Raw genomic sequence first — 57,671 nt, 5'->3', positions numbered from 1 at the left:
ACGCGTGTTGGTTTGTGTTCCTTGTGGCTCTACTCAAGTAGAGCGTCGTGCGATTCGTGAGTCAGCACTAGGTGCTGGTGCTCGTGAAGTGTATTTGATCGATGAACCAATGGCAGCTGCGATTGGCGCGGGTCTTCGTGTATCAGAACCAACGGGTTCGATGGTTATTGATATCGGTGGCGGTACCACTGAAGTAGCGGTGATTTCACTTAACGGTGTGGTTTATTCTTCATCTGTGCGCATCGGTGGTGATCGTTTCGATGAAGCGATTATCAACTATGTCCGTCGTAACTACGGTAGCTTAATTGGTGAAGCGACAGCTGAAAAAATCAAACATGAGATTGGCTCTGCTTATCCGGGTGATACCGTTGAAGAGATTGAAGTCCGTGGGCGTAACCTTGCTGAAGGTGTGCCACGTAGCTTTAGTCTAAACTCAAATGAGATTTTAGAAGCGCTTCAAGAGCCGCTAACTGGTATCGTTTCTGCTGTAATGGTTGCGCTAGAGCAATGTCCACCTGAGCTTGCGTCGGACATCTCTGAGAACGGTATGGTATTAACCGGTGGTGGTGCCCTACTTCGTGATCTCGATCGTTTGATTACGGAAGAAACGGGTATTCCAGTGGTTATCGCGGAAGACCCACTAACGTGTGTGGCTCGTGGCGGCGGTAAAGCATTAGAAATGATCGACATGCACGGTGGCGATCTGTTTACTGAAGAATAATGGTTTCACTCTGGTTTTAGTGTGGCACTGAAACCAGAGTCCACACTAGGATAATGAGTACATGAAACCAATATTTGGTCGAGGTCCTTCCTTACAACTTCGCCTATTTCTTGCGGTATCCCTATCAGCCGGCTTAATGCTGGCTGATAGTCGTTTAGATACATTCTCTCACTTCCGTTACTTACTCAATAGTGCCGTTGCGCCCATTCAGTACGCTGCTAACTTGCCTCGAAGCATGTTTGATGGTGTGTATGAGCGATTTAACACACGGCAGGGTCTAGCAGAGCAAAATATTAATCTTAAACGAGAAGTTTTACGTTTAAAGAGCGATTTGATTTTGTTGGATCAGTATCGAGAAGAAAATCAGCGATTTCGTGAATTACTGGGCTCATCGTTTGTCCGAGATGAAAAGAAGGTTGTGACTGAAGTCATGGCGGTAGACACGTCTCCATATCGTCACCAAGTTGTGATTGATAAAGGCAGAATTGATGGTGTTTACGAAGGGCAGCCAGTGATTAACGAAAACGGCATTGTTGGACAAGTCACATTTGTCGGCGCTCACAATAGCCGGATTATGCTGCTCACGGATTCAAATAGTGCGATTCCGGTTCAGGTTATCCGTAATGACATTCGCGTGATTGCCTCCGGTAATGGTGCGATTGATGAGATCCAACTAGAACACATACCGACTAGTACTGACATTCAGCAAGATGATCTTCTTGTCACGTCGGGATTGGGTGGCATTTACCCTGAAGGTTATCCAGTGGCACATGTTAAACAAGTGCAGCGCGATAATCGTAGAGAGTTTGCTAGCATCATCGCAGAACCTGTGGTTGATTTTGACCGTTTGCGTTACTTATTGCTGATTTGGCCTAATCAAGACAGGCAGCAGCAAGAAGTGGAAGCGACGCTGAATGCGCAATAAGAGACAGAAATAGACTATGACTAATCGTGGATTCCGCAGCCAGCTAGTAATTGGATTTTCATTGCTGGTGGCGCTTACCCTACAAACGATACCTTGGCCGGGCGTTCTCGACTTTATTCGACCGTCATGGCTGCTGTTAGTGATGTGTTATTGGGTGCTTGCCTTGCCGCATCGTATCAATGTCGGTACCGCGCTGTTTGTTGGACTGGTGTGGGACCTACTTGTGGGGTCTACACTTGGTATTCGTGGCATGATGATGTCCATCATTGTTTATGTGGTGGCACTTAATTTTCTTGTTTTAAGAAATATGGCGTTGTGGCAGCAGGCAACGGTAATTGGTTTGCTGTCTATGGGGCTAGAGGTTGCAATATTTTTCGGTGAGTATTTGATCCAAGACGTGACTTTTAATCCGATGTCGCTGTGGAGTGGACTGATTAACTGTATACTTTGGCCATGGCTGTTTATGTTGCTGCGTCGCATTAGAAGACATTGGCATGTCAGATAACTCAGAAGAGCATATCGCAATGAAACATAAGATCGTACTCGCTTCAACGTCACCGCGACGTAAAGAGTTGCTTAACCAATTGGGTTATGAATTTTCAACCATTAGCCCAGATATTGAAGAGCTTAAAGGCGAGCGAGAGAGCGCGGAAGCGTATGTTGAGCGCTTATCACTTGAAAAAGCACTGGCTGGTCTCAATGCGATTGAAGGTGGCGCTAATAATGATGCTATCGTGATTGGTTCTGATACCGTTGTTGTCCAAAACGGAAAGGTCTTAGAAAAGCCTATAGACTTTGACGATGCACAACGAATGTTGCAATTATTGGCGAATAATCAGCACCAAGTGATGACCGCAGTAAGCGTTGTCTCTACTGACAAACAAGCGTCTGTCGTTGTGAAAACGGACGTTTGGTTTAAACCACTAACTGAAAATGAAATACAACAATACTGGTTAAGTGGTGAGCCACAAGATAAAGCTGGCAGTTATGGAATTCAAGGACTCGGAGGACGTTTTGTCTCTCGTATCGAAGGAAGCTACTACGCGGTAGTAGGATTGCCACTCTATGAAACTGACCAGCTCTTGCAAGAATTTATAAATAATTAAAAAATTGAGGTGCGCTCATGAGTGCAGAGCTGTTGATAAATGTGACTCCAAGTGAAACAAGAGTCGCAATGATAGAAGGTGGAATTCTTCAGGAAGTTCACATTGAACGCGAAGCCAAGCGTGGCATTGTTGGCAATATCTATAAAGGCAAAGTCAGTCGAGTCTTGCCGGGGATGCAAGCTGCTTTTGTTGACATAGGTTTAGAAAAAGCTGCGTTTTTACACGCTTCAGATATTGTACCGCACACGGAGTGTGTGGCAGAAAATGAAAAGAAACAGTTTCAGGTTAGAGATATTTCTGAGCTGGTTCGTCAAGGGCAAGACATTGTTGTTCAGGTGGTGAAAGATCCACTTGGCACTAAGGGTGCTCGTTTAACTACGGACATCACTTTGCCTTCTCGTTATCTTGTCTTTATGCCCGGCGCAAGTCATGTCGGTGTTTCTCAACGCATTGAAAGTGAAAAAGAAAGAAATCGCCTTAAGAGAGTGGTGGCGGACTATTGTGATGAGAATGGCGGCTTTATTATTCGTACTGCAGCAGAAGGTGCGAATGAAACAGAATTGGCGCAAGACGCTCAGTTTCTCAAGCGCTTATGGCTCAAAATCAATGAACGACGAACTAAATATAAAACACGTTCTACCTTATACGGTGAGCTTGGTTTAGCCCACCGAATCTTACGTGATTTTGTTGGCACTGAATTGACCCGAATTCAGGTCGACTCTCGCCTTGTTTATGAAAGCTTGAAAGAGTTTACTCGTGAATTTGTACCAGAGTTGGAATGTCTACTCGAGCTCTATGAAGGTGACAAACCAATCTTTGATATGTACGACACGGAAAACGAGATTCAACGCTCCCTAGAGCGCAAGGTGAACCTCAAATCCGGTGGTTACTTGATCATTGACCAGACGGAAGCAATGACAACCGTTGATATTAATACTGGTGCGTTTGTCGGGCGTCGAAATTTAGAAGACACCATATTTAATACCAATGTGGAAGCGACTCAAGCCATCGCTCGGCAATTAAGGTTGCGCAATCTAGGCGGAATTATCATCATTGATTTTATCGATATGATGGTTGAAGAGCATCGCCAGCGCGTACTCACTTCACTTGAGGCTGCCTTAGCTAAGGACCGAGTCAAAACCAACATTAATGGCTTTACTCAGCTTGGTTTAGTTGAGATGACACGTAAAAGAACACGTGAAAGTATTGAACATGTTCTTTGTAGTGGTTGTCCAACTTGTGAAAGCCGTGGTTCGGTGAAGACGGTAGAAACGGTGTGTTATGAGATCCTTCGCGAGATTACTCGTGTCAACCGAGCTTATGATGCTGACAAGTTTGTCGCTTATGCATCTCCAGCCGTAGCCGAAGCGCTAGAGGGGGATGAGTCTCATGCGTTGGCTGAGCTTGAAGTCTTCATTGGTAAACAGGTTCGTATTCAAGCGGAACCTTTGTATATTCAAGAACAATTTGATGTTGTTATGATGTGATGAGTAGTGTGTGAGCCCTCGCGTTAATCAATTAGTACGTTTTTTCCTTTGGATATTGTTGACCGTGTTAGTGCTGCTTGCTACCACGGTCACAGTGTTGCGCGTCACTTTGCCTCAGCTTAATCGCATACAGCCCGAAATCGTTGCTTGGATCAATCAAGGAACAGGGTTCGATGTGTCGATCAGTGACGTTCGTGGTTTTTGGCGCAATACCCATCCTTCCATCTCCTTACAGGGGGTCGTGGTTGGTCTACCAAAAAATGAACAAAGTAAGTTTGAAGTTGCCAATCTGGAACTTGAGTTTGATTTGGTGCAAACGGTAATCCAGCGTCAGCCTGTTATTGCTGATATGTCGATTAACGGCATGATTCTAGATATTCGCACGGTCGATCTGCTTAAAGCGACAAGTAATAAAAGTGAGCTTAAGCCGCCAGCGAATAATGAGTCTGCTAAAAATGCTGAAGATATTATTAATCGACTAGATAATATTTTATTGCGACAACTTGATCGTTTCTCTGTCGTTGAGTCGACGATTTTCTATCAAGCCCTTTCGGGAGAGCCCCGCGAGCTAGACATTGCCAATTTGCAATGGCGAAACGAAAACGATCGCCATCTTGCACAAGGGACGGTATCCATTGCTGATGCCAATCTCGACTCATTGGAAGTACGTGCGGATTTTATTGATAACGGCAGTCTCAGTGATGTCACCGGTTCGTTTTACGTGACATTAGATAAAATGTCGGTGTCTCCATGGCTAACTGACGAAACCGCAAAAAAAACGGGGATAACTGGCGGGGATACTAGCCTTAGAGCTTGGTTGACCCTTGAAAAAAGCACCGCTAAAGACGCGTATGTTGAAGTATTACCTTCCGAATTGATGTGGGAAAAGGAGGGTGTTGAGAATCAGTTATTGCTTGAGTCGGCTCTGCTTCACCTTCATCCTTCGAAAACAGGCTGGCAAATTAATGCCCATGAAATTACTGCCAGAACGAATGATACCCCTTGGCCTGAATTGGATGTTGCCCTTGATTGGAATCGTCAAAATCAATGGCAGGTGAATCTGTCTCAGCTGGAGATTGACGCCCTAAAACCACTGGCTTCCTTGGCTCCGGATGCGACGGTAACTGAATGGCTAGATAAACTAAATCCAGGCGGACGAATTGAAGACATTCGTATCGCACAGAAAGAAGGTCCGGGCTCGCTTCAATATTCAGCAAGCTTTGAGCAAATGTCGTTGTCGCAATGGGCATTACTGCCGGGATTTTCTCATGTGTCCGGCAGTGTGGCGGGCAACCTGAATAAAGCCAAAGCGACGGTGATGGTCATTGATGATAAATTCCCTTATGGCGATGTGTTTCAAGCTCCGTTGAATATTAAGCAGGGCTTAGTGGATATTCATTGGGAGAATCATGGCGATAAGGGCTGGTCACTATGGTCTGATAAAGTGACAGCCGCAACGGCTGATATTCAGGTGTTAGGCGCATTTCGACTCGACTTTCCTAAGGATAGTAGCCCATTTCTCTCATTTTATGCTGAGGCAGATCTTTATAACGCAGGCGAAACTTGGCGTTACCTTCCTACACTGGCTCTTGGTCAGAGTTTAACGGACTATTTATCTGCGGCTATTCAGGCTGGGCGCGTTAATACCGCGAAGCTGCTTTGGTACGGGCAACTGTCTGACTTCCCGTATCATGACAACAATGGCATGTTTCAAGCTTGGGTTGGCTTGCGTGATGCTAAGTTTAGTTTTGACACTAATTGGCCACCGCTGACTGATCTTCAATTGGATTTGTTGTTCCAAAATGAAGCTATGCACATTGACTCGAAAGCGGCGACGCTTATGGGGGTGAAAGGCAAGCGGATTACTGGTCGAATCCCTGAACTCCGAGGTGACGGGCATTTAGAAATTGAAGCGAAAGCGGCAGGAAGCGGCATCGCTGTTCGTGACTACATGATGGCGACACCATTAGTTGGCTCTGTTGGCGCGGCGTTAACGGCGGTTCAAGTCAGTGGTGAAGTCGACGCAGATTTCCAGTTGTATATTCCGTTTTCAGGTGATACGACGCCGTCGAGAGCATGGGGTTTTGCCGAACTGAAAGATAACCATGTTGAAATCGATGCGCCGCCGATGACACTAGAGAAAGTGTCGGGCAGAATCGCATTCGATAACGATGTGGTGAATGCAAATGGACTATCCGCCACGCTACTCGACCAGCCAATAACCCTTGACTTTGATGGTCAAAATTCAGGTAAAGGTTATGGCGTGAATATTGATGCGATTGGCGATTGGACGATGGGGCCGTTGGAACCATATGTGGGTGAGCGTTTTGTCAGCGGCCTAAGGGGGCACGCGCCTTGGAGCCTAGATGTTGACCTACAGCTCAATGATGTTGGCTTTACCTACCAGTTAGACTTAAATGCCAATTTGGTGACGCTCGCCAGTGACTATCCTTACCCATTAAAAAAAGCATTTGGTGAGGCAGGGAAAGCTAGGTTACAGGCTTCTGGTAATCAACAAGCGATCTCGGCTCGATTGCAGCTCCCCGCTGTGAAATATCAAACTGAAATTGATATCACAAAAGAAACGCCTGTATTGAAAGCGACCAACTTAGTGTTGGGCAAAGGTGGTTTTAAAATTAGTCCTATAGTGGGACATGACTTTCAAGTTCGCTCCGATCGGTTCAGCTTTGATGAGTGGAGCGCTCTCGCGAAACAGCCCCCAAGCTCTAAAAAGGCTCTGTTGGATGACTTGAATACCCCAACCATTCCGCTGCCTACGCGGGTTTATATTGAAGCAAAAGAGCTGACGCTCGCGGGAATCGAGTGGCATGACGTCGACTTTAATGCCCGCCATAAGCAAGGTGGTTGGCAGTTTGAACTGGATAGCCAAGAGGCGAAAGGACAGGCTAATTACAGTGATGATAACGAACTTTATGTAGCGTTAAAACGATTGCACATTTACTTACCCTCGTTAAATGAAACGTCTGATAAAGATGAGCCGATCATATTGCAAGAGGACTTGTCAGCGCCATTAGTGAGTGAGTTTGATCGTAATTTCTTTAACGTGTTGCCTGACAGTAAGCTTAAAATTGATGATTTTTGGTTCCAGGGTTATAAAGTCGGCAAGGTCGATATGGACGTGTCTCGCCAAGGAAACAAGTTAGTTTGGAATAAGCTCAATCTTAGTAGTGGCAGCAATACTATCAATATAGATGGTGACTGGATGGTGGCTGGTCAGCAAAGTAGAAGTCACGTCAATCTTAGCGTTGAGGGTGAAAATAATAGCGATCTGATGGAACGCTTTGGAATTACTTCAGGGATACAACGAGCGCCTTTTGAGTTAAATTCCACCTTGTCATGGGATGGCGCGCCTTGGTCAATGCGAGTCGATACTGTGAATGGCGAGATTAATACTGAGTTGGGTAAAGGGGTGATTTCGGATGTCAGTGGCGCGGCGCGTTTATTGGGGCTATTTAGCTTGGACTCCATCATTCGTAAGATGCAGCTAGACTTTACTGATGTCTTTGATAAAGGGATGGCGTTTAACTCCATAACCGGTAGTGGCAAGATACGTGATGGTATTTTTGTTACCAATGACATTGAGATGGACGCCGTTGCGGGTGACATGAAAATAAAAGGCTTAGCAGATTTATCGGCTCAAACGGTGGATGCTGAAGTCAACTTTACCCCTGATATGACATCAGGGATCCCGATTATTACCGCATTTGCCGTGACACCACAAACGGCATTGGTGGTATTGGCTGTGACCACAGTAATTTCACCTGTGGTTGAAGTGGTCACTCAGGTGAATTACTCAGTGAAAGGAAAGCTCGATTCACCCGTCGTGAGTGAGATATCGAGAAGTAAGGGGGAATACACACTCCCTGATAACTTAAAAAAGGAGCAAAAGTAATCCATGAGCAAGGAACGCTTCGGTATTATTCAAATGACTTCTGGCCCAGATCCTAAGCAGAATTTAGCCTTTATAGATAAGCAAGTTCAATTTCTTGCCAACAAAGGGGCGACGTGGATTCTCACGCCAGAAAATTCATTAGTATTTGGTAAAAAAGAAGAGTATCACCACCATGCTGAATCGCTTGGAGAGGGTGAGTTACAACGGCAGTTAGCGGCAGTAGCAAAAGCCAATAAAGTGAATTTAATTGTGGGTAGCTTTCCCATTCGACGCTCTGACACAGAAGTTACAACGACGACATTGGTGTATGACTGTAACGGGCAGCGGCTAAATCACTATGATAAGCTGCACATGTTTGATGTCGATGTTGATGATGGATTTCAGCGATATAGAGAGTCTGAGACATTCAAGCCCGGCAACAGCTTAGCCATGGTGCCTGTGAATTTTGGCGCAATAGGCCTGACAATTTGCTATGACTTGCGTTTTCCTCATCTCTATAGTGCATTGCGAGCACAAGGTGCCACTGTTCTTGTCGTCCCTGCCGCATTTACCGCGGTGACGGGTCAGGCTCATTGGGAAGTGTTGCTGCGAGCGCGAGCCATCGAAAACCAATGTTGGATTGTCGCAGCGAATCAGTGTGGTACACACCCTTGTGGGCGTGAAACTTGGGGCCACTCGATGGTGATTTCTCCATGGGGAGAAATACAAGGTCAACTTGAGGGTCAGGTTGGTACCATCATTGCCGATTTAAATTTTGATGTTGTTAATGAAGTCAGGCAAACCATGCCTGTTGCGAAACATATTCGCTTCGAACAACACCTACACTCATTACCATAATAAGAGTATGAATATGGAACGCATAGAAGATGCGCTACTTGGACCAACCGGTCTTACAGAGCAAGATATCGAAGCTACACTAGCCAGCATTGCGACTCGCCAGATCGACTATGCGGATATTTATTTTCAGTCTAGCTGGCATGAATCTCTTGTCCTTGAAGACAGCATTATTAAAGATGGTTCGTTTAATATCGACCGTGGTGTTGGTGTTCGTGCTGTTACCGGAGAAAAAACGGGTTTTGCTTATTCTGACCAATTGACCCTCGATGGGTTAAAGCAAAGTGCGATGGCGGCTCGTGGTATTGCTCAGCAAGGGAAAAGCGCGTCCGTTAAGGCGCTAACTCGTCGCGATAATCAAATGTATTACGCCGCGGTTAACCCATTAGAAAGCTGGGAAAAACAGCAAAAAACAGAGCTGTTAAAAGAGTTGGATGCTTACATCCGTACTAAAGAGCCGCTGGTTAGTGAAGTGTCGGTTAGCTTAAGTGGTGTCTATGAGCAGATGTTGGTTGCAGCAACGGATGGGACATTAGCGGGCGATGTGAGACCTTTGGTTCGCTTGTCTATCAGTGTGTTGGCTCAAAAAGGCGATCGCCGAGAGCGTGGTAGTGCTGGTGGTGGTGGTCGTTACGGTTATGACTTTTTTATCTCAGATGAAAATGGCAGACAGGTCGCTTATCACTATGCCGATGAAGCTATCCGTCAGGCGCTAGTTAACCTAGAAGCGATTGATGCTCCAGCTGGCACCATGCCAGTGGTATTGGGGTCTGGTTGGCCAGGTGTCTTATTGCATGAAGCGGTGGGTCATGGCTTAGAAGGGGACTTTAACCGCAAAGAGTCATCGGTTTTCTCGGGTAAACTGGGTCAGCAAGTGACCTCTAAGCTTTGCACCATTGTTGATGATGGTACGCTTAAAGATTTGCGTGGTTCACTCAATGTGGATGACGAAGGGGTACACGGTCAGTACAACACCTTAATCGAAAATGGTGTGTTAAAAGGCTACATGCAAGATAAGTTGAATGCACGCTTAATGGGTGTGAATCCAACGGGTAATGCCCGCCGAGAATCTTACGCTCATTTACCTATGCCGCGCATGACGAATACTTACATGTTGCCAGGGCAACATACACCGGAAGAAATCATTTCGACAGTGAAAAAGGGTCTATACGCGCCTAACTTTGGTGGTGGCCAAGTCGATATCACATCGGGTAAGTTTGTATTCTCTGCCTCTGAGGCATACTTGATTGAGGATGGTAAAATTACCACTCCAGTGAAAGGGGCAACCTTGATCGGTTCTGGTATTGAAGCGATGCAACAGGTGTCGATGGTAGGTAATGATCTAAGCCTAGACCGAGGCGTTGGCGTGTGTGGTAAGGCAGGCCAAAGCGTGCCTGTTGGTGTGGGTCAGCCAAGTCTGAAAATCGATGCGCTTACCGTAGGCGGCACAGACTAAACTTATGTGAAGTCACGACAACGCCTTTGGGCACTTAGTGATAAGATCTTGAAAATCGCGGCTAAATGCCGCGATTTTTATTGAAGTTGGCTTAATAATAGACACTATCCTGCAGGCCCCAGGACCTACAAATTCTCTTCCGCATATTCAGCCAGTCGGCTTCGAACCACACCATTTAAATGTATATTGGCGCTACCTGAAAAGTTTTTGAATCGTTCTACCATGTAGGTAAGCCCTGAAGTGACAGGGGTAAGGTAATGAGAGTCTATTTGCGCAAGGTTACCTGAACAGACAATTTTTGTTCCTTCGCCACAACGAGTGATGATGGTTTTAATTTGCGATGCTGTAAGGTTTTGGCATTCGTCGAGCAACACAAAGGCATTTTGTATCGAGCGCCCACGCATAAAGTTTATCGATTTAAATTGAATGTTGGCTTTGTCGCAAATGTATTTTAATGATCCTTCGGTGCAGTGATCATGCTTATGCAGCGCTTCCAACGTATCCGTAATCGCGGCCAACCAAGGCATCATTTTTTCTTCTTCGCTACCAGGAAGAAAACCTATCGACTCACCGATATCTGGCGTGTTACGTGTCACGATGATTTTATCAAACATGTTTTTTTCGATAGTCATTTCAAGCGCAGCAGCCATCGCGAGCAGTGTTTTACCGCTCCCTGCCGCGCCAGTTAAAATAACGAGATCGATATCAGGGTCAAGCAAGGCATCCATTGCCATTCCCTGATAAGTGTTTTTCGGGCGAATCCCCCAAGCTTGGCGAGACAGCAAGCGCTCATGACTGAGGTCTTTAATCGTGATGTCATCTTCGTGAATATCCGCCACTCTGCCTGCGAAGTCACTTTCTTCATCAACCAGGTACTGATTCACATATGAGGGGGCAATGGCATCCCGACTGAAAGTGTGGAAGGTGTTACTGCCAAGGACACTTGTTTCAACATTGTCTATCCCTTCCCAAAAATCACCGGGTATTTTTTGAAAGCCTTTGGTTAGGTATTCCACGTCATCAATGAGCTGATCGGTACGATAGTCTTCGACAAACAGCACACCTGCGCCTTTGGCTCGCAGTCTCATGTTGATGTCTTTGGTGACTAGGATGATATCGCGCGGCGCGCGTTTATTTTGCAGATATAGAACCGCATTCAGGATACGGTTATCGCCTTCCTTGTCGGCAAATGCTTTGAAGGTTTCTTGCAGCATATAATCAGCCAGTATAGAGATGGTGCCTGTCGCTTGCTGCTCATGAGAGAAGGGGATCCCTTCAGATATTTCATCGGGCGTGGCGTCTTTAAATAGGTTTTCAAGCGCCCGAATAGCGACACGCGCGTCACGCGCAACGTCCCGTTTACTGTCTTTTATGCGGTCGAGCTCTTCTAATACCGTCATCGGAATGACGACGTCGTGTTCTTTAAATGAGTAAATGGCGAAGGGTTCGTGGAGGAGGATATTGGTATCGAGAACAAAAATTTTACGGTCAGTGTCGCCCATAGAGTCTCCTTGCCGCATTCCGCGGTTATCCTGGCAAGTTGCTCACAGCTGAGACGAATCAGGTTTTGGATCCTCGCTGGCTCGTCTGTGTACACGGTGAGTCAACTTTGGTTGCTTCAATCAAAACGAATAAGATTGAATGGCTTATCCTTGTATACGTTCACAAGCTTATGATGGTTTAACATCTTTGTAACGTTTACACTTTTAGTATAAGTGAAAATTCTCACCTTACCGTTAACAAATGCCACTATTTTTTTTCAGTTTTATGTCAACGTGACCAAAACAAAAAAAACTGAGGTTTTCCGTGCAATTGGCGTGACCTAAATCACGCCTTCAAGTAAGATGAGCGACCTTTCATCTAGTGGTAGGGATGCGCAATTTGTGTGTCATCATCTACTATTATTTGGGCGGAGTTGTGAGCTCAATAATGACTCTGAGCTACCGCCAAATAACCGCAAAAGATATCGAAAAGAGTGAGGTATTCGTTCTATGACATTTGCTTTAGGGCAGCGCTGGATTAGCGATACGGAAAGTGATTTAGGTTTGGGTACGGTCGTCGCATTGGATGCGAGAACAGTATCATTGATGTTTGCTGCATCGGAAGAAAATCGTGTTTATGCACGTAGTGATGCACCGGTAACCCGAGTCATTTTTAATGTCGGCGATGTTATAGATAGCCAAGAAGGCTGGTCTTTAGAGGTTGCGGATGTGTCGGAAGACCAAGGCGTTTTGACGTATATTGGTACGCGCCAAGACACGCAAGAACCAGACATGGCATTGCGTGAGATCTTTTTAAGCAACCATATTCGTTTTAACAAGCCACAAGATAAATTGTTCGCAGGGCAAATTGACCGCATGGACAACTTTGTGCTGCGTTATCGTGCACTGACTAATCAACATCAGCAGCATAAAAGCCCAATGCGTGGTCTTTGTGGTATGCGAGCTGGTTTAATTCCACACCAACTTTTCATCGCTCATGAAGTTGGGCGCCGTCATGCGCCTCGCGTATTGCTAGCTGATGAAGTCGGTCTAGGTAAAACGATTGAAGCGGGCATGATCATTCATCAGCAGGTGTTATCTGGCCGTGCTGAGCGTGTTCTTATTGTGGTCCCTGAAACATTGCAGCATCAATGGTTAGTTGAAATGATGCGCCGTTTTAATCTTCACTTTTCAATTTTTGATGAAGAGCGCTGTATTGAAGCGTACGCCGAGGCGGATAACCCATTTGATACCCAACAGTTTGTGCTGTGTTCATTGGATTTCTTGCGTAAGAGTCGCAAGCGCTTTGAGCAAGCCTTGGAAGGTGAGTGGGACCTATTGGTCGTCGATGAGGCGCACCATTTAGAGTGGAGCCAAGAAAAACCAAGTCGTCAGTATCAAGTTATCGAAGCATTAGCGGAAAAGACACCAGGTGTATTATTGCTGACTGCCACACCAGAGCAACTAGGACGTGAAAGCCACTTTGCTCGTTTACGCTTGTTAGATGCTGACCGTTTCTTTGATTATGACGCGTTTGTAAAAGAAGAAGATCAGTATGCTCCGGTTGCAGATGCGGTGACCGCTCTGTTCTCTGGTGAAAAATTGGCCAATGAAGCCAAGAATCAAATTACAGAATTGCTTTCAGAACAAGACGTAGAGCCTTTGTTTAACGTCTTAGAAAGTGGCGCGGATGATGATGAAAAAAGCACGGCACGTCAGGAACTGATTGATAACCTGATGGACCGACATGGCACGGGACGTGTACTGTTTAGAAATACGCGTGCGGCGATTAAAGGCTTTCCAACGCGTAATGTGAATTTGGTTCCGATGCCGATTCCGCAGCAATACACCACTTCAATGCGTGTATCTGGCATGATTGGTGGCAAAATGGCACCAGAAGCTCGCGCGATGAAGATGCTTTACCCAGAAGAGATCTTCCAAGAGTTTGAAGGTGAAGAGTCAAGTTGGTGGCAGTTCGACTCACGTGTGAATTGGTTGATTGAAAAAATCCAAGCAAAACGCAGTGAAAAGATTCTGGTTATCGCATCACGCTCAAGCACGGCTTTGCAGCTTGAACAGGCACTTCGTGAGCGAGAAGGCATTCGCGCGACTGTGTTCCATGAAGGCATGTCAATTCTTGAACGTGATAAAGCGGCGGCTTACTTTGCTCAAGAAGAGGGTGGCGCTCAGGTACTCATTTGTAGTGAAATTGGCTCCGAAGGTCGTAACTTCCAGTTTGCTAATCAACTGGTTATGTTTGATTTGCCATTTAACCCGGATTTGCTTGAGCAACGTATTGGCCGTTTAGACCGTATTGGGCAAAGTCGCGATATTGACGTGCACGTGCCTTACCTAGAGGGGACGTCTCAGGCGATCCTGGCGCGTTGGTTTGACGAAGGGTTGAACGCTTTTGCTGAAACCTGCCCAACGGGTCGAATGGTTTATGACCGTTATCAAGAGTCGATTGTGAATATGCTCGCCTCTGGTGATGTGACTGAATTGGACGAGGTTATTGAAGGTTCGCGTCAGTACAATCAAGAGCTGAAGCACGACTTAGAGCAAGGGCGTGACCGTTTATTAGAGATGCACTCTAATGGTGGGGAAGCGGCGCAAAAAATAGCGGATGATATTAAAGCGACCGATGGTGATACCAACCTCGTAACGTTCGCGTTAAGCTTATTTGATACCATTGGCTTGAACCAAGATGATAAAGGTGAAAATGCTTTGGTGGTGACGCCGTCTGAGCACATGATGGTACCGAGTTATCCTGGTTTGCCTTACGAAGGGGCAACCATTACCTTTGACCGCGATACCGCGCTTTCTCGTGAAGATATGAACTTCATCAGTTGGGAGCACCCAATGATTCAAGGCGGTATCGATCTGCTGATGAGTGAAGGCGTTGGTACGTGTGCCGTTTCATTGCTGAAGAACAAGGCGTTGCCTGTCGGAACTATTTTGCTTGAGTTGGTGTACGTGGTGGATGCGCAAGCGCCGAAACGTAGCGGTATTAGCCGATTCTTGCCACCAGAGCCGATTCGTTTGATGATTGATGGGCGAGGTAATGACTTGTCTGCTCAAGTAGAGTTTGAAGGCTTTAATCGTCAGCTAAGCCCTGTTAATCGTCACTTAGCGAGTAAGCTTGTGACATCGGTTCAAGGTGAAGTTGTACGTTTGATTGAAGCGGGCAATGCTGTCGTGGAGCCTAAGCTTACTCAAGCGAAAGAGCAAGCGCACAAGGCCATGTACTCTAGTCTCAATGGTGAACTGGAACGTCTTCAGGCATTGAAAGCGGTGAACCCAAATATTCGCGATGAAGAGATCGAGGCGATTGATACTCAGATTAAAGCGTTAGATGGTTATATCAATAACGCACAATTGCAATTGGATTCGCTACGTCTGATTGTCGTGAGCCATAACTAAGCTTGGCATGATAATAAAAAATGCAGCGTAGGCTGCATTTTTTGTTTCTGCGCTTTGCATAAGATAAAGACACACCACAAAGGGTTACCTTTATCTGTATTTAACCTCCTTTATATCGGTAAGCACTATGGCGATGTTAAGCTATACCCCACCCACTGACCCTTGGATTGATATCGTCTATGAAGACGAGGACATCCTGGCGGTAAATAAGCCCTCTGGATTGTTGTCAGTGCCAGGGAGAGCCGCAGAGCACTACGATAGTATGTGGAGCCGGCTGCGTGCTGAGTATCCGGAAATCCAAGTTGTACATCGGCTAGACATGTCCACATCGGGGTTGATGCTACTGGCAAAAAATAAGCCAGCAGAGTGTGCGATCAAGAAGCAATTTCAGTATCGACTGACCCATAAAATTTACTATGCGCGAGTATGGGGCACGCCTGAAACCAAAGAGGGGTTGATTGATGAACCTCTGATTTGCGATTGGCCGAATAGACCAAGGCAAAAAGTATGTTATCAAGACGGTAAGCCATCACAGACCTACTATCAGGTGGTGGCAGAAGAAGGGAAAACCAGCATTGTGCGCTTGTTTCCGATTACTGGTCGCTCTCATCAGTTACGTGTACATTTGTTGGCAATCGGGCATCCGATTGTGGGGGATGAGTTTTATGCGCATGATGAAGCAAAGCAGTATTCAGACACGTTGGCACTTCATGCTACGGAGCTTTCTTTTTATCATCCAGAAACGTTGGCGCTGAGTGCTATTTTTGTCCCGTGTGAGTTTTATCCGCAAGCGGAGCAAATGGTGATTGAACATTTTGACCCTGCGCCAGTTTTACCGGATTATAGAACTCTACCCAAATGTTGATTTGACCGGATTGAGACTATCGGTCAGTGCCAGTTAAGGATGCTCTATGACCGATACACATCACGATTTATCTAAACCACCGTCCTATGAAAAGTGTTTGAACTCGCACGAACCTAGTGCACCAACTGTCGTGTTTTTGGATCGAGATACTATCCCGTCTCATATTAAAATAGCGCCGTTATCATTTGAACATCAGTGGTTGAATTATCCCGACACCACGCCGTCGCAGATTGCAGAGCGGATCGTGGATGCAGATATTATCGTGACGAATAAAGTGGTACTAAGTGAAGAGGTGTTAGCGCAGGCAAGCAAGTTACGGCACATTGCAGTGACGGCAACGGGCGTTAATAATGTTGATCTTTCTTACTGCCAGTCTCGGAGTATCGCCGTTTCTAATATTCAAGGTTATGCGACTCAATCGGTTCCCGAACACGTGATAGGGCTATTGTTTGCTTTGTTTCGAAACATTAGCGCTTATCATAATGATATTGCTCAAGGTGAGTGGCAGAAACAGGGTAAGTTTTGTTTCTTTACGCACCCGATTCGAGACGTGGCTGGGTCAACCTTGGGTATTATCGGCTCAGGTACACTGGGACAAGCAACGGCCAAGCTGGCATCCGCGGTAGGGATGAAGGTGGTGTTTGCTGAGCGAAAAGGCGCATCGGAGGTTCGAGCGGGCTATCAGACGTTTGATAGCGTCCTTAAACAGTCTGATGCAGTGTGTTTGTTGTGTCCTTTGACAGAGTCCACTGTAAATCTGATTGATAAGCACGAACTCGAGTTAATGAAGCCAACGGCGGTGCTAATTAATACCGGACGGGGTGGTTTAGTCAATGAACACGCGTTAGTGGATGCGTTACGGCAAGGTGTGATTGCTGGGGCAGGCGTTGATGTTTTTATTCAAGAGCCAGCTCCAAAAGATAACCCTTTGATTATGAATCAAGACTTGCCGACATTGTTACTAACGCCTCATGTGGCATGGGGCAGCGACTCTTCGATACAAAAGCTCTGTAATATATTGGTTGATAACTTAGAGGCTTTTCAGCAGGGCTCAGAATTAAACCGAGTGGTGTGATTTATATCGTTTATGGGATGGTGACGAGTAAGGCTTAGTATAACGCTGCGATGCTTTAGCAATAAAAAAGGTAGCATATGCTACCTTTTTTATTGCTACTGATCTTAGGGTTAGTCTGTTTGTGGTTTGACGACCAATACGTTAATTGGGGAGTTTTGTACGACCTTACTCGCCACAGAGCCAAGCACCACTTTATCAATTTTTGAGCGTTTATGGCTTGGCATAACAATCAAGTCAGCGCCAAGGCGTTCGGCAAAGTCTAAGATAGTCGCGTAGGGTTTACCTTCGGCGACATGAACTTTAAAGATCACTTCGTCATCAATATGTTGATCAGCGAATGCTTTAAGTTGTGCTTTTACATCGCTTTTCATTTTAGCTGCGGCATCTTTAGGAAAGTATGTGGCGACCATCGACATGTGAATGCCTGGTAGTACATTCAGAAGGTGGATTTCCGCATTGGAATGTTTGGCGTGCCAAACCGCGATCTCTACAGCTTTATCGGAAAAGCCTTTATCATTTAGATCGACAGGAACAAGGATCTGTTTATACATGTGATTTCTCTTCTTAATTCACGCTAGGTGAGGTCGCTTTGTCCTTATTTAAGGCTCCCTACATTGGGAGCCTTATCTGTCTTACGCGCTTAACGCTTCCCTACGAGCACGACGTTTTTGATTCATAGCCATGGCTAAGAGTATGAGTAGCGCTGGGACAAACATCCACTCTTTCATTGGTCGTTCCGCATCTTGTATGATGGATTGGATTTCCCAATCAAAATCAAGTCCGGAAGCTTCCGCAGGACTACCAAACTCAACCATGTCGATAATCATTTTACCGTCATTTTCTGTGAGCATGAGTCCCATCGAGGCGATTCTATCTTCAGCTGTGGTAGCGCGGTCATCAAATGGTAGGCGAACCGTTTTTTCTACGGCTTTGCCATCAAAGGTTTCACCAGCTACTCGTAATTCGATGGATTGTCCAACATTTAGCTCTTTAGTGATTTGCGCTATCTCAATCCCGGGTGAAACAACTTTTGCTGGGTAAACCATGTCCCACCAAAAACCAGGTCGGAAGAAGGTAAAGGTGAGTACCAATAGTAATACCGTTTCCCACCACTTATTTTTGGTCAACCACCATCCTTGAGTCGCGGCAGAGAAAATAAGCATCGCGATGATGGATGAAATAACCGTGAGCGCGAGATGCCACCATGAATCTATACCCATCAACAGAAGCTGAGTATTAAAAATGAACATGAATGGCAAAATAGCGGTACGAATATCGTAGGTAAAGCCTTGTATACCGGTACGGATTGGGTCTGACTTAGCGATCGCAGCAGCGGCAAAAGCCGCGAGACCAACCGGCGGGGTATCATCGGCCAAAATACCAAAGTAGAACACAAAGAGATGGACGGCAATAAGCGGAATAATTAGACCATGAGCCGCGCCTAAGGTGACAATCACCGGTGCCATCAGGGTTGATACCACGATGTAGTTGGCCGTGGTCGGTAAGCCCATACCGAGAATCAAGCTAATTACCGCGGTAAACAACAACATTAATATGATGCTACCACCGGAAATAAACTCAACGAAGTCGGTCATGACAAGGCCAATGCCGGTTAGAGTAACGACACCAACCACAATACCAGCAGCGGCTGTCGCGACACCGATACCAATCATGTTACGAGCACCAGATACCATGCTTTCTGCAAGGTCAACAAATCCGGCTTTTGCTTGTTGTGCAACATCATCCGATTTGCTCATTATTGCGATCAGCGGACGTTGAGTAATCAAGATGAAAATCATGAACACTGTTGCCCAGAACGCGGATAAGCCTGGAGAGAATCGTTCAACAGTAAGGCACCATACTAGGACAACGATTGGCAGCAAAAAGTGCAAACCAGATTTAATGGTTGGTCCTGGATCTGGGACTTCGGTTAACTCAGCGTCAATCTCCATCACACCTTCTTTAGCGTAACGGGCAGAAATTCTCAGCAAGCCAATATAAGAAGCAAGCAAGGCTACGCCAACAATCGGTGTTGCAGCATCACCAAATACCCCTTTAGTCCAACCAATCCCATAATAGACGGCGGCACTAATGACGCAAAGTCCTAAAATGGTGCCCGTAAATGATAATAGGCTTTGAACCAGCGTCGGGTTATGGCGGCGAGGTAGTCCTGTCATACCCGCTTTGCAGGCTTCTAAATGTACGATATAAATTAGGGCAATGTAGGAAATGAGCGCGGGAAGTAGTGCCGCCTTAATCACTTCTACATAGGAGATGCCTACATATTCGACCATTAGGAATGCCGCCGCACCCATAATTGGTGGTGTTAGCTGGCCATTGGTGGAAGCGGCAACTTCAACAGCGCCGGCTTTGGTTCCCGGGAAACCCACCCGTTTCATGAGCGGAATAGTAAACGTACCTGTGGTCACCACGTTGGCGATGGATGAACCAGAGACCAGTCCAGATAGACCAGAAGCGACAACCGCCGCTTTTGCTGGTCCACCACGCATATGCCCAAGCAAAGAGAATGCAACTTTAATGAAGTAAGCACCAGCACCAGCTCGTTCTAGCATCGCGCCAAAGAGTACAAACAAGAAAACAAACGAGGTGGATACGCCTAGAGCGACACCGAATACCCCTTCAGTGGTCAACCAAAGGTGTGACATGGCTTTGTTTAAACTTGCCCCTTTATGTGCGATGACGTCAGGCATATAAGGACCACCAAAGGTGTACAGCAGAAAGACTGCCGCAACAACCATGAGCGGAGGACCTAATGCGCGTCGTGTCGCCTCAAGGAGTAAGATCATCCCAGTGACAGCTGCGACAATATCCATGGTCGTAGGTGCACCAGAACGTTCGGCGAGTTGGGTGTAAAAGAGAAAGATATAGGCGGCAGAAAAGCTGCCCAACAATGCTAATACCCAGTCTATCGCTGGAATTCGGTCTCTTGGGGAGGATTTCATCGCTGGATAAGCGGTGAAAGCTAAGAAAATAGCGAACGTTAAATGGATTGAACGCGCTTCAGTGTCATTGAGAACGGCAAAATTAAAAATAAATGGTAGCGGAGAAGCATACCAAAGTTGAAATAGCGACCAACACAAAGGTACAAACCAGAGGATCTTCGCTGGTATTCCTTGTGGGCTTCGTGCTCCAGTATCGGCTTGCGCGACCATTTCTTGCACATCTTGCGACGGTTGTGATGTCTGCGTCATGTACTTTATCCTTTATTATTCATGGTCCAATGTTTCCCAACAACGGATTATCCCTTTTTACTTGTAGCGGTGGTGAGTCGGTGCGCTTTTTACTATCCCATCGTTTCTTATGTCGATTGAGATCTCGTGAGCATGACCAACTTGTCTCTGCAAGTCATTTAGGTATAGAGCCCTATTTCGCCTCTAAACAGTGTAGTCAAAGGATACGAAGGTGTGGCTGTTGTTGTGTATATTTGGCTAGAAAGTAGTGGGCTGTGAACGTTGAGCCCAATTAGCCAAACCAGATAAGACATCTGGTTTCATTTATTTTGAGTAATGGTATTTAAGAAAACAGTAGGGAAGCGATGCTTCCCTACTTGGCGTATTACTTAAGAAGACCGACTTCTTTGTAGTATTTTTCAGCACCTGGGTGAAGAGGGATTGAAAGCCCTGCTTTAACCATGTCTTCTTTTTTCAAGTTTGCAAAGGCTGGGTGCAAGCGCTTGAAGGTGTCAAAGTTTTCAAAGACAGCTTTTGCAACATTGTAAGCCACTTCGTCAGACACGTCTGATGTTGTCACCATAGTTGCGGCTACACCGAAGCTCTTCACATCTTGATCAGAACCGCGATACATACCTGCTGGAACCGAGCTGTATGCGTAGTATGGGTTGGCAGAAACGATTTCGTCGACTTCAACACCTGTTGCTGGGATCAAACGAGCATCACAAGATGTGGTGGCTTCTTTGATTGATCCGTTTGGATGACCGACGACATAAACAAATGCGTCAATTTTGTTGTCACACAGAGCTTGTGAACGCTCAGAGCCTTTTAGCTCTGAAGCCAGTTTAAAGTCACTGTTTGTCCAACCCATGGCATCCATGACCACGCCCATTGTTGCACGGTCACCAGAACCCGGGTTACCAATGTTGACTCGCTTGCCTTTTAGATCGCTAACATTTTCAATGCCAGAGTCGGCGCGAGCAATGATATTGAAAGGTTCTGTGTGTAGAGAGAACATAGCACGAAGTTTTTTGTAAGGACCTTGGTCTTCAAATTTGCTCGTACCATTATAGCCATGATATTGCCAATCTGATTGAACAACACCAAAGTCTAGCTCACCAGCACGCATCGTGTTCACGTTGTAAATTGAACCGCCCGTTGACTCAACAGAACAACGAATGTTGTGATCTTTACGACCTTTATTGACCAGCTTACAAATTGCACCGCCAGTAGGGTAGTAAACCCCCGTTACTGAACCAGTACCAATAGTGATGAACTCTTGAGCATTAGCTGCGCCCGCGCCCATAACGGCCGCTGCAATAACGCCGATTTTGATAAGTTTCTTCAATGCCATGAATTTCCCTTCCTTTATTCATTACTAACCCTGAATAACTATAGTCGTCTTCAGAGGTTTCCTATGCGGAAACGGCATCTTTTTCAATCCGTTTGTTGAAAAAGTAGCGCAATCATACCAAATAATTTGGAAGAAAATTATCATATTGTTAATAAAAATAGGTGATTTATCTGTGCCAGAAGGTTGTAGGGGAGTTGGGTTGGAGTGGTATAGATTATTTAAAACAATAAGTTAAGTGTATTTTTGGGAGCGATGTTGGATTATTTAAGATGTGATGTGTATCACGAAACCCAGTGTTCCGTGACACATTATTCTGAATGTTACTGTTTGAAACTAGCCCGCGTATTCGAATAAATCGCAGACTGAGTCAAAGAGTTGTTCGGTGGTAATGTTGAGCGTAGGGGTGATAAAAATAGTATCGTCGCCTGCGACAACACCAAGAATGCCTTCCGCTTTACCAAGCGAGTCAAGTAGCCTTGCTATAAGCTGTGCTGCGCCAGGCCCGGTGTGAATGACAACAATCGCGTTGTTATGATCAATATCGAGTACAAGCTCGCGTAGTGAACTAGAAACAGTGGGTACCCCGAGTTCTGCGGGTAAGCAGTAGACCATTTCCATTTTGGCATTTCGCGTTCTCACTGCGCCGAATTTTGTTAGCATGCGTGACACTTTTGATTGGTTGATGTTTTCAAACCCTTCAATTTTTAGTGCATCAACGATCTCGCCTTGTGAGCCAAAGCGTTCTTCTTTTAGCAGTGCTTTAAAAGCACGAACGAGATTGTCTTGTTTATCATTATTGCGCATAAACGCCTCTTAAATTGGTCCGACTTGCAGTGATCCGTCTATTGTTGCACAGAACCCGTTTGTTGACCAAATAATCCATAGTTTATGTCGACAGTATCACTATTATTTATAGCTAAATAAAGTGCTATAACTCCATAAAAACCAAGAAAAAAAGAAGGTTATTATTCGAGGGATATCGTGCTAATTTAGTAGCACGTATTTGGTGAGGTGCGCGACCTCGCAAAGCTGAGGTTAATTGATTGTAATCGATTAGTGAATATTATAGATTTTCTTTAACTGATGAAAAATTACCCTACAAAACTATTAATAAGAGAACCTCTCTCAAGGAGAACGCCCATGAAAGTAGCTGTCATTGGTGCCGCAGGTGGCATCGGTCAAGCTTTAGCCCTTCTATTGAAAAACCGCCTTCCTGCTGGTTCAGATTTAGCCCTTTACGACATTGCACCAGTCACTCCGGGCGTTGCTGCTGACTTAAGTCACATCCCGACTCCTGTCTCTATCAAAGGTTATGCTGGAGAAGACCCAACGCCGGCGTTAGAAGGTGCGGACGTTGTGTTAATTTCTGCTGGTGTGGCTCGTAAGCCAGGCATGGATCGTTCGGATCTGTTTAATGTAAATGCTGGGATCGTCAAGTCTTTGGCGGAGCGTATTGCGGCAGTATGTCCAGAAGCGTGTATCGGGATTATCACGAATCCAGTGAATACAACGGTACCTATTGCAGCAGAAGTGCTGAAAAAAGCCGGCGTTTATAATAAGCGTAAGCTGTTTGGTATTACGACATTAGATGTTATCCGCTCTGAAACGTTTGTTGCGGGCTTAAAAGATAAAGATCCAGGCGACGTTCGTGTTCCTGTTATTGGTGGTCACTCTGGTGTGACAATTCTTCCTTTGCTATCTCAAGTAGAAGGTGTGGAATTCACCGCTGAAGAAGTAGAAGCATTGACCAAACGTATCCAAAATGCCGGTACTGAAGTTGTAGAAGCGAAAGCGGGTGGTGGTTCGGCAACGTTGTCTATGGGACAAGCGGCTTGTCGATTCGGTCTCGCGCTGGTGAAAGGCCTACAAGGTGAAGAGAATGTCATTGAATGCGCTTATGTTGAAGGTGAGGGTGAGCATGCTCCATTCTTTGCACAGCCAGTGAAGTTAGGTAAAGATGGCGCGGAAGCCATCCTAAGCTACGGCGAATTGAGTGACTACGAGAAAGCGGCTCTTGACGGCATGCTAGAAACGTTGAATAAAGATATTGAACTTGGTATCGAATTCGCTAAATAGGCATTCTTGCTGTACCACGCGTAATTAAGACTAAAACCGATCTTTTTAAGATCGGTTTTTTGATCTATACCCTATCTATATCGGTATGTAGAGATACGATGATAAAGAAGGAGTAGGGGTATGGATATTAAAGATGTGAGTCAAGGGATGTGGGTAGAGTCTCAGCATGGGGTGGGTAAAGTGTTAGTGATTGATGAGGTGTCAGGGTCTGTATTGGTGGCGCCATCAGGCAGTGAACTGCAATGGGCGTTGTCCATTGATGAGATTGATGAGAATCTGCAACTTCATAATGGCTGCGACCAATACTACTAAATCACCATTCGATGATTGAAAGAGCGAAAAAGAGACAATGTGGAATTATCTCTTTTTCGCTCTTTCATTTTTAATTGTCTCAGGAGGCATTTTAAGCGCTTCGTTTTACCGCCATATAGGCCAAGGCGACAAGGGCGTCTTTGTAAACACTTTCAGGGAGGACATTCAGCTCAGCAATCGCTTTGTCAGCTTCTTTATAAGCCTGTTCTTCGGTATAGGTTAACGAACCAACGCGCTTCATTGTTGCAAGAATGGCGTCAATCTTGTCAATACCATTTGATTGCTCGATGGCCTCTCTAATCATCGCTGTTTCTTCAGGCTCACCGTGTTGCATGGCGTGAATCAGTGGCAGTGTTGGCTTGCCTTCTGCAAGGTCATCGCCGACGTTTTTACCCATGTCATCACCCGATGAGGTGTAATCCATCACATCGTCGATAAGCTGGAATGCCGTGCCTAAGTATTTACCATAGTTTTGAAGGGCAGTTTCTACCTCTGGTTCGGCGTCATTGAGGATAGCGCCAACTTGCGTGGCCGCTTCAAAAAGGCGAGCGGTTTTTGAATAGATAACCTGCATGTAGCTGGCTTCAGTGGTGTCAGGATCGTTACAGTTGATTAATTGCTGTACTTCACCTTCGGCGATAACGTTTACCGCATCACTCATTAATTCAAGAATTCGTAGTGATCCTAGGCCCGTCATCATTTGGAACGAGCGAGTGTAAATGTAATCACCGACTAAGACACTGGCCGCATTGCCAAAGGCGGCATTTGCGGTGGCTTTACCACGGCGCATATCTGACTCATCAACGACATCGTCATGAAGCAGAGTAGCGGTGTGAATAAACTCTATAAAAGCGGCTGCCGTCGTGTGAGCTTTCCCGTCATAGCCTAGGGCTTTTGCTGACAATATAGCCAAAAGTGGTCTGATGCGTTTCCCACCACTGTTGACAATGTAGAAGCCCAATTGATTGATAAGGCTGACCTCAGAGTTCAATTGTGCCTGAATCGTTTCGTTCACTTTTACCATGTCACTAGCAGTTAGTGATTGGATAGCTTTAAAATCCATTACGTACCCGGTTGAGCATAGAGCCTATAAGGCTTAGTCGATCATTATAATTTGGTGAATAATACACTAAAAAACGTTGATTAATACATGCTTAAAAGGCATTATTGCCGCACTTTTCTTTGGCGATTAGCTTTTCGCCAAAATTTTTAAAATATGGCTTGTCATAGGTTAATGGTTCGCGTAGAATCTGCGCCCTATTGATGATTAGTTTAGCGCACACCCTCATTGTTCAAATAACAATCAAAAGGCTGTGCGGAAAAAGCGGAGTAAAATATGTACGCTGTTTTCCAATCTGGTGGCAAACAACACCGAGTAAGCGAAGGTCAAACCCTTCGTTTAGAGAAATTAGACGTTGAAACTGGCGCAACTGTAGAATTTGATAAAGTTCTTCTTGTTGCTAACGGCGAAGAGATCCAAGTTGGCGCTCCTCTAGTTGAGGGCGGCAAAGTCGTTGCTGAAGTAGTACAACACGGTCGTGGCGATAAAGTTAAAATCGTTAAGTTCCGTCGTCGTAAGCACTCACGTAAGCAACAAGGTCACCGTCAGTGGTTCACAGAAGTGAAAATCACTGGTATCAACGCTTAATCGATTAGGAGAGTTTAACAATGGCACACAAAAAAGCTGGTGGTTCTACTCGTAACGGCCGCGATTCAGAAAGCAAACGCCTAGGTGTTAAGCGTTTTGGTGGTGAAGCTGTTCTTGCAGGTAACATCATCGTTCGTCAACGTGGTACTAAGTTCCACGCTGGCACAAACGTTGGCATCGGTAAAGACCACACTCTTTTCGCTCTTACTGAAGGTAAAGTGAAATTTGAAGTTAAAGGTCCTAAAAACCGTAAGTTTGTAAGCATCGAAGGTTAATAATTGGCCTAGTGCTCAATTATTAAATTAGCTTTCTAGCTGAATTCAAAAGCCCTGCCGATTCGGCAGGGTTTTTTATTTATAAGCAGTCGATAGAGACAAAGTTCTACTTACTCGAATTCGCATAGGTTAAGTGGGGAATCGTCTCTGTCATCTGCTAAAATGTAGTGATAATTGTTTTAGCCTAGAAGATGGGTTTATTCGTAGTTCGTTGACGTAATATTGAGTCGCGCAGAATGCACATCAAGTTTCTAGGATATACACGCGAAGAAGTAGTCGGAGTAAGAGATGAAGTTCGTAGATGAAGCGGTAGTAAAAGTCCAAGCTGGTGACGGCGGTAGCGGCGTTGTGAGTTTTTGGCGTGAAAAATTTGTGGCTAAAGGTGGCCCTGACGGTGGTGATGGCGGCGATGGTGGCGACATTTACATCGAAGCAGATGAAAACCTTAACACATTGATTGATTACCGTTTTCAGCGTTTTTATGATGCGGAACGTGGTCAAAATGGTCGCGGTGGAAACTGTACTGGTAAACGCGGTAAAGATAAAGTAATGAAAGTGCCAGTAGGTACTCGCGCCGTTGATATTCATACCAATGAAATCGTTGCTGAAGTTGCCGAACATGGCAAAAAAGTGATGGTAGCAAAAGGGGGTTGGCATGGTCTTGGCAACACTCGTTTCAAATCTTCAGTTAACCGAGCACCCCGTCAAAAGACATTGGGTACTAAAGGTGAATTACGCGAGCTAAGACTAGAGCTTTTGTTGCTGGCTGACGTGGGTATGCTAGGTCTACCTAACGCAGGTAAATCGACGTTTATTCGTGCGGTGTCAGCAGCCAAGCCTAAAGTGGCAGATTACCCATTTACGACACTAATCCCAAGCTTGGGCATGGTGAGTGTTGTTCCTGAGAAAAGTTTTGTTGTTGCCGATATTCCTGGTCTTATTGAAGGTGCAGCAGATGGTGCAGGCTTAGGTATTCGCTTCTTGAAGCACCTAGAGCGCTGCCGAGTGCTGTTGCATGTGATTGATATCATGCCTATCGATCAGTCTAGCCCTATTGAAAATGCGCTAACCATCATTGATGAGCTTGAGCAATACAGTGAAAAACTAGCGGGTAAGCCTCGTTGGTTAGTATTCAATAAGGTCGATCTAATGTCTGAGGAAGAAGCGGACGAGATCATCCAAGAAGTGATTGATGCACTAGGTTGGGAAGATGATCACTTTAAGATTTCAGCAGTGAACAAGCAAGGTACCAAAGAACTGTGCTATAAGCTGGCTGACTTTATGGAGACATTACCTCGAGCTCAGGAAGAGATTTCTGAAGAAGAGAAAGTTGACTTCATGTGGGATGATTACCATAAAGATGCGATTGCTGGTAAAGACGTTGTGACCGAAGATGGTGATGACTTCGATGATTGGGACGATGAAGAAGATGATGGACACGTCATCTATGTTCGTGACTAATCGCGATTCGCAAGATAGTTAAATAAGGCCGCAATATTATATTGCGGCTTTTTTGTACCTAAATCATTTTTACTCAACCTAATATAAGGCAAACTGACGAACCCAAATTATTGTGCATGCTGGAAGGAACCATGGCATCAAAACAAAGAAACGTATCAAGATTGATCGCTCAAGCAGGTCAAATGCTGTTAGCTCACGGTGCAGAGAGCACATTGGTCGGCCATATCACCCATCGTATAGGCATTGCAGCAGGCATGGATGAAGTTGAAGTCTCACTGTCGGCAAGTTCTTTAGTTGTGACAACCGTTTATCAACAGCATTGCGTGACGACGGCGCGCAGGAGCCCGGATAAAGGGCTCAACATGCGTGTTGTCACACAAGTTCAGCGAATTTGTATCATGATGGAGAAAGGTATTCTCGATTATGAGTTGGCGCAAAAGAAACTCAATGCTATTAGCCCCGAGCGCTATAATCGTTGGTTAGTCGTGATCATGATTGGCTTGTCGTGCGCGGCATTTAGTCGCCTTGCAGGTGGGGATTGGTCGGTATTTATGATGACATTTTTAGCTTCATCCATAGGTATGATTGTGAGACAGGAAGTCGGCCATCGCCACTTCAATCCGTTACTTAACTTCGCTGTCACGGCTTTTGTTACCACGTTAATATCCGCTCAAGCGGTGATCTATAGTATTGGTGCTCAGCCTCAATTAGTGATGGCTTCTTCGGTATTGATGCTCGTCCCGGGTTTCCCGCTCATCAACGCCGTTGCCGATATGATTAAAGGTTACATCAATATGGGCATCGCGCGCTTTGTGATGGCCAGTTTATTAACCCTCGCAACCTGTTTAGGGATTGTTGGTGCAATGAGCGTCACGAACGTATTAGGATGGGTGCAATAATGGCTATGCCGGGGTTCGATCTTATATTCGCGTTACTCAATGATATGTTTTTTGCAGCCATCCCTGCCGTGGGTTTTGCTTTAGTATTTAATGTGCCTCAGAATGCTTTAGCTTACTGTGCAGTAGGAGGTGCCATAGGACATGGCAGTCGTTTTATTATGCTGCATTATGGCGTGCCCATTGAGTGGGCATCGTTTTTTGCGGCCACGATTGTCGGCTGTATTGGTGTCCATTGGTCGCATAAATTTTTAGCACACCCTAAAGTATTTACGGTTGCAGCACTGATCCCCATGGTTCCCGGTGTGTTTGCCTTTAAAGCGATGATAGCTATGGTAGAGATCAACCATTTGGGTTTTACGCCGGATCTATTAGCGACCTTGATGGAGAACTTCCTTAAAGCGATGTTTATTATCGCTGGGCTTGCTATTGGCTTAGCCATGCCGGGGCTGTTATTCTATCGTCGTCGTCCCGTCGTTTAAGCCTTGAGCGCTTAAGTGTGATTTGTCTCAGTCGTATATAGGAACAATAACAATGATCATCAGTATGATAGCCGCCATGGCCAGTAATCGTATTATTGGTAAAGACAACCAAATGCCTTGGCATCTTCCTGCCGATTTTATGTGGTTTAAAAAATGCACAATGGGTAAACCTGTCATTATGGGCAGAAAAACCTATGATTCGATTGGACGGGCGCTACCGGGAAGACGCAATATTGTTGTGACCAGAGATGAGACTCTGATCATTGATGGTGTAGATACGGTGACATCATTGGATGCCGCATTAGCATTAGTGCATGAAGAGGCGGAAGTGATGATCATTGGTGGTGGGGCGTTTTACCGTCATTGTTTACCAATGGCAAATAAGTTGTACTTAACGTTCATCGACGCCACTATAGAGGGGGATACACAGTTCCCTGAGTGGGGAAGTGAGTGGCGTGAAACCTACCGCGAAGCGTTTACTGCCGATGAAAAAAATCGATACGATATGAGTTTTGTGATACTTGAAAATCAGTAGGCAGATTGTCTATAGATTGAGTCCATAGGTTGAGTCCATAGGTTGTTAAGTCGTTCCGACCTATGGGCTGATTCTTTCGCCGTTGTACACGCTAAGCGAAAGATCCTCTAGGATGAGTTCTTCGAGTGCTAAAGCGCTGCTTGGGAGAATAATTGTTTATCTTCCCAGCGAATCATAGTAAGCGTTCCTCCCCATACGCAGCCAGTATCTAGCCCAATCACTTCGTCATTCATATAACCACCCAACGCTGCCCAATGACCAAATAAAATGGTTTTTTGCAACGGGATTCGCTGTGGAACTTGGAACCAGGGTAGCAATTGATCGTCCTTTATCTCCTCTGGAGGAAGCTTACATGCCATGTCAAGGCGCCCATCAGGGAAACAAAATCTCATTCGAGTAAAGGCATTAATCGTGTATCGCCAGCGATCTATCCCGATTAAATCTGAGTGCCATTTGTCTGGCTGATTGCTATACATATCGGCAACTAACTGCTGCCAACGGTCTGAGGATAACTCGACCTCAACCTCGTGGGCACATGTTCTTGCGGTAGATAGTGACCAGTCTGGTGAAATGCCTGCGTGGCAGACAACAAACTCATCATGCTCAAGAAGCAATGGCTGTTGGCGAAGCCACTCTAATAATTCAATGCGATCGTCTGCGTCGAGGATGGGGAGTGTTTTATCTTTCGCTTTGGCTCGATGAACACCTAAAGAGACCGCAAGGAGATGAAGGTCATGATTCCCTAGACAGATCTTGGCAGCTTTTCCTAGTCCCTTTAGAAACCGAAGGGTTTCTAAAGACTTATTCCCTCTGGCGACGAGATCGCCCGCAACCCAGAGTGTATCGACACTGGCATTAAACTCGGCCGATGTAAGCAATAGCTTAAGTTCATCAAAGCAGCCTTGAATGTCACCGATAATATAATTGGCCAAACTGTACCTATAATGTTGGGAGATTAAAAGGGTATGGTTAGTCGTGTAGTTAGAGTTAAAGTTAAAGTTAGAGTTAAAGTTAGAATTAGAACAACGCCATGCTACACGAGATAAAGCGTGAGGTGAATTTATGCGGCTAGTATATAGTTTTAATTGAGAATATTTGGCACGGCAAGGCGAAAGGGTTCAATTTCCGCGTTGAACGCTGTTCCCTTTCCATCAATCATGACGTAGTGACCTTGCATGACTCCAACCGGGGTTTCTATTGCGGTACCACTACTGTATGTGTATTCGTCATTGCCCTCAATTATCGGTTGTTGCCCAACAACGCCATCACCTTCAATACTCATTTGTTTACCATTTGCATCGGTGATTAACCAGCGGCGACTAAGTAACTGGATTGTCTCTTTGCTAAGATTTTTAATGGTGATGATGTAAGCAAAGACAAAGCGTTGATTATCGGGATCAGACTGCTCTGCAATGTATTTGGTATGTACTTGGCATTTAACACAAGGGGAAGAAGTATCCATGTCTCTCTCCTTTGCTTAAAAAAAACGCCCAACATTATAAATGTTAGGCGCAGCGTTCATTATTTGTGGTTGTCTTCTAGCCAGTTGGCCATGGCAACAAATTGCTCCAGAGTGAGGTTTTCTGGGCGCATGCCTGGGTTAACCCCAAGCTCTTCGAGTATTTCAGTAGACAGAAGAGACTTGTAGCAATTTCGAACCGTCTTTCTGCGTTGGTTGAAGCCATCGCGGCATACACGCTCTAACCACTTAATGTTTTTGGCTGGGTGCGGTAACACTTCATAAGGCATTAAGCGCACAACGGCTGAGTCCACTTTTGGTGGTGGAACAAACGCCGTTGGTGGGACTTCTAGTACAGGGACGACTTTACAGTAATATTGTGCCATAACCGTTAAGCGACCATAGGCTTTACTGCCTGGACCTGCTGCTAAGCGGTTGACCACTTCTTTTTGCAACATGAAGTGCATGTCTTGAATATCTTTATGAAATTCAAATAGGTGGAACATCAGTGGCGTTGAGATATTGTATGGTAGGTTACCAAAAATACGCAGCTTGTTATTCGGCTTCACCAGTTGAGTGAAATCGAAGCGCATAGCATCGCCTTCATGGATGGTCAGCTTATCTGCCAAATCTGGGTGGTTACGCAGGCGTTCAGCCAAGTCACGGTCCAATTCGATAACCGTTAGTTTATCCACTTCTTTACCGACTGGCTCAGTGATGGCACCAAGACCTGGACCAATCTCAACTAGGTTTTGACCCGGTCTTGGATTGATAGACGATACGATGCCATCGATGATGTACGGATCGTTAAGGAAGTTTTGACCAAAACGTTTTCTCGCTTTGTGCCCCAAGTGGACATCATTTCTCATTGTCTGCTCTCTACTAAATCTATCGCGTATGCTAATGCTGTCTCAAAGCTGCCAAAGTCTGCAAGGCCAGTGCCTGCAAGATCTAAAGCAGTGCCATGATCAACCGATGTCCTTATAAAGGGTAGACCAAGTGTGATATTTACTGAACGACCAAAGCCTTTGTATTTTAATACAGGAAGCACTTGGTCGTGATACATACCTAAAACAGCGTCTGCATCGCGCAGGTATTTGTCATTGAAAATCGTATCGGCAGGTAGTGGGCCGATAAGGTTATAACCTTTTTCCCTGCGAAGGGTGTCTAGCGTTGGTGTAATCGTGTCGATTTCCTCCGAACCTAGAACACCATCTTCTCCTGCGTGGGGGTTTAACCCACATACATAAATAGTTGGATGATCAATACCAAACTTGCTAACGAGGTCATGGTGCAGTATCTCTATGATACTGGCAACGCGCTCTTTGGTTATCGCGGCAGAAACGGCCGTCAAAGGCAAGTGGGTCGTGACTAATGCAGTACGTAGGCCTTCGGTAGCCAACATCATTACGACGAGCGGTGTATTTGACACTTCAGCAAAGAACTCTGTATGGCCGCTGAAGCTGACACCAGCACGGTTGATCACCCCTTTATGCACAGGGCCGGTGACAATAGCATCAAACTCGCCATTCATACAGCCTTTTGCTGCTTTTTCTAGCGTATTTAATACGTACTGACCGTTAGACTCATCGAGCTTTCCCGCTTGTGCTGGGGAGCTTAATGGTTCATGCAGGATAACGAGAGTACCAACCTGATGCTTCTCCTGACATGCCTTATCGTAATCGATGAGCGATAAATCCGTATTAAGCTGTTTTGCTCGCTCGGCTATCAGAGACTTATCGGCGCAGACCACGATCTGATAAGGCCATTCGCGTTGGGATAGGGCGACAACCAGATCGGGGCCAATACCAGCAGGCTCTCCCGCGGTGATGAGGATTCGTTTTGTTTTTCTTAACATAGAATCGGCTTGCTCAGTGGCTTGATTAGTTGCTGTCATCATCAGTGTCTTCATCTTTGATCATTTCAACAAACGCGCTAGCGCGGATTTCTTGCATCCATGCGGAAGCTTCTTCGTTGAACTTACGGTTAAACAAAATGCGATAAGCACGGTTTTGCATCGCAGAACCCGTTTTATCGACATCACGTCGGTCTAAGACTTCGACGATATGCCAACCGTGAACGGTTTTAAATGGAGCACTGATTTGACCGATAGGCAATGTTTCTACCTGGTGTTTAAATTCAGGCACATACAGTTCAGGGGTTTGGTAACCAAGTTCGCCGCCTTGAGCGGCAGAGCCAGGATCGGCGCTGTATTGCTCGGCAAGTTCTGCGAAGGTAGCATCACCGTTTTGAATTTTTTGAATGTAGCTGTTGAGGGCACGCTTAACGCCTTCATCGCTCAAAATGACGGTTGGTTTTATTAGAATATGACGCGCGTTCACTTCAGTGACCGAAACGGTTTCTAGGCCTTTAACGTCTTCAATCTTCAGGATATGGAACCCTACACCACTGCGGAATGGACCAATAATGCTACCTTTAGTTTGCATTTTGATTTGGTCAGCAAAAATAGTGGGCATTTCTTCTTTTCGCATCCAACCCCAATCACCGCCCTCTAGGGCTTTGGGACCTTTTGAGTAGGTGTAAGCCATGGTGGCAAAGTCTTCACCATCTTTAAGCTTGGCGACGATATCTTTTGCCTGCTTCTCAACGTCACTTTTGTCTTCACCCTCTTTGAAACGTAATTGAATATGGCGAATGTTATAGGTGACGGTGGCATTGCTTTCTTGTGCAAGTAGCTCTGCGAGGTTGTCGACTTCTGCTGGTAGGATGTTAATACGCTGTCTAACCATAGCGTTGCGCGCTTCACTAGCGGCAATTTCGTCACGAATTTGCTCACGAAATGATTCCCAACCCAAGCCTTCCTCTGCGACAGTTTGGCGAAGCTGAGCCACGCTTTGTTGGTTGTTTTTTGCAATGTCCTTTAACGTTTCTTCAAGGCGATTATCATCGATTCGAACCCCAATTCTTTCCGCTTCTTGAAGCTGCAGCTTTTCTAAAATTAACTTATCGAGGATTTGCTCTTGAATGATGTCTTGTGATGGCAACTCTTGGTTGTTTTTTTTCGCATTGGCAAACAGAGTCTTTGTGGCTGACTCAATGTCGCTTTGTAAAATAACGCCATCGTTAACCACGATGCGTACTCTATCTAGTTCAACCGGTGCCGCAAGCGCGTGCAGTGCGACGGTCGCGCATAATAAGGTAGAGAGAATTTTGCTAATAAATTTCATCGATATTCCTAGTGTAAACTTCTCCAACTAAGAGTGGGAGAAGTTTATAAAGTTCCTTGAACTGAATAGCTTAGTTACTCAATGTAAAAGGTCGGCTATATTTCAATGCGTTACCATTCGGTGACGGTGGGGGCGCAGTACTACCCCCAAGCCCGGTTATTCCGAAGTTGACTCGGATGTTTTCTTCGAAAATAGGATCCTGACCAATGCCGTTTTCCCAAGAGCGAAGCTGCTTACTTAAATCAAAGCCTAAATACCAACAGTCTGATTCATATTGAATTTGAGCAAGCCACTCCATAGACACGTTTTCGGTCGTGTCGTAATAATACTGCCCACTCATTATCCAGTTGGTATTAATGCGATAGCCTCCTAGCAGGCCTACTTGTGAAATACCATTCTTAGTGATATTTGTTATATCTCCGAGGTTCACGGTATTTTCAATGTACTCTTTAGTGACATAGCGATAGTTCGCTTGAATATAGTCACTACCTACACGGTACTCCAGAGTTGAGTTGCCGAGTGAGATCTGGGAACCGTCAACATCATATTGAATACCACCGCGATAGAAAATACGGTCGTTATAATTGAAATCTGTTTCTACAGCCCAGGCAGAGTAGTTTGATGATGCATCAGGGTAAGAGTTAGGGTTTTTCGTACCCGCATCAAGATAATAGATTTGACCAAATGAGACGGCCAATCGCTCTTTGTTTGAACTATCATAAAATCGACTTGAGGCGCCATAACTAATTTGGTTCGCTGCTGCAATTTTATCGACACCACTGTACTTCCTAGAACGGAACAGCCCGTAATAATCTGTTTGTAAAAGAGTGGTGTCGTATTCATAAATGCCATCTTGATTTACTTCTGGTACATATAAATATTGAATTTGCGGCTCTAGGGTCTGTGTGTAGTCCTTAACCATGGTGGTCCCACGCTCCAATACTACGCCTGCATGAGTTCTAAATTGGGGAATATTTCTAAATACGCTTTCTTCCAACGGTCTCACGTTACCATTGTTATCATAGACTAAATCTCTGATGTCTTGGTCGTAATATGTTGAAAGGTATCTAGCTTCTGTCGTCCACGTTCCCCAGGTGGTAGCAAGTGGCAGTGTTATACCGGGTTCAAAATGGACTCGAGTGGCTTCTGGTTTTGTTGTGTCATCGGTTACGAAATGAGAAATGTGACTGATGAAATCAAAATTTAGGTCTCCATAGATATTTGGCAGGTGGTAATCTGCTTCAAACTGAGGAGCTAGTTGGTAAGGTTTACTGTTATCAACAAGTATCTGGAAGTCACGAACTCTGACTGCAGTGTCCCAGCGTTCATTTCTAAAGGTGAGCTCTCCCTCTTGAAGAAGTTGACCGTCAGAACGGTTACCAAGGCTTGAGTCCATATCTGTGAAATATTCAATATCACTCACTTGAGAGTAATCTACTCTTAATCCCCAGTTTTGGTTGAAAGAGGTGTTGTTATTAAATTGAGCGGCCCACCTAGCACCTTTATCTTCATATTTTTTGTCGGTTCCCAAGACTTCAGCTCGTAATTGTCCGTTGCTGCCAGCAGTTAAGTATCTAAAGTTACCTTTGAGCTGTAAACCACGATTTTGCATATAATTAAAAGTAGTGAGCAAATCGTAATTTTCGGCAAGGTTCCAGTAAACCGGCAGTGAAAATTCAAAACCGTTTTTAGAGCCAAGTGAGGCCGACGGACGTAATACACCTGTTTTACGTTTATCACCAATTGGCATTTGCATATAAGGCAAATAGAATATAGGCACTTTTTGAACTTCAACTCTCGCATTGTAGAGTGTTGCCACTTCTTCATTAGGGTCTATGTCCATATCGCTTGCTAAGAAGCGCCATGAATTATCACCTTCTGGACAAGAAGTGATAGAGCCATCCTCAATTTCATACATTTTCTTGCCTGTTTTAGAGATAAAAACAGCTTCACCACGTCCAGGGGTGCAAAGAAATTCGTATTGAGTATTTTCGAGTGTCAGATCATCTTTACTTAGGTTATTAGTGACTTTATCCGATACCACTTTGATCTCACCATCATTCATGACAACGTTGCCCTCACCAACAACAATGCTTTCTTGTTGGTGCAGCGTTACTTGATCCGCGGTGATGGTTTTATTGCCTTGAGTGACAACCACATCCCCTTTATAGGTCGCGCGCTGACCATTGATCGCCTCTAATGAGTCGGCTTCAATATTGATTGGCTCTTGATTGGAATCAGAACTTTGTGCAGTATCAACAGAGCACTGGTCTGTTGGAGGCATAGTTTGCCCATTATTTTTCGATGTATCTTCGGCGTGTGCGTAGGACGCGAGCAGCGCAGCAGCGACAGAAGCCGCTAGATATGAGCGTGAATAACGTGACATCGAGTTGTACTATCCTGTTTAACTTGATTCATTCTATTGAAAACGATTGATATTGAATCGTATATAAGACGGTTCCTATCATAAAGGAAATTGACCTTACAGACACTAGTAGACTGCGAATCAACGCAAAAATTCATAGATAGAGAGCACATTATACAAATGATAGGAAAAATTTTAGGTGTATTCTTTGGCATACTCTTCGGCGGGCCTCTTGGTGCCTTGTTTGGATTGTTCCTTGGGCACCAGTTTGATAAAGCAAGGCGCTTGAACCGTGCTGGGTTCAATCGCAGTGGGTTTGGTGGAGTTAATCAGGAAGAGCGCCAGCAAGAATTTTTAAATTCTGCTTATGCAGTCATGGGGCATGTGGCCAAAGCAAAAGGCCAAGTGACTCAAGAAGAGATTCAGCTTGCAACCATTATGATGGATCGTATGAACCTTAATAGTGAGCAAAAAAAGCAGGCTCAGAATGCATTTAGACTAGGAAAAGAGGCGGATTTCCCCTTAGAGCGCACACTTGACAAGGTGAGAATCTCTTCTGGTGGCCGTCATGATCTGTTGCAGTTTTTTTTGGAGCTGCAGATTTCCGCCGCCTTTGCGGATGGCAGCATCCACCCAACTGAGCGTGATGTGTTGCATCGTATCGCACAGGGGTTAGGTTTTTCTGCGGAACAGTTAGAGCAACGACTGCGTATGCAAGAAGCGGCATTTCGATTCCAACATGGTGGATTTGAAGGGGGTCAATATCAAGGCGGTCAAGGTGGCAGTTGGCAGCAGGCGAGCAGCGCGTCTCAATTATCAGATGCCTATAATGTTCTAGGGGTTGATGAATCGGCGGATGCAAAAACACTTAAGCGTGCGCATCGTAAATTGATGAACGAGCACCATCCTGACAAGTTGATGGCGAAAGGTTTACCGCCAGAAATGATGAATGTAGCAAAAGAAAAGTCTCAGGAAATTCAAAAAGCCTATGACTTAATCAAAAAGGTAAAAGGATTTAAATAATGATGGAATACAAGGATGTATTAACATTTTGGTTCGATGAATTGACGCCGAGTGATTGGTTTTCTGGCGGGGCGTCGATTGATGCGGTTATTGCTAAGCGATTTACTCAATTACATGCTGCTGCCGCTGCTGGTGAATTGTCTTCATGGAGAGAGTGCGCGCAAGGGCGCTTGGCTGAAGTGATCGTGCTGGATCAGTTTTCTCGAAACCTGTATCGCGATCAAGTGGGTGCGTTTTCTTGCGATCCCATGGCTCTTGTTTTAGCGCAAGAGTGTATTGCGCTTAAGTTAGATGCCGCGCTCAGTACACAAGAGCGTACCTTTTTATATATGCCATTCATGCACAGTGAATCAATAGTGATTCACGAGCGCGCAGTTAAATTATTTACCCAAAATGGTGTTGAATCTACCCTTGATTTTGAACAGCGCCACCAAGCCATTATTGCGCGTTTTGGGCGCTACCCACATCGAAATGACATTTTAGGACGCCTGTCTACACAGGAAGAAATCGAGTTTTTAACGCAACCTGGGTCGAGCTTTTAGCTCGGCGGTTGTTTCTCCCTATGCAAATAACGCTAGTTTGCGTTATTTTGAATTCAATGCCCAGTCATAATCGTAGTCAAGTTTCCCTTTGAACTGAGCGACTTCTGGACGGTATTGGCTGATATGTGCCATCACCCCACCTTGCGCAGAAAAATCTTCGGCAAACCACTCGTAGATGGAAGACAGAGTCGCTTTGTCTCCCTGTATGTTAATGCCTTTGCTGCTATTTATGTATGTTGCCGCTGCTTGATCGAGTAGCGCATTGCTGTTTTGCGCGTTAAAGGCTTGAGTCTGCAAATTAGGGCAGCCTAGACTGGCACAATTTACCGCGTAGTGTGTGCGTGGGTCGTTCCAAATTGGTCGCAAGATCCGGTGTTCAATATCATTCAGTGTCAGTGTTTGACCTGCGATGGTAATGACATCATCTCCCCAAGGACCAAAGCTAAATAGCCCACCAAGTTTGGTGATGGATTTTACTGGATAACGGTCAAGAATAAGGTCTACAGTGATCGCGTTATAAAGGTTTACCCAGTAAGCATACTGCTCTGCTTGATTCAGTGTTCTTGGATCGATACTGGCAAGTTGTTCTAGATAACGCTTTAAGTTTTGCTTGTCATCGCTAGACACGCGTACGTAGCGAACTAAAGTATTCTCGCCCTCAGTCACAAGATAGCGGTCAAGAAACTGTTGCCAAGGCTGATGAGAAATCACCTGGGCATTGGACTCGTCACTTATATTCCAGAAATCCCAAAGTTCGGATTTTGGGGCGGCCAACACGTTGGTCGCCAGGAAAAGGGCAATAAATGAGAATAGTCGAAACATAATGAACATCCGTATTGATAGTGGCTGGTTTAAAAGACCTTTGCCAGCGTGATAAACTTTCATCCTGAAATAATTATTGTCATGGATGGCAGGAAAGCAAGCCACGGCTTCGTGTACTTAAAAGCGAAATAAGCGTCGGTGATAGATGTAAAAATCCCGGCTAACGAGCCGGGATTGATGCCAAATCAATGCTGATTGAAAAGCTTATTTTAAAAAGCTTGGAATTTGCGCTTCATAAGCGGCTATCTTATCGGCGTGTTGCAGTGTCAAACCAATATTATCCAAACCGTTTAGCAAACAGTGGCGACGGAATTCATCAATTTCAAATGAATATGTTTTACCATTTGCTGATACCGTCATTGACTCTAAATCGACGGTAATGTCCGCCCCTTCATTGTCAGCAACAAAGTGAAACAGTTCATCGACTTCTTGCTCAGTTAGGCGAACGGGTACCATTTGGTTGTTGATGGAGTTACCGTAAAAAATATCGGCAAAGCTTGGGGCGATCATCACTTGGATACCATAGTCTGCCAATGCCCAAGGAGCGTGCTCTCGTGAAGAGCCACAGCCAAAATTTTCACGCGCGAGCAAAATGCTAGCGCCTTGATAACGTGGTGCATTCATGATGAATTCTGGGTTAGGTTGCTGACCAGCGTCATCCAGGAAGCGCCAGTCATTGAACAGGTGCTGACCAAAACCAGTACGGGTGACTTTTTGCAAAAATTGCTTAGGAATAATCGCATCAGTGTCGATATTAGCGATATCTAAAGGGACGACTAACCCTGTGTGTTGTTTAAATCCTGACATGTGTTATTCCTTATGAGTCCAATTCTCTGATATCAACAAAATGGCCAGCAATAGCGGCGGCTGCAGCCATCGCAGGGCTGACTAAGTGAGTACGGCCATCACGGCCTTGGCGACCTTCGAAGTTACGGTTACTGGTAGACGCGCAGCGCTCTTGAGGACCCAATCGGTCATTGTTCATCGCTAAACACATAGAGCAGCCAGGTAGACGCCACTCAAATCCAGCTTCTTTAAAGATAACATCTAAGCCTTCTGCTTCTGCTTGTGCTTTCACCTGTTCAGAGCCTGGAACAATTAATGCTTGTACGTGGGACGCAACGCTGCGACCTTTCGCAACAGCGGCGGCGGCGCGCATGTCTTCGATGCGAGAGTTAGTACAAGAGCCGACAAAGACTTTATCGACGTTATAATCGGTTAGGGATTTACCCGCTTCAAGTCCCATATACGCTAATGCTTTTTCCGCAGACATTTTCTCTACTGGGTCTGCAAAGCTTTCTGGTGCTGGAATGGGTTGATCTACTGCGATCACTTGACCCGGATTGGTACCCCATGTGACTTGAGGCTTAATGTCGGCACCATTGAGTGTCACAACTGCATCAAACGTCGCATCAGCATCGGTTTTAAATGTGTTCCAATACTCAACGGCTGCATCCCAGTCGCTGCCTTGCGGGGCAAACTTACGACCTTTGATGTATTCAAATGTCGTTTCGTCTGGGGCAATGAGACCCGCTTTTGCACCGAGTTCAATGGCCATATTACACACGGTCATTCGACCTTCCATAGAAAGGTCGGTGATGGCTTCACCACAAAATTCGACCACATAGCCAGTGCCGCCGGCGGCGGTGGTTTTACCGATAATAGCCAGCACAATATCTTTGGCCGTCACGCCAGGCGCGACTTTGCCTTTTACTTCAATCTTCATGGTTTTCGCACGAGACTGTTTTAGAGTTTGAGTTGCTAATACGTGCTCAACTTCAGACGTGCCAATACCGAATGCTAATGAGCCAAAAGCGCCATGTGTTGCGGTGTGAGAATCACCACAAACAATGGTCATCGCCGGAAGAGTGATGCCAAGTTCAGGGCCCATTACATGCACAATACCTTGGTATTTATGATTAAGGTCATACAGTGTGACACCAAACTCTTCACAGTTTTTTGATAGTGTTTCCATTTGGATACGAGCCATCTCACCTGATGCGTTAATGTCTTTCGTCGTAGTGGAGACGTTATGATCCATGGTGGCGAAGGTTTTATTGACTTGGCGAACTGGGCGACCTTTCTCGCGCAAGCCATCAAAAGCTTGTGGAGAGGTCACTTCATGGACTAGGTGACGATCAATATAAAGAATTGGGTTTTCACCTTCGGCTTCTACGGCGACGTGCGCATCATAGACTTTTTCATACAGTGTTTTCGACATTGCTAATTCCTTGCTGTTGGGTCTGCGCGAACTCTTTCATCACGCAAGCAGAATATTCTTATTATGATGTCGCGATGACATGATTTGCCATCGCGCAATTGCGAACCATTATTGGTGGCAACCTAATTGGCTATTAGCTATTAGCTATTAGCGATATAGCTAGCAATTTTATCGCCCATCTCTGATGTGCTCAGTGCAGGCTTATCACCAGATAGATCAGCAGTAAGCTCGCCAGCAGACAGTGCCTTACTGACTGCAGATTCAATATCTTGAGCCGCGGCTTCTTCACCTAAGCTGTAGCGAAGCATCAGTGCAGCCGAAAGGATTTGTGCGACTGGGTTAGCAATGTTCTTACCCGCGATATCTGGCGCAGAGCCGCCTGCAGGTTCATATAAGCCAAACTGACTTTCATTTAGACTTGCTGATGGCAACATGCCCATTGAACCGGTAATCATCGCGCATTCATCAGAGATGATGTCGCCGAAGATGTTTGAACACAGCATAATATCGAACTGAGATGGGTCTTTAATAAGCTGCATCGTCGCGTTATCGATGTACATATGGTTAAGCGTAACGTCTGGGTAGTCTTTTGCCACTTCCTCAACGACTTCGCGCCACAAGATAGAGCTTTGTAATACGTTCGCTTTATCGATGGAATACACGTTTTTATTGCGCAAGCGAGCCGACTCAAAGGCAATTTTAGCAATGCGTTCGATTTCGTAGCGGTGATACACTTCGGTATCAAATGCTTTTTCTGTTGGCCCTTCACCTTCACGGCCTTTTGGTTGCCCAAAATAGATGCCGCCAGTCAATTCGCGTACCACAACAATGTCAAAGCCTTTGGCTGAGATGTCAGCACGCAGCGGTGAGAAATCTTCTAAGCCACTGTGAATTTGTGCTGGACGCAAGTTACAAAATAATTGGAAGTGCTTACGTAAAGGAAGCAGGGCACCGCGCTCTGGTTGATCATTCGGTGCTAGGTGTTCCCATTTAGGGCCACCGACGGAACCAAATAGAATCGCATTTGAGTCCTCACAACCTTTGACCGTGCTTTCTGGAAGCGGACAACCATGGTTATCAATGGCAATACCGCCCACATCAAATTCTTCGCAATCAAATGTGATGCCATGTTTAGTTTCAATTGCATCCAATACTTTGTGTGCTTGAGCCATTACTTCTGGGCCAATGCCGTCGCCTGGTAATACTGCAATTTTGTATGTGCCTGCCATGGTGTCCTGTTCCTTACTTGTTGTATTTGCGTTAATTTTTAATGTTTTTGATAAAAACTTAAACCGTCTCTACTTTCTTCTGTTTTATTTCTTCTACTTGATTGGCTCGGTGAATGCTGTTGATCACGTGCAGTAGTGCTTGACCGGAGGCTTCGACAATGTCGGTTGAAACGCCGGTTCCGTGGTATTTACGTCCTTTGTAGTTGGCAATAATATCGGCTTGCCCTAAACCATCCTCGCCTTCACCTTTTGCAGTCAAATCAAACTTATCTAGAACAATGTCGTAACCCGTTACACGGTAAATACATTGGTAAAGCGCGTCAACCGGACCGTTGCCTACCGCCGCTTCGCAACGCTCTTCATCGCCACATTGAATTTTGATGCTGGTGGTCGCCATGATGCTACCAGACTGAACACTCAAGTAGTTAAGCTTATAGAAGTCGTCTTCTTCACGAAGATTTGAGAAATGCATCAAGGCTTCTAGGTCGTAGTCAAAGACTTGCCCTTTGCGATCCGCCAGTTTCAAAAAATCTTCATACAATGCATCTAGGTTATATTCAGCTTCGTTGTAACCCATTGAATCCATGTGGCTCTTCACAGCTGCTCGACCACTACGACTGGTTAGGTTTAAGGCCTTGTTTTTAAGACCGATGGACTCAGGCGTCATGATTTCGTAAGTATTTTTATTTTTGATCATGCCATCTTGGTGGATACCGGAAGAGTGGCTAAATGCATTGGCACCAACAATCGCTTTGTTATCTTGAATCGGCATATTACAAAGCTGGCTAACCAATTTACTTGTGCGGTGCAACTCTTGATGATTGATACCGGTTTGCACGCCCAACAACTCTTGGCGAGTTTTGATGATCATGGCGATTTCTTCTAGTGAACAGTTACCAGCGCGCTCACCAATGCCGTTAATGGTCCCTTCAATTTGACGTGCGCCCGCTTGGACAGCTGCAATTGAGTTAGCAACCGACATGCCTAAGTCATCGTGGCAATGCACAGAAATGATGGCTTTGTCGATGTTAGGGACTCGGTTAAACAAGGTTTGGATAATGCCGCCAAATTCATTGGGCACGGTGTAGCCGACCGTGTCCGGAATGTTGATGGTTGTTGCGCCAGCGTTGATTGCCGCTTCAACCATGCGACACAGGTTGTCAATAGGCGTTCGTCCAGCATCTTCACAAGAAAATTCCACATCGTCAGTATAGTTACGGGCATGTTTTACCGCTTTTACTGCCATTTCGACCACATCATCGTAACTGCGGCGAAGTTTGTCTTGTACGTGGACTGTCGAGGTTGAAATAAACGTGTGAATACGGAATGCATCGGCAACTTTTAGCGCTTCAGCTGCCGCATCAATGTCTTTTGCGACTGCGCGAGACAAGGCACAAACACGGCTGTTTTTGATGTTCTTCGCAATGGCCTGTACAGACTCAAAATCACCTGGCGATGAAATTGGGAAGCCAGCCTCGATAACATCCACACCTAGGCGTTCGAGAGCGAAAGCAATTTGCAGTTTCTCTTTTACTGTCAAACTGGCTGAAAGAGCTTGCTCGCCGTCACGCAACGTGGTGTCAAAGATAATTACCTGGTCATTCATATTTGCTTCCTCTTTGTACAGGTTAATCGTTTACGTCCTGTTCGATTGATATAAAAAAGCCCGCATCTCGATGCGGGCTTTAAGAAAATTCTTAGTGGTGTTTTTCAGACACTGGCTACCCGCGCGTTTTGGTCACGATAAGGAGGAGGCTCAGCAGGAGAGAAAAACGTAATGTCATTGTTATACATTCCACGAAATTTGGTTAACAAATTAGTACCGCACTCACACTTCAGCGTCAAGTGTTTCCGCTATTTTTTGTGGTTATCGGATGAGTCAGACTGAAATGAGGCAAATTCATCACTATTTAATCAATTGATTAAATAGTGATGAATTTAAATACTCTCAATATGTTAATCAATTGTTCTATAATTAATCGCTTGATTAATTATAGAGATAAGAGATGCAAGAAAACGATGTGGCGATAAAAAGAAAGGTTGGACGACCGAGTAAGCAAACCGACACCAGAGAAAAGCTGTTAAGTCATGCTCGAGATTTGTTTGTCGTCATGCCTTATGACAAAGTGTCCACTCGTTTAATCGCCCAACGAGCTGGCGTTAATATTGCGATGATTCGTTACTACTTTGGTAATAAAGAGGGGCTGTTTGAGTCGATGATTCGGGAAACAATTCAGCCGATGAAGCAGCAAATGGAAGCCACTTTTGCCTCAGATGATCACAAAAATATCTTTGAGTTTATGCGAATCTACTATCACGAAATGAATAAAGTACCGCAGTTCCCAAGGTTGATTTCTCAAGTCATGCATATGCCGCCATCGGCCACGCAGCGACGCCTGTTTGAAAAAGTCTTTAGCGATATTGGTCGACCTGATCACGACTTAATCTTTGGTAAATTACAAGCGGCGGGTTACTTACGAGATGGCGTGGATCCTAAGTTGTGTAAGGTCTCCTTTATTGCCCTCATGGTTTTCCCGTTCCTTGCGCCTCCTGCGATGTTGCAACTGCATGGTATTGAGTTAACGGAAACGTTCCTCGATGAGTTACTCGATCACAACATCCAACTTCTTACGCGTGGCTTGCTGCGTACTAATTATTAAAAATCAGAATGTTAACGATGAAGCCTATGAATAAGAAATTACTGTTTTTTCCTGCGTTTGCAGTGGGAGTGGTGGTGTTGATTGCCGCGATTAATTTAAGACCAGATATTCCAACAAAACCTGCCGGTGATCGTGCCAGAGTGGTGGATATTGTTACTATGCAGCCACAACTTTCTTCCCCTTTTGCTGTGGGTTTTGGTCGTGTGACGCCAAAACTGGAATGGAAGGCCATATCAGAAGTATCGGGTGAAGTGGTGTACAAGCACCCAGCGTTAGAAAAGGGCAATATCGTTGCAGCAGGAACGGAAGTACTGCGTATCGACCCGCTCGATTACCAACTTAGATTATCGCAGGCTATTGCCGATGTGAAATCCAGCCAGACGCAACTTGCGCGTATTGATCAAGAAGAAATCAACTTAAAGCAAACGCTAACCATTGAGCTTAATCGCCTGACGTTAACAAAGAACGAGTATCAGCGACGAGTTGACCTCAATAAGCGAGGTCTAAGCTCGCAGTCGGATGTGGATACCCAGAAGCAAAACATGCTGTCACAGCAAAAATTGGTGCAAGAGCTACAAAACCAATTGGCATTATTACCGGATGAAAGAGAGGTGGCGCTTGCGGTGGTCAATGTGAATAACGCAAAAGAGCAAGAAGCGCAGCGCCTGCTTGCCAAAACGCGTATCTATTTACCCCAGACATTGCGGATTTCGGAAGTGGATGCCGAGGTCAATCAAGTGGTGAATCAGCAGCAAGCCATGGTCACCGCACACGGTACTGACATGATGGAAGTGGAAGCTCAGTTATCCATACACGATCTTCAATTGATCGCCAATACCTTTAATGGCAATGAACAAAACCCGTTACAAAGCCTAAATGCGGTCATTGAATTAAGTAGTGGCAACCTGTTATCCACATGGCCTGCAAAAGTCGTGCGCGTGAGTGAAACGGTGGATCCTAACCAAGCAACGGCAGGGGTGATCCTTGAGATCCCACAAACTACTACAGGAAATGGTTTGTCTGATACTCCGCTGTTGGTCAATGGAATGTTTGTTAAAGCCATCATTGAAGGTAAGCCGCAGCAAGCATGGCTGATCCCAGAGCGTGCGTTGCACGGCGATAAAGTGTACCTGATGGATGATGAACAGCGTCTTACTATCATGCCAGTTACGGTAGTGTATCGACGTGACAACCAAGTTTCAGTGGCAGGGGCTTTTCAAGGGGGAGAGAAACTGATCCTGAATGACTTATTGCCGGCGATTGAAGGCATGTTGCTGAGAGATTCGAGCATGAAACAGGGGGAACCTGACTCATGATTCGTTTTTTCGCAAAACATCCCACCGCTGCCAACTTGTTGATGTTGGCGCTGGTAATACTGGGTCTATCTTCACTCTCGACGATTAAACGTGAGACGTTTCCCGAGTTCAGTCCTCCTTACATCATGGCGGCGATCACCTATCCCGGCGCGTCACCTCAAGAGGTGGAAGAGAGTCTATGCATTCGTATGGAAGATGCCGTTGATGGCTTAGCAAACATTGAAGAGACCAAATGTGAAGCAATAGAAGGCTCCGCCCGCTTGACGTTAAAGCTATCTGAGAAAGCGGATATCGGTCGTATGCTGGTGGACGTTCAGACTCAGATTAATTCTATCAATGATTTTCCCGATGAGATCGAGTCTCCAATTGTCCAAGAACTGGATTGGAATGAGCCCGTGGTCGATATTGCGATTACCGCGGATATAGGATGGCCACAACTCAAAGCCTACGCCGAGCAACTCAAGAGAACATTGAAACTCGATTACGGCGTGTCATTGGTTGAGGTCAGTGGCTTTTCTGATCATCAATATCGTGTTGAACTCAATACCCAGGTAATGCGACAACTAGGGCTGAGCGTGAACGATATTGCCGCTAAAATTGGCAAACAGAACGTGAAGCTACCCAGTGGTAATGTAGAGACCATCGACAAAAATTTTCTTATTCGTTTTGATGAACGTCGAGTGTCGCCGCAAGAGCTTGCCTCGTTAGTGATTGGTTCCAGCTCTTCTGGTGCGTTAATTCGTCTTAACGACGTGGCCACGATTACCGACAGGTTTGAGTTGGATGAGCAGAAAGTGTTGTTCAATGACAAGCCTTCGGCAGTGCTTAAAATTAGTAAAAACAAGGAAGACGATGCCCTGCGAATTAAAGACAATGTGGTGCAATTTGTTGAGGACCAACGCGCTATAGCACCGGAAGGCGTGACGCTAGAAATGACCAACGATCTCTCATCTGTGTTGTGGGATCGTTTGACCATGATGGTGAAAAATGGCTGGCAAGGGATTGTCTTAGTCTTTGCCACCATGTGGTTATTCTTTAGTTTCCGTTACTCATTTTGGGTGGCGGCAGGTTTGCCCGTTGCGTTTTTAGGTGGGTTGTTCTTAATGGCGAGCCTTGGATTATCCATTAACATTATGTCGTTAGTCGGGCTATTGATGGCGATAGGGATCATGATGGATGACGCCATCGTAATTGCAGAGTCGATTGCCTCGCATCTTGACCGAGGGCAAAAAATTGATGACGCGGTCATTAATGGCGTTAAGAAAGTGCTACCAGGTGTGATCTCCTCATTTTTAACCACCGTGTGTATTTTTGGCAGCTTACTGTTCCTTGATGGCGAAATGGGCGCGGTATTGAAGGCGGTGCCACAGGTACTGATTTTGGTGTTGTCGTTGAGCCTCATCGAAGCATTTTTGATTTTGCCGAGCCACCTATCTCACTCGTTACATAAACAGAAAAAAGAAAAACCGCCGATTAAATTTAAGCGTGTTTTACTCGAGCGCTTTGAGAACTTTAGAAATACGACACTAGTTAATGCGGTCGATCGGGTCGTATCGCAGCGGTATGCCTTTATGGGGGGAGTGCTGTCACTGCTCTTGGTTTCTATTGCGTTAATTGCTGGTGGTGCGGTGAAGTTTGTCCCATTCCCTGAATTAGATGGCGATACTGCGGAAGTTCGTATTATTTTGCCACCTGGCGCGTCGCTCGCGCAAACGGAACGAGTGGTTGAACGCGTGGTTGCTTCCGCTAAAAAGCTCAACCTGGTATGGAGTGAAAATAATGAAGGAGGGCGAACGTTAGTTCAACAGATCACCAGCCAGTTTAACACCAATCAAGATGCAAACGAGTCGGGGCCTCATCTTGCGACGGTTCGGCTTGACCTTCTTGGTGCGGAAGAACGAAATACGCTGATTGACGATTTTGTCGATGCGTGGCGGGATGATGTCGGCGAGCTGGCCGATCCTATCTCGTTGGTATTTAAACAACCTACGATGGGACCGGGTGGTCGAGCGATTGAAATTCGCATTAAGCATGACAACCTTGAGCAGCTTAAAGCGGCGTCCATTGATATTCAGCAGTATCTCAATGAATTCGATGGTGTGCATGGTGTTCTCGATGACATGCGATTGGGTAAAGAAGAAATTCTGGTTAAGTTACGTCCGGGAGCAGAGACATACGGGGTAGATGGTCAGCTCATTGCTAATCAATTACGAGCGGCTTTCTTTGGTCAAACGGCCGATGAGATCCAGCTTGGTGTTGAGAACATCAAAATCGAGGTGAAACTCAATAAGCACGATATCGCCGATGTTCAGCAATTGGCTAATTTCCCGATCATTCTCCCTGATGGCGCGCAATTGCCGTTAGGTGCCATCGCCACCATGGATTTTCAGCGTAATTATGTCAGGATCCAGCGAATTGATGGGCTGCGAACCATTAGCGTATTTGGCGACACCGATAACAGTAAAGTCAGCTCATCTGACATTATCCGTCAATTCCAGAATGAGGAGGTCCCGATCCTTAAGCAAGCTTACCCTGGACTTCGTTTTGATTTTGAGGGTTCAGCAAAAGATACCGCTAAAACGGGCTCCTCGATGGGCAAAGGGTTCTTGCTCGGACTGTTTGGTGTATTTTGTATTTTAAGCTACCAGTTCCGCAGTTACTTAGAACCCTTTGTGGTTATGTTGGCCATTCCACTCGCATTCATTGGCGTGGTGTGGGGGCACTTATTGCTTGGGCACTCATTAAGCATGCCAAGCATCATGGGCTTTGTGTCATTAGCGGGGATTGTGGTGAATGATTCTATTTTGCTAGTGCAATACATTCGTCATCATGTCGATGAGGGGGAGTCGGTTCACGAGTCTGTAGTGAAAGCCAGTCGGGAGCGGTTTAGAGCGGTGTTCCTAACCTCGATGACAACCGCTGCTGGGTTACTGCCACTGCTGATGGAAACCAGTTTGCAGGCTCAGGTTATCCAGCCGTTAGTGATCTCGATTGTGTTTGGTATTTTCGCTTCCACGTTACTGGTGTTGTTCATGATTCCATCCGCTTACGCCATATTAGCGGACTGGGGATTGGTGCATAAACACGAAGACATTTAACCGTTAGTCGCGCTACTTCCTTGATAGCGTGCTAAGTAAAATGAGTGAGGTAAGCTCTTACCTCACTCACCTTCATCATATCTCCAACAATTCGTCACCTAACTGTCATGCAACCTGACTATTTTTTGATCATACGAGATTATCTATGACAAGGAGTAGGTCATGCGTACTATTGAACCGATTGCTCGTTTCGATTTAGCGTTTTCATTGTTTTGTTTGGATCACCGTTTTAATGCTCAAGTCGCGCGACTGAGCCGGTTAATTTCTAGAAGTGGTGATGGTCCCCTGTATGCTTGTTTAGCTGCCTTCGTTTGGTTTTTTGATGAGCGTGTCGGCGAGGCATTTTTGGCGGTGGCCTTACTCGCTTTTGCTATTGAACTCCCTATCTATTGGGTGGCAAAAAACAGTTTTAAACGTCGCCGTCCCCAAGAACTCTGTCAGTTTGTTCAGCCTTTCATTACCCCCTCCGACCGTTACAGTTTGCCGTCAGGGCATACCGCGGCTGCGTTTTTAATGGCAACCGTTATTGGTCATTTCTATCCAGACTGGTTCTTTGTGTGCCTTGTGTGGGCCACCTTGATTGGGGTGTCGCGTGTGCTGCTCGGGGTGCATTTTTTAACGGATGTTGTAATAGGTGCGGTGCTTGGTGCGTTGTGTGCCATGTTGGCGCTGAACTGGGTGTTTTCGAACTATATAACGTCAAAATCGATCGTATTGGATTACGTCGAACTACTGGCTTAAGGGGATGTGCGTGAAGATTCTATATGGAGTTCAAGGAACCGGGAATGGTCATATCGCTAGAGCGAGAGCCATGAGTGAAGCACTACGAACTCATGATGTCGAGGTTGATTTTTTATTCTCTGGTCGTGACAAAGATAAGTACTTTTCAATGGAGCAATTTGGGCAATACCAAACTCGGCGCGGATTTAGCTTCGTAACGAAAAATGGCAAAGTTGACTATCTTCAAACGGCGACGGATAACAACATACTCCATTTCATGCAAGAAACGCGATCACTGGATGTCAGCCATTATGATTTAGTGGTGAACGATTTTGAGCCGATTTCGGCTTGGGCAGCGAAGCGCCAAAAAGTGCCGACGGTGAGTATCAGTCATCAAAATGCTTTTCGCTTCGACGTACCTCAAAAAGGCTCAAGTTGGTTGGACAGCCAAATTATCCAACATTTTGCACCCTCGGATCACCAACTAGGATTGCATTGGTATCACTTTGATCAGCCTATTTTGCCACCGATTGTGCATACTCAATCGCATGAGGTGACGTCAGAAGAGATGGTTCTGGTTTATCTGCCGTTTGAAAGTCTCGATGTCATCATTGATCTTTTGGTTCGCTTTGTTAATCAGCCATTTGTTTGTTATCACCCTGATGTCGTTGAAATCGCAACCATTGAGAATTTGACGATGAAGCCCTTGAGTCATCAGACTTTTCAAGTCGACTTACATCGATGTAATGGTGTCATCGCAAATGGCGGTTTTGAATTGCCTTCTGAAGCATTGAGCTTAGGTAAGAAGTTATTGGTAAAGCCTTTAGAAGGGCAGTTTGAACAACAAAGTAATGCTGCAACATTAGAAAGCCTTGGGTTAGCTCATAGTATGGATACATTAAACGCGTCTATGGTTAGGGATTGGTTAGATGAGCAACAAGCGGAGCGCGTGGTTTATCCTGATGTGGCGAGCGAGATAGCTCATTGGTTAATGTCAGGTGAGTGGCATTGCAGCCAATCTTTGCGCCAACGCCTATGGGAGAAAGTGGATTTCCCAAGTTATGTTTCGATGTGAGTACGATTCTTATGGATACGTTTACTTGATATTCCGAAATTCAAATACGTCTTACCGGATAAAGACATAAACGGCAGGAAAAAGCGACGATAAGTCGCTTTTTTTCGTATGGGAGGATAGCGGGCTATCTTTATTTTGAATGATTGGTCTCGCTATCATTTGTCTGACCTATGTGTTTTTATTGTAGTTCGGGTGGTGACCTATAAGATATAGCGATGAAGAGGCTCTATCATTAAATTGCACTCATATAGCGTTCGTTTATCATTTTAGAGGTTCTTTGCAACAAAAGTTATCAAAAATATAATTTATCTTTTTTTATAATACATGTAAGCTATTGTTGTTTATGGTTATTGTATTGTTGTCGGTAAAATATGATGATTCTTTATCAATCTAGTTGGTGTTGAAGTTATTATTAGTGGATAGTTTGCTTCGTCCTCGAACTATGCAGAGGATTAATAGAACATTGTAGGGTACAGAAATGGACAACATACGTTTCTGCTTAATCCTTACCCACATATTCGAGATTGAAATTTAACGAGGCTTACTAAATGTTAGACAAAAAAGATGCTATGAGCGCAATCGCTAGCTACCGCATGGAAAGCACATTACGTGGCGTAGATCTAAACCTATTAACCGTATTTGACGCAGTAATGCAGGAACAAAACATTACTCGTGCAGCGCACAACTTAGGAATGTCACAACCAGCAGTTAGTAACGCCGTTGCGCGTCTAAAAGTGATGTTCAATGACGAGTTGTTTATGCGCCAAGGTCGCGGTATTCAGCCGACTCAACGCGCTCGTCAGTTGTTTGGCCCTGTTCGTCAAGCATTACAATTGATTCGCAATGAACTACCAAGCTCAATCTTTACACCAGAGACATCAACCCGTCTGTTTAAGATGGCGATTTGCTCTCCATGCGATATGCGCTTTGCGCCAAAAATCATGCAAAACATTGGTGAGCAGGCGCCTCACGTACAGTTGCATTTAGATGCTGAAGCGGACCGCCAACTGGCTGATCGTATGCGCTACCAAGAAATCGACTTTGTTATCGATTATGCACGCTACGATGCACAAGGTTTCTCGAGCACAGAAATCTTCCAAGATGAGCTAGTGGTCGTGGCGTCGAAAAACCACCCACGCATTCATAATGCGGTGAGCGTTGCTCAACTAAGTAATGAAAAGCACGCGAAACTGTCAAAAGTACACGGTGTTCGCAGTTTCTCTGAGCATGCTTATAAAGATTTAGAGTGCCAAGCATCTTATGAAGGCACAAGCCTAAGCAACGTCCTATACGTGGTTGGACAATCTGAACTTGTGACAATCGCACCACGCTGGATGGTAGAAAACGCGGTCAACAAAGATCAATTACAAGTCATTGCCTTGCCATTTGATAATGCGATGATTAGCGGCTACCTAAGCTGGCATGAGTCGAGTGAAAAAGATAAAGGTCACATTTGGTTGCGTGATCAACTGATGATGATTTGCGGTGAAGTTGTCGCACTAGCGTAATTCACACCCAATGAGAATAAGCCCTTGATATTAGCTTTGAAGCCTAGTATCAGGGGCTTTTTCGTTACATTATTTATTGATAACTTTGATTTGAGTCTGTTGCCTTTTTTACCATCATAGGTACACTTGTTCGCTGAAAAAGCTTACATGTGTACGCTTAAAGGTAAGATAGAACATGGCTAATTTAGAATTCCATATTGTAAAAAAGATTCGCGACAGGATCACGCAAGGTGGCGACAAGATCGCCTTAAAACACAAGATTAACAATGTGTGGCAAGGGATAAGTTGGAAAGAGTTTGGCGCTAGTATTGACGCGCTGTCTCTCGCTTTGCTGAATAAAGGAATCCAACCTCAAGATAAGATCGGTATTATTGCCAATAATATGCCGAAATGGACAATCGCTGACTTCGCCTCGCTCCAACTGCGGGCGGTGACGGTACCCATTTACCCAACAAATACCCCAGCTCAAACGAGTTATATTCTTCAAAATGCTGACGTACGCATTCTATTTGTTGGCGAGCAAGAGCAGTTTGACGCTGCACTTTCTATTTATGAAGAGTGTCCACAATTAGAGTGGATTGTCGCGATGAGCGACGACATCGAGATCACAGATGACTCCTATGTCACACGTTGGGATGACTTTATCGCCACGCCAAGTGTTCAACCAGAGCACCTTGAACAAACGCTGCAAGAGCGAATTGAACAGGCTAATTTTGATGATCTTTTGACGCTTATCTACACATCAGGAACAACGGGACAGCCAAAAGGCGTCATGTTGGACTACCAAAACATTGGCGCTCAGTTAAAAGGGCATGATGAACGTTTGAGCTTATCAGAAGACGATGTGTCGCTGTGTTTTTTACCGTTATCTCATGTATTTGAGCGCGCTTGGACCTTCTATGTTTTATACAAAGGGGGAACCAACTGTTACCTGCAAGACACAATGCAAGTCAGGGATGCGTTAGGTGAAATTCGTCCAACCGTGATGAGCGCCGTTCCACGCTTTTATGAGAAGATTTTCTCAGCTATCCATGAGCGAGTCTCTAAGGCCCCTGTGCATCGTAAGGTATTGTTTACTTGGGCGGTGAATATGGGGGCCAAAATGGCACAATGTCGCCAAGATAATGTTCAGCCTTCTTTTATGTTAAAAAAGAGCTATGCATTGGCGGATAAAATCGTACTAAATAAGCTACGTGAATTGCTTGGTGGTCAAATAAACTTTATGCCATGCGGTGGTGCAAAGCTTGATGAAACCATCGGACGTTTTTTCCAAGCGATTGGGATTAACGTTAAGCTTGGCTATGGTATGACTGAAACCACGGCAACCGTGTCATGCTGGGATGATACCTGTTATAACCCTGACTCTATTGGTATGCCGATGCCGGGAGCGGAAGTTAAGATTGGCGAAAATAACGAAATCTTAGTTCGTGGTCCTATGGTGATGCGTGGTTATTACAAAATGCCAGAAGAAACGGCGAAAACCTTTGATGCCGATGGATTCTTAAAAACTGGCGATGCTGGTGAGTTTGACGTTAATGGTAACCTGTTTATTACCGACCGAATAAAAGAATTGATGAAAACCTCTAATGGTAAATATATTGCTCCTCAAGCGATTGAAGGCACCATTGGTAAAGATCATTACATTGAACAAATTGCCGTGATTGCTGATACCAGAAAGTTTGTTTCGGCGCTTATCGTGCCTTGTTTTGATACGCTTGAAGAATACGCCAAAGAACTGAACATCAAATACCACGATCGCATTGAGTTGATTAAGCACAATGAAGTGGTTGAGATGTTCGAAAAGCGTGTATTTGAGCTGCAAAAGGGTTTGGCTAAATTTGAACAAGTGAAGAAATTCAAATTGTTGCCACGTGGCTTCTCGATGGATAAAGGTGAATTGACACCAACTCAAAAATTACGTCGTAAAGTGATTAACGATCGCTACCAAGACGAAATTGAAGAGATGTACAACGATCATCCTCATAAGCACGATAAAAAAGACAAGTAATCGGTCGATAACAAAAAAGCCCTCAGAACTCTGTTCTGAGGGCTTTTTGCTTTTATGGCGTCAGAGTCAGTGCGTGCTAAAAATACGCACGCTGTGCTTTACAGGGAGTGATTCAGTCATGTTCTATATCTAATAGAACCATAGAACCATAGAACCATAGAACCATAGAACCATAGAACCATAGAACCATAGAACCATAGAACCATAGAACCATAGAACCATAGAACCATAGAACCCAATTACGGTTTAGCTAACAGCAACTCACTGTAACGCTCCATTTTGTTTAGGCGCACTTCTGCATTGGCTAAGAAGGTTTGCTTAGCTTTACCTGCGAGCGATTTTGATTGCGGCAGTTTGACCGTTCTTGCGTTTTTGTGCACGCCGTTGACGAGGAACTCGTAATGCAAGTGAGGTCCGGTAACCCGTCCTGTGCCACCCAATGTACCAATAGTTTGCCCCTGCTTAACCCTTTGTCCTGTTCTTACTGTACGTTTGGTCAAATGCAGGTACTTAGTGATATAGGTATTACTGTGCTTAATGAAGACGTAATTACCATTAAATTGGTTGTAACTGGATTTTTGTACCACCCCGTCTCCGGCCGCCCAAATAGGCGTTCCCACTGGTGCTGCGTAATCCGTTCCTCTGTGCGCCCTTACTTTTCCGGTGACCGGATGGCGACGAGTGGGGTTAAAATTGGACGTAACGCGACGGAAATCAAGCGGAGAGCGCAAAAAGGCTTTCTTCATGGCGCGACCATTTTCATCATAATAGCTGCCAGTATTGTCATCGAGGATAGCTTTAAACGTATCACCTTGGTTCTTAAATACCGCCGCGATAATTTTACCTCGCCCAATCACTTCACCTTCCACCACTTTCTCTTGATACAGCAACTCAAAATGGTCACCTGAGCGAATGTCTAGAGCGAAGTCGATGTCCCAACCAAATATACCGGCAAGCTCCATGATTTGATTGGCGGTTAGTCCTGCCCCTATGCCCGCGTTCCAGAAGTTTGAGGTGATATCCGCTTCAGCATAGTTATATTGGTAATCAATCTCTTTCTTGCTGAGCTCAGAGCGAAAACCATTGTCAGTGCGAGTGATAACAAACGTTTCGTAGTCGCTGATCTTTCGTTTTAGCTGCAGTAACTCATTATTTTCATCAAAGCCAAATATCAGCTTGTCACCTGGTCGAAGCCTGGATAACTGTTTTTCAATGTCTTTGTTGGTATTCACGAGATCGTAAAGCAGTCGAGCGGACAAACCGACCCGTTGAAAAAGAATCGCTGCGCTTTCACCTGAGCGAACAGAATGCTCTTCCCAATTGAGTACAACGGTAGGGACTTGTTCGTTAACAATGCTTAACGCCGACGCTTTGATTTTCAGAGGGTAGTACTTACCTACCTCCAGTTTATTGGGGTCGTCGTGAAGATCGGCGGCGTCGGGCAGAAAGAGTGCCACAACAATTAGCGCCGTAAAAAAAGCGATAAGAGCTCGGTGAAGCCAAGGGAGGCGCTTAAAAACAGATACCATGAGTGATTAATTCAACATTATTTTCTAAATTTCCTGAACCATTTAGTCTAACTGGTTTCAAAAAACATCGCTATTCAAGTAAGATGTCCAACTATTATATTTTTGCCAAATCTGTGGGAGTGAACAAGAATGGCGAACCTAGAAGCAGCATTGGCTGAAATTAAACGTGGTGTTGATGAGCTAATTCCAGAAGAAGAGCTCATTGCAAAGCTTAAAGAGAACCGTCCTCTACGTATTAAGCTAGGTGCCGATCCTACAGCACCGGATATTCACTTGGGACACACCGTTATTTTGAATAAGCTGCGTACGTTCCAAGATTTAGGTCATGACGTGACGTTCCTTATTGGTGATTTTACGGGCATGGTCGGTGATCCGACGGGTAAAAACACAACTCGACCACCACTGACTCGTGAAGATGTGCTTCGTAACGCAGAGACCTATAAAGAGCAAGTATTCAAAATTTTGGACCCAGCGAAAACAAAAATTCAGTTTAACTCTGAATGGCTGTCTGAGCTTGGTGCAGAAGGCATGATTCGTTTAGCGGCAAACCAGACGGTTGCGCGTATGCTTGAGCGTGATGACTTTAAAAAGCGTTACAGCAATGGACAGCCAATCGCGATTCATGAATTTATGTATCCGTTGCTGCAAGGCTATGATTCAGTAGCGATGGAAACGGACGTAGAGTTAGGCGGTACTGATCAAAAGTTCAACCTGCTTATGGGTCGTGAACTGCAAAAAGCACATGGTCAAAAGCCACAGGTTATCTTGACGATGCCACTGCTGGTAGGCTTGGATGGCGAGAAGAAAATGTCTAAGTCGGCTCACAACTACATTGGTGTGAGTGAAGTCCCGACTGAAATGTTTGGCAAAATCATGTCAATTTCAGATGTACTGATGTGGAGCTACTACGAGCTGCTGTCTTTCCGTCCACTAGAAGAGATTGCGCAATTTAAGGCTGACGTTGAAGCGGGCAAGAATCCACGTGATGTTAAAATACTGCTAGCAAAAGAAATTATTGCACGTTTCCACTCACAAGCGGATGCTGATGCGGCTGAGCAAGAGTTCATTAACCGTTTCCAAAAAGGCGCAATGCCGGACGAAATGCCAGAGCTAGAGCTGGAAGCGGGAATTGCGATCAACAACCTGCTAAAAGAAGCCGGTTTAGTCGGTTCAACCTCAGATGCGATGCGCATGATTCGTCAAGGCGCAGTGAAAATTGATGGTGAAAAAGTAGAAGATACCAAATTAGTCCCTGCTGCAGGGCAAGCGGTTTACCAAGTGGGTAAGCGTAAGTTCGCTCGAGTGACGCTAAAGTAATGTTCTTCTCTTGTTTGTATGTCTAGTCGCTACGGCACTGGCGCGAATAACTAAGACGTAAAAGCCTCCTTTTAAGGA

47 protein-coding genes (1 of these 47 running past the window's edge) are annotated in these 57,671 nt (G+C 45.3%); 29 read left to right on the top strand and 18 right to left on the bottom strand.

Annotated features, from left to right (window positions below; genetic code table 11):
- The 8 genes from MD535_RS17180 to tldD form a co-directional block, all read left to right on the top strand.
- A protein-coding gene (locus MD535_RS17180) for a rod shape-determining protein (protein ID WP_250617449.1) crosses the window boundary here: on the top strand, window positions 1-721 show its 3' portion. Its footprint begins 323 nt before the window's first position; only the last 721 of its 1,044 coding nucleotides appear in the window; its start codon lies beyond the left edge, outside the window; it ends in the stop codon at window positions 719-721.
- 61 nt (window positions 722-782) lie between these two features.
- Complete coding sequence (gene mreC, locus MD535_RS17175; RefSeq protein ID WP_265676270.1) at window positions 783-1,646, top strand: rod shape-determining protein MreC; 864 nt, start codon at window positions 783-785, stop codon at window positions 1,644-1,646.
- 16 nt (window positions 1,647-1,662) lie between these two features.
- Entirely contained in the window at window positions 1,663-2,151 is a 489-nt protein-coding gene (mreD, locus tag MD535_RS17170) for a rod shape-determining protein MreD (protein ID WP_265676268.1), read from the top strand.
- The gene (locus tag MD535_RS17165) at window positions 2,141-2,752 is read left to right on the top strand and encodes a Maf family protein (RefSeq protein WP_265676266.1); all 612 of its coding nucleotides are present in this window, start codon (window positions 2,141-2,143) and stop codon (window positions 2,750-2,752) included. The genes mreD and MD535_RS17165 overlap by 11 nt, the downstream gene beginning before the upstream one ends.
- Before the next feature lie 17 nt (window positions 2,753-2,769).
- The gene (gene rng / locus MD535_RS17160) at window positions 2,770-4,239 is read left to right on the top strand and encodes a ribonuclease G (RefSeq protein ID WP_265676264.1); all 1,470 of its coding nucleotides are present in this window, start codon (window positions 2,770-2,772) and stop codon (window positions 4,237-4,239) included.
- A 10-nt stretch (window positions 4,240-4,249) separates the two neighbouring features.
- The gene (locus MD535_RS17155; RefSeq protein ID WP_265676263.1) at window positions 4,250-8,152 is read left to right on the top strand and encodes a YhdP family protein; all 3,903 of its coding nucleotides are present in this window, start codon (window positions 4,250-4,252) and stop codon (window positions 8,150-8,152) included.
- A 3-nt stretch (window positions 8,153-8,155) separates the two neighbouring features.
- Entirely contained in the window at window positions 8,156-8,989 is an 834-nt protein-coding gene (locus MD535_RS17150; protein WP_265676261.1) for a carbon-nitrogen hydrolase family protein, read from the top strand.
- 7 nt (window positions 8,990-8,996) lie between these two features.
- Window positions 8,997-10,442 (top strand): metalloprotease TldD, encoded by a 1,446-nt coding sequence (tldD, locus tag MD535_RS17145; RefSeq protein WP_265676260.1) that lies wholly within the window; start codon window positions 8,997-8,999, stop codon window positions 10,440-10,442.
- Window positions 10,443-10,567: 125 nt separating this feature from the next.
- On the opposite strand, the gene MD535_RS17140 is transcribed toward tldD, so the two are convergent.
- Window positions 10,568-11,944 (bottom strand): PhoH family protein, encoded by a 1,377-nt coding sequence (locus MD535_RS17140; protein ID WP_265676259.1) that lies wholly within the window; start codon window positions 11,942-11,944, stop codon window positions 10,568-10,570.
- A gap of 489 nt (window positions 11,945-12,433) precedes the next feature.
- Between MD535_RS17140 and rapA the strand changes: the two genes are divergently transcribed.
- The 3 genes from rapA (at window position 12,434) to MD535_RS17125 (ending at window position 17,283) form a co-directional block, all read left to right on the top strand.
- The gene (rapA, locus tag MD535_RS17135) at window positions 12,434-15,343 is read left to right on the top strand and encodes an RNA polymerase-associated protein RapA (protein ID WP_265676257.1); all 2,910 of its coding nucleotides are present in this window, start codon (window positions 12,434-12,436) and stop codon (window positions 15,341-15,343) included.
- A gap of 127 nt (window positions 15,344-15,470) precedes the next feature.
- Window positions 15,471-16,208 (top strand): RluA family pseudouridine synthase, encoded by a 738-nt coding sequence (locus MD535_RS17130; RefSeq protein WP_265676256.1) that lies wholly within the window; start codon window positions 15,471-15,473, stop codon window positions 16,206-16,208.
- 46 nt (window positions 16,209-16,254) lie between these two features.
- Complete coding sequence (locus MD535_RS17125) at window positions 16,255-17,283, top strand: D-2-hydroxyacid dehydrogenase (protein WP_265676254.1); 1,029 nt, start codon at window positions 16,255-16,257, stop codon at window positions 17,281-17,283.
- 110 nt (window positions 17,284-17,393) lie between these two features.
- Here MD535_RS17125 and MD535_RS17120 read toward each other — a convergent pair whose 3' ends face one another.
- From MD535_RS17120 to argR, 4 genes are all read right to left on the bottom strand, one after another.
- Window positions 17,394-17,834: a universal stress protein gene (locus tag MD535_RS17120; RefSeq protein ID WP_265676253.1), complete on the bottom strand. Its 441-nt coding sequence runs from the start codon at window positions 17,832-17,834 to the stop codon at window positions 17,394-17,396.
- Window positions 17,835-17,915: 81 nt separating this feature from the next.
- Complete coding sequence (locus MD535_RS17115; RefSeq protein ID WP_265676252.1) at window positions 17,916-20,495, bottom strand: TRAP transporter permease; 2,580 nt, start codon at window positions 20,493-20,495, stop codon at window positions 17,916-17,918.
- A 364-nt stretch (window positions 20,496-20,859) separates the two neighbouring features.
- Window positions 20,860-21,828 carry a TAXI family TRAP transporter solute-binding subunit gene (locus MD535_RS17110; protein ID WP_265676251.1) on the bottom strand — a complete coding sequence of 323 codons (969 nt, stop codon included), beginning with the start codon at window positions 21,826-21,828 and terminating at the stop codon, window positions 20,860-20,862.
- A gap of 333 nt (window positions 21,829-22,161) precedes the next feature.
- Entirely contained in the window at window positions 22,162-22,632 is a 471-nt protein-coding gene (argR, locus tag MD535_RS17105) for a transcriptional regulator ArgR (protein ID WP_265676249.1), read from the bottom strand.
- 336 nt (window positions 22,633-22,968) lie between these two features.
- On the opposite strand from argR, the gene mdh reads away from it, so the two are divergent.
- Together mdh and MD535_RS17095 are read left to right on the top strand one after the other, a co-directional pair.
- Window positions 22,969-23,904: a malate dehydrogenase gene (gene mdh / locus MD535_RS17100; protein ID WP_265676248.1), complete on the top strand. Its 936-nt coding sequence runs from the start codon at window positions 22,969-22,971 to the stop codon at window positions 23,902-23,904.
- A gap of 120 nt (window positions 23,905-24,024) precedes the next feature.
- A complete protein-coding gene (locus MD535_RS17095) occupies window positions 24,025-24,216 on the top strand; it encodes a hypothetical protein (protein WP_265676247.1) in 192 nt (63 codons plus the stop codon).
- Window positions 24,217-24,307: 91 nt separating this feature from the next.
- Here the strand turns inward: MD535_RS17095 and ispB are convergent, their stop codons facing one another.
- Window positions 24,308-25,279 (bottom strand): octaprenyl diphosphate synthase, encoded by a 972-nt coding sequence (ispB, locus tag MD535_RS17090; RefSeq protein ID WP_265676246.1) that lies wholly within the window; start codon window positions 25,277-25,279, stop codon window positions 24,308-24,310.
- 273 nt (window positions 25,280-25,552) lie between these two features.
- Here ispB and rplU point away from each other — a divergent pair, with 273 nt between their 5' ends.
- From rplU to folA, 6 genes are all read left to right on the top strand, one after another.
- Window positions 25,553-25,864 (top strand): 50S ribosomal protein L21, encoded by a 312-nt coding sequence (gene rplU / locus MD535_RS17085; RefSeq protein ID WP_005437376.1) that lies wholly within the window; start codon window positions 25,553-25,555, stop codon window positions 25,862-25,864.
- Window positions 25,865-25,884: 20 nt separating this feature from the next.
- Window positions 25,885-26,139 (top strand): 50S ribosomal protein L27, encoded by a 255-nt coding sequence (gene rpmA, locus MD535_RS17080; protein ID WP_250617468.1) that lies wholly within the window; start codon window positions 25,885-25,887, stop codon window positions 26,137-26,139.
- 288 nt (window positions 26,140-26,427) lie between these two features.
- Complete coding sequence (cgtA, locus tag MD535_RS17075; RefSeq protein ID WP_250617469.1) at window positions 26,428-27,600, top strand: Obg family GTPase CgtA; 1,173 nt, start codon at window positions 26,428-26,430, stop codon at window positions 27,598-27,600.
- A gap of 131 nt (window positions 27,601-27,731) precedes the next feature.
- On the top strand, window positions 27,732-28,499 hold the full coding sequence (locus tag MD535_RS17070; RefSeq protein WP_265676245.1) for a threonine/serine exporter family protein: 768 nt from the start codon (window positions 27,732-27,734) through the stop codon (window positions 28,497-28,499).
- 5 nt (window positions 28,500-28,504) lie between these two features.
- Window positions 28,505-28,978, top strand: a complete 474-nt coding sequence (locus tag MD535_RS17065) for a threonine/serine exporter family protein (RefSeq protein ID WP_390902950.1) — start codon at window positions 28,505-28,507, stop codon at window positions 28,976-28,978.
- A gap of 52 nt (window positions 28,979-29,030) precedes the next feature.
- Window positions 29,031-29,513, top strand: coding sequence for a type 3 dihydrofolate reductase (gene folA, locus MD535_RS17060; RefSeq protein WP_265676243.1), 483 nt, complete (start codon window positions 29,031-29,033; stop codon window positions 29,511-29,513).
- A gap of 128 nt (window positions 29,514-29,641) precedes the next feature.
- Here the strand turns inward: folA and MD535_RS17055 are convergent, their stop codons facing one another.
- From MD535_RS17055 to lptD, 6 genes are all read right to left on the bottom strand, one after another.
- A complete protein-coding gene (locus tag MD535_RS17055; RefSeq protein ID WP_265676241.1) occupies window positions 29,642-30,445 on the bottom strand; it encodes a symmetrical bis(5'-nucleosyl)-tetraphosphatase in 804 nt (267 codons plus the stop codon).
- A 149-nt stretch (window positions 30,446-30,594) separates the two neighbouring features.
- Window positions 30,595-30,975 (bottom strand): Co2+/Mg2+ efflux protein ApaG, encoded by a 381-nt coding sequence (gene apaG / locus MD535_RS17050; RefSeq protein ID WP_265676240.1) that lies wholly within the window; start codon window positions 30,973-30,975, stop codon window positions 30,595-30,597.
- Window positions 30,976-31,034: 59 nt separating this feature from the next.
- On the bottom strand, window positions 31,035-31,841 hold the full coding sequence (rsmA, locus tag MD535_RS17045) for a 16S rRNA (adenine(1518)-N(6)/adenine(1519)-N(6))-dimethyltransferase RsmA (protein WP_265676239.1): 807 nt from the start codon (window positions 31,839-31,841) through the stop codon (window positions 31,035-31,037).
- Window positions 31,838-32,830 carry a 4-hydroxythreonine-4-phosphate dehydrogenase PdxA gene (pdxA, locus tag MD535_RS17040; RefSeq protein ID WP_265676295.1) on the bottom strand — a complete coding sequence of 331 codons (993 nt, stop codon included), beginning with the start codon at window positions 32,828-32,830 and terminating at the stop codon, window positions 31,838-31,840. Before pdxA ends, rsmA begins: the two co-directional genes overlap by 4 nt.
- A 25-nt stretch (window positions 32,831-32,855) precedes the next feature.
- Complete coding sequence (surA, locus tag MD535_RS17035; RefSeq protein ID WP_265676237.1) at window positions 32,856-34,160, bottom strand: peptidylprolyl isomerase SurA; 1,305 nt, start codon at window positions 34,158-34,160, stop codon at window positions 32,856-32,858.
- 70 nt (window positions 34,161-34,230) lie between these two features.
- A complete protein-coding gene (lptD, locus tag MD535_RS17030; protein WP_265676235.1) occupies window positions 34,231-36,546 on the bottom strand; it encodes an LPS assembly protein LptD in 2,316 nt (771 codons plus the stop codon).
- 153 nt (window positions 36,547-36,699) lie between these two features.
- On the opposite strand from lptD, the gene djlA reads away from it, so the two are divergent.
- On the top strand, window positions 36,700-37,548 hold the full coding sequence (gene djlA / locus MD535_RS17025; protein WP_265676294.1) for a co-chaperone DjlA: 849 nt from the start codon (window positions 36,700-36,702) through the stop codon (window positions 37,546-37,548).
- Complete coding sequence (locus MD535_RS17020; protein WP_279348314.1) at window positions 37,548-38,090, top strand: DUF924 family protein; 543 nt, start codon at window positions 37,548-37,550, stop codon at window positions 38,088-38,090. Before djlA ends, MD535_RS17020 begins: the two co-directional genes overlap by 1 nt.
- A 42-nt stretch (window positions 38,091-38,132) precedes the next feature.
- On the opposite strand, the gene MD535_RS17015 is transcribed toward MD535_RS17020, so the two are convergent.
- The 5 genes from MD535_RS17015 to leuA all read right to left on the bottom strand — a co-directional run bounded on the left by MD535_RS17015 (window position 38,133) and on the right by leuA (window position 43,968).
- Window positions 38,133-38,912, bottom strand: coding sequence for a DUF547 domain-containing protein (locus tag MD535_RS17015; RefSeq protein WP_265676234.1), 780 nt, complete (start codon window positions 38,910-38,912; stop codon window positions 38,133-38,135).
- A gap of 204 nt (window positions 38,913-39,116) precedes the next feature.
- Complete coding sequence (gene leuD / locus MD535_RS17010; protein WP_265676233.1) at window positions 39,117-39,719, bottom strand: 3-isopropylmalate dehydratase small subunit; 603 nt, start codon at window positions 39,717-39,719, stop codon at window positions 39,117-39,119.
- A gap of 10 nt (window positions 39,720-39,729) precedes the next feature.
- On the bottom strand, window positions 39,730-41,133 hold the full coding sequence (gene leuC / locus MD535_RS17005; RefSeq protein ID WP_265676232.1) for a 3-isopropylmalate dehydratase large subunit: 1,404 nt from the start codon (window positions 41,131-41,133) through the stop codon (window positions 39,730-39,732).
- A 140-nt stretch (window positions 41,134-41,273) separates the two neighbouring features.
- Window positions 41,274-42,362 (bottom strand): 3-isopropylmalate dehydrogenase, encoded by a 1,089-nt coding sequence (gene leuB, locus MD535_RS17000; RefSeq protein WP_265676231.1) that lies wholly within the window; start codon window positions 42,360-42,362, stop codon window positions 41,274-41,276.
- Between the two features lie 58 nt (window positions 42,363-42,420).
- Window positions 42,421-43,968: a 2-isopropylmalate synthase gene (leuA, locus tag MD535_RS16995; protein WP_265676230.1), complete on the bottom strand. Its 1,548-nt coding sequence runs from the start codon at window positions 43,966-43,968 to the stop codon at window positions 42,421-42,423.
- 400 nt (window positions 43,969-44,368) lie between these two features.
- Here leuA and MD535_RS16990 point away from each other — a divergent pair, with 400 nt between their 5' ends.
- The 7 genes from MD535_RS16990 to MD535_RS16960 all read left to right on the top strand — a co-directional run bounded on the left by MD535_RS16990 (window position 44,369) and on the right by MD535_RS16960 (window position 54,747).
- Entirely contained in the window at window positions 44,369-45,022 is a 654-nt protein-coding gene (locus MD535_RS16990) for a TetR/AcrR family transcriptional regulator (protein WP_265676229.1), read from the top strand.
- Between the two features lie 17 nt (window positions 45,023-45,039).
- Entirely contained in the window at window positions 45,040-46,338 is a 1,299-nt protein-coding gene (locus MD535_RS16985) for an efflux RND transporter periplasmic adaptor subunit (RefSeq protein WP_265676228.1), read from the top strand.
- Complete coding sequence (locus MD535_RS16980) at window positions 46,335-49,436, top strand: efflux RND transporter permease subunit (protein WP_265676227.1); 3,102 nt, start codon at window positions 46,335-46,337, stop codon at window positions 49,434-49,436. Before MD535_RS16985 ends, MD535_RS16980 begins: the two co-directional genes overlap by 4 nt.
- A 162-nt stretch (window positions 49,437-49,598) precedes the next feature.
- Window positions 49,599-50,177, top strand: a complete 579-nt coding sequence (locus MD535_RS16975; RefSeq protein ID WP_265676225.1) for a phosphatase PAP2 family protein — start codon at window positions 49,599-49,601, stop codon at window positions 50,175-50,177.
- 10 nt (window positions 50,178-50,187) lie between these two features.
- Entirely contained in the window at window positions 50,188-51,231 is a 1,044-nt protein-coding gene (locus MD535_RS16970; RefSeq protein WP_265676224.1) for an MJ1255/VC2487 family glycosyltransferase, read from the top strand.
- A gap of 548 nt (window positions 51,232-51,779) precedes the next feature.
- Window positions 51,780-52,739, top strand: a complete 960-nt coding sequence (gene leuO / locus MD535_RS16965; RefSeq protein WP_265676223.1) for a transcriptional regulator LeuO — start codon at window positions 51,780-51,782, stop codon at window positions 52,737-52,739.
- A 175-nt stretch (window positions 52,740-52,914) separates the two neighbouring features.
- A complete protein-coding gene (locus tag MD535_RS16960) occupies window positions 52,915-54,747 on the top strand; it encodes an AMP-dependent synthetase/ligase (protein ID WP_265676222.1) in 1,833 nt (610 codons plus the stop codon).
- Between the two features lie 239 nt (window positions 54,748-54,986).
- Here MD535_RS16960 and MD535_RS16955 read toward each other — a convergent pair whose 3' ends face one another.
- Window positions 54,987-56,276 (bottom strand): peptidoglycan DD-metalloendopeptidase family protein, encoded by a 1,290-nt coding sequence (locus MD535_RS16955; protein WP_265676221.1) that lies wholly within the window; start codon window positions 56,274-56,276, stop codon window positions 54,987-54,989.
- Window positions 56,277-56,405: 129 nt separating this feature from the next.
- On the opposite strand from MD535_RS16955, the gene tyrS reads away from it, so the two are divergent.
- Entirely contained in the window at window positions 56,406-57,593 is a 1,188-nt protein-coding gene (tyrS, locus tag MD535_RS16950; RefSeq protein ID WP_265676219.1) for a tyrosine--tRNA ligase, read from the top strand.
- Window positions 57,594-57,671: the final 78 nt, after the last annotated feature.

This window comes from Vibrio qingdaonensis (assembly GCF_026191675.1).
GTDB classification, from domain to species: domain Bacteria; phylum Pseudomonadota; class Gammaproteobacteria; order Enterobacterales; family Vibrionaceae; genus Vibrio; species Vibrio qingdaonensis.
This window is presented reverse-complemented; position numbering and strand designations above follow the sequence as displayed.

Bases quoted from the DNA above. Each gene is read 5' to 3' on its own strand.
- mreC (WP_265676270.1), top strand. From the start codon at position 783: ATGAAACCAATATTTGGTCGAGGTCCTTCCTTACAACTTCGCCTATTT.
- mreD (WP_265676268.1), top strand. From the start codon at position 1,663: ATGACTAATCGTGGATTCCGCAGCCAGCTAGTAATTGGATTTTCATTG.
- MD535_RS17165 (WP_265676266.1), top strand. From the start codon at position 2,141: ATGTCAGATAACTCAGAAGAGCATATCGCAATGAAACATAAGATCGTA.
- rng (WP_265676264.1), top strand. From the start codon at position 2,770: ATGAGTGCAGAGCTGTTGATAAATGTGACTCCAAGTGAAACAAGAGTC.
- MD535_RS17150 (WP_265676261.1), top strand. From the start codon at position 8,156: ATGAGCAAGGAACGCTTCGGTATTATTCAAATGACTTCTGGCCCAGAT.
- tldD (WP_265676260.1), top strand. From the start codon at position 8,997: ATGAATATGGAACGCATAGAAGATGCGCTACTTGGACCAACCGGTCTT.
- MD535_RS17140 (WP_265676259.1), bottom strand. From the start codon at position 11,944: ATGGGCGACACTGACCGTAAAATTTTTGTTCTCGATACCAATATCCTC.
- rapA (WP_265676257.1), top strand. From the start codon at position 12,434: ATGACATTTGCTTTAGGGCAGCGCTGGATTAGCGATACGGAAAGTGAT.
- MD535_RS17130 (WP_265676256.1), top strand. From the start codon at position 15,471: ATGGCGATGTTAAGCTATACCCCACCCACTGACCCTTGGATTGATATC.
- MD535_RS17125 (WP_265676254.1), top strand. From the start codon at position 16,255: ATGACCGATACACATCACGATTTATCTAAACCACCGTCCTATGAAAAG.
- MD535_RS17120 (WP_265676253.1), bottom strand. From the start codon at position 17,834: ATGTATAAACAGATCCTTGTTCCTGTCGATCTAAATGATAAAGGCTTT.
- MD535_RS17115 (WP_265676252.1), bottom strand. From the start codon at position 20,495: ATGACGCAGACATCACAACCGTCGCAAGATGTGCAAGAAATGGTCGCG.
- MD535_RS17110 (WP_265676251.1), bottom strand. From the start codon at position 21,828: ATGGCATTGAAGAAACTTATCAAAATCGGCGTTATTGCAGCGGCCGTT.
- argR (WP_265676249.1), bottom strand. From the start codon at position 22,632: ATGCGCAATAATGATAAACAAGACAATCTCGTTCGTGCTTTTAAAGCA.
- mdh (WP_265676248.1), top strand. From the start codon at position 22,969: ATGAAAGTAGCTGTCATTGGTGCCGCAGGTGGCATCGGTCAAGCTTTA.
- MD535_RS17095 (WP_265676247.1), top strand. From the start codon at position 24,025: ATGGATATTAAAGATGTGAGTCAAGGGATGTGGGTAGAGTCTCAGCAT.
- ispB (WP_265676246.1), bottom strand. From the start codon at position 25,279: ATGGATTTTAAAGCTATCCAATCACTAACTGCTAGTGACATGGTAAAA.
- rplU (WP_005437376.1), top strand. From the start codon at position 25,553: ATGTACGCTGTTTTCCAATCTGGTGGCAAACAACACCGAGTAAGCGAA.
- rpmA (WP_250617468.1), top strand. From the start codon at position 25,885: ATGGCACACAAAAAAGCTGGTGGTTCTACTCGTAACGGCCGCGATTCA.
- cgtA (WP_250617469.1), top strand. From the start codon at position 26,428: ATGAAGTTCGTAGATGAAGCGGTAGTAAAAGTCCAAGCTGGTGACGGC.
- MD535_RS17070 (WP_265676245.1), top strand. From the start codon at position 27,732: ATGGCATCAAAACAAAGAAACGTATCAAGATTGATCGCTCAAGCAGGT.
- MD535_RS17065 (WP_390902950.1), top strand. From the start codon at position 28,505: ATGCCGGGGTTCGATCTTATATTCGCGTTACTCAATGATATGTTTTTT.
- folA (WP_265676243.1), top strand. From the start codon at position 29,031: ATGATCATCAGTATGATAGCCGCCATGGCCAGTAATCGTATTATTGGT.
- apaG (WP_265676240.1), bottom strand. From the start codon at position 30,975: ATGGATACTTCTTCCCCTTGTGTTAAATGCCAAGTACATACCAAATAC.
- rsmA (WP_265676239.1), bottom strand. From the start codon at position 31,841: ATGAGAAATGATGTCCACTTGGGGCACAAAGCGAGAAAACGTTTTGGT.
- pdxA (WP_265676295.1), bottom strand. From the start codon at position 32,830: ATGTTAAGAAAAACAAAACGAATCCTCATCACCGCGGGAGAGCCTGCT.
- surA (WP_265676237.1), bottom strand. From the start codon at position 34,160: ATGAAATTTATTAGCAAAATTCTCTCTACCTTATTATGCGCGACCGTC.
- lptD (WP_265676235.1), bottom strand. From the start codon at position 36,546: ATGTCACGTTATTCACGCTCATATCTAGCGGCTTCTGTCGCTGCTGCG.
- MD535_RS17020 (WP_279348314.1), top strand. From the start codon at position 37,548: ATGATGGAATACAAGGATGTATTAACATTTTGGTTCGATGAATTGACG.
- MD535_RS17015 (WP_265676234.1), bottom strand. From the start codon at position 38,912: ATGTTTCGACTATTCTCATTTATTGCCCTTTTCCTGGCGACCAACGTG.
- leuD (WP_265676233.1), bottom strand. From the start codon at position 39,719: ATGTCAGGATTTAAACAACACACAGGGTTAGTCGTCCCTTTAGATATC.
- leuC (WP_265676232.1), bottom strand. From the start codon at position 41,133: ATGTCGAAAACACTGTATGAAAAAGTCTATGATGCGCACGTCGCCGTA.
- leuB (WP_265676231.1), bottom strand. From the start codon at position 42,362: ATGGCAGGCACATACAAAATTGCAGTATTACCAGGCGACGGCATTGGC.
- leuA (WP_265676230.1), bottom strand. From the start codon at position 43,968: ATGAATGACCAGGTAATTATCTTTGACACCACGTTGCGTGACGGCGAG.
- MD535_RS16990 (WP_265676229.1), top strand. From the start codon at position 44,369: ATGCAAGAAAACGATGTGGCGATAAAAAGAAAGGTTGGACGACCGAGT.
- MD535_RS16985 (WP_265676228.1), top strand. From the start codon at position 45,040: ATGAAGCCTATGAATAAGAAATTACTGTTTTTTCCTGCGTTTGCAGTG.
- MD535_RS16980 (WP_265676227.1), top strand. From the start codon at position 46,335: ATGATTCGTTTTTTCGCAAAACATCCCACCGCTGCCAACTTGTTGATG.
- MD535_RS16975 (WP_265676225.1), top strand. From the start codon at position 49,599: ATGCGTACTATTGAACCGATTGCTCGTTTCGATTTAGCGTTTTCATTG.
- leuO (WP_265676223.1), top strand. From the start codon at position 51,780: ATGTTAGACAAAAAAGATGCTATGAGCGCAATCGCTAGCTACCGCATG.
- MD535_RS16960 (WP_265676222.1), top strand. From the start codon at position 52,915: ATGGCTAATTTAGAATTCCATATTGTAAAAAAGATTCGCGACAGGATC.
- MD535_RS16955 (WP_265676221.1), bottom strand. From the start codon at position 56,276: ATGGTATCTGTTTTTAAGCGCCTCCCTTGGCTTCACCGAGCTCTTATC.
- tyrS (WP_265676219.1), top strand. From the start codon at position 56,406: ATGGCGAACCTAGAAGCAGCATTGGCTGAAATTAAACGTGGTGTTGAT.